At 40.3% G+C, this 57,671-nt stretch carries 61 protein-coding genes and 1 riboswitch (2 of these 62 cut by a window edge); of the genes, 15 read left to right on the forward strand and 46 right to left on the reverse strand.

Annotated elements, in window-relative coordinates; genetic code table 11:
* The 12 genes from ABVF21_RS09180 to ABVF21_RS09235 form a co-directional block, all read right to left on the reverse strand.
* Positions 1–784: the 5' portion of a homoserine dehydrogenase gene (locus ABVF21_RS09180; protein ID WP_371018078.1), read on the reverse strand. 269 nt of this gene lie to the left of the window's left edge; the window shows 784 of its 1,053 coding nt (coding positions 1–784); its start codon is at positions 782–784; its stop codon lies beyond the left edge, outside the window.
* 15 nt (positions 785–799) lie between these two features.
* Positions 800–1,993, reverse strand: a complete 1,194-nt coding sequence (locus tag ABVF21_RS09185; RefSeq protein WP_371018079.1) for a M20 metallopeptidase family protein — start codon at positions 1,991–1,993, stop codon at positions 800–802.
* 24 nt (positions 1,994–2,017) lie between these two features.
* Positions 2,018–3,220: a cystathionine gamma-synthase family protein gene (locus tag ABVF21_RS09190; protein WP_322098377.1), complete on the reverse strand. Its 1,203-nt coding sequence runs from the start codon at positions 3,218–3,220 to the stop codon at positions 2,018–2,020.
* A 13-nt stretch (positions 3,221–3,233) separates the two neighbouring features.
* The gene (locus ABVF21_RS09195; RefSeq protein ID WP_371018080.1) at positions 3,234–4,205 is read right to left on the reverse strand and encodes a cyclodeaminase; all 972 of its coding nucleotides are present in this window, start codon (positions 4,203–4,205) and stop codon (positions 3,234–3,236) included.
* A gap of 10 nt (positions 4,206–4,215) precedes the next feature.
* Positions 4,216–5,418 carry a M24 family metallopeptidase gene (locus ABVF21_RS09200; protein WP_371018081.1) on the reverse strand — a complete coding sequence of 401 codons (1,203 nt, stop codon included), beginning with the start codon at positions 5,416–5,418 and terminating at the stop codon, positions 4,216–4,218.
* Between the two features lie 197 nt (positions 5,419–5,615).
* Positions 5,616–5,981, reverse strand: coding sequence for a nuclear transport factor 2 family protein (locus ABVF21_RS09205; RefSeq protein ID WP_371018082.1), 366 nt, complete (start codon positions 5,979–5,981; stop codon positions 5,616–5,618).
* A 49-nt stretch (positions 5,982–6,030) separates the two neighbouring features.
* A complete protein-coding gene (locus tag ABVF21_RS09210; RefSeq protein WP_371018083.1) occupies positions 6,031–6,513 on the reverse strand; it encodes a hypothetical protein in 483 nt (160 codons plus the stop codon).
* Positions 6,510–8,195, reverse strand: coding sequence for a PucR family transcriptional regulator (locus ABVF21_RS09215; protein WP_371018084.1), 1,686 nt, complete (start codon positions 8,193–8,195; stop codon positions 6,510–6,512). The genes ABVF21_RS09210 and ABVF21_RS09215 overlap by 4 nt, the downstream gene beginning before the upstream one ends.
* Complete coding sequence (locus tag ABVF21_RS09220) at positions 8,185–9,210, reverse strand: threonine/serine dehydratase (RefSeq protein ID WP_303530072.1); 1,026 nt, start codon at positions 9,208–9,210, stop codon at positions 8,185–8,187. Before ABVF21_RS09220 ends, ABVF21_RS09215 begins: the two co-directional genes overlap by 11 nt.
* A 239-nt stretch (positions 9,211–9,449) precedes the next feature.
* The gene (locus ABVF21_RS09225; protein WP_371018085.1) at positions 9,450–10,331 is read right to left on the reverse strand and encodes an EamA family transporter; all 882 of its coding nucleotides are present in this window, start codon (positions 10,329–10,331) and stop codon (positions 9,450–9,452) included.
* 65 nt (positions 10,332–10,396) lie between these two features.
* On the reverse strand, positions 10,397–11,128 hold the full coding sequence (locus ABVF21_RS09230; protein ID WP_303530076.1) for a helix-turn-helix transcriptional regulator: 732 nt from the start codon (positions 11,126–11,128) through the stop codon (positions 10,397–10,399).
* A gap of 139 nt (positions 11,129–11,267) precedes the next feature.
* Complete coding sequence (locus tag ABVF21_RS09235) at positions 11,268–12,695, reverse strand: sodium/glutamate symporter (protein ID WP_303530078.1); 1,428 nt, start codon at positions 12,693–12,695, stop codon at positions 11,268–11,270.
* 366 nt (positions 12,696–13,061) lie between these two features.
* Here ABVF21_RS09235 and ABVF21_RS09240 point away from each other — a divergent pair, with 366 nt between their 5' ends.
* On the forward strand, positions 13,062–13,820 hold the full coding sequence (locus ABVF21_RS09240; protein ID WP_371018191.1) for a Cof-type HAD-IIB family hydrolase: 759 nt from the start codon (positions 13,062–13,064) through the stop codon (positions 13,818–13,820).
* An 87-nt stretch (positions 13,821–13,907) separates the two neighbouring features.
* On the opposite strand, the gene ABVF21_RS09245 is transcribed toward ABVF21_RS09240, so the two are convergent.
* Positions 13,908–14,435, reverse strand: a complete 528-nt coding sequence (locus tag ABVF21_RS09245) for a FixH family protein (RefSeq protein ID WP_371018086.1) — start codon at positions 14,433–14,435, stop codon at positions 13,908–13,910.
* 270 nt (positions 14,436–14,705) lie between these two features.
* Between ABVF21_RS09245 and ABVF21_RS09250 the strand changes: the two genes are divergently transcribed.
* On the forward strand, positions 14,706–15,119 hold the full coding sequence (locus tag ABVF21_RS09250; protein ID WP_303530082.1) for an excalibur calcium-binding domain-containing protein: 414 nt from the start codon (positions 14,706–14,708) through the stop codon (positions 15,117–15,119).
* Between the two features lie 64 nt (positions 15,120–15,183).
* The gene (locus tag ABVF21_RS09255) at positions 15,184–15,831 is read left to right on the forward strand and encodes a class D sortase (RefSeq protein WP_371018087.1); all 648 of its coding nucleotides are present in this window, start codon (positions 15,184–15,186) and stop codon (positions 15,829–15,831) included.
* 191 nt (positions 15,832–16,022) lie between these two features.
* Here the strand turns inward: ABVF21_RS09255 and ABVF21_RS09260 are convergent, their stop codons facing one another.
* Positions 16,023–16,967 (reverse strand): ribose-phosphate diphosphokinase, encoded by a 945-nt coding sequence (locus tag ABVF21_RS09260; RefSeq protein WP_303530086.1) that lies wholly within the window; start codon positions 16,965–16,967, stop codon positions 16,023–16,025.
* Between the two features lie 232 nt (positions 16,968–17,199).
* Positions 17,200–17,697, reverse strand: coding sequence for a DUF1648 domain-containing protein (locus tag ABVF21_RS09265; protein ID WP_303530088.1), 498 nt, complete (start codon positions 17,695–17,697; stop codon positions 17,200–17,202).
* A gap of 140 nt (positions 17,698–17,837) precedes the next feature.
* Here ABVF21_RS09265 and ABVF21_RS09270 point away from each other — a divergent pair, with 140 nt between their 5' ends.
* Positions 17,838–18,689, forward strand: coding sequence for an STAS domain-containing protein (locus tag ABVF21_RS09270; RefSeq protein WP_303530089.1), 852 nt, complete (start codon positions 17,838–17,840; stop codon positions 18,687–18,689).
* Positions 18,690–18,738: 49 nt separating this feature from the next.
* Here ABVF21_RS09270 and ABVF21_RS09275 read toward each other — a convergent pair whose 3' ends face one another.
* The 9 genes from ABVF21_RS09275 to ABVF21_RS09315 all read right to left on the reverse strand — a co-directional run bounded on the left by ABVF21_RS09275 (position 18,739) and on the right by ABVF21_RS09315 (position 27,427).
* Entirely contained in the window at positions 18,739–19,704 is a 966-nt protein-coding gene (locus ABVF21_RS09275) for an aldo/keto reductase (protein WP_303530090.1), read from the reverse strand.
* A 74-nt stretch (positions 19,705–19,778) separates the two neighbouring features.
* A complete protein-coding gene (locus tag ABVF21_RS09280) occupies positions 19,779–20,195 on the reverse strand; it encodes a GNAT family N-acetyltransferase (RefSeq protein ID WP_371018192.1) in 417 nt (138 codons plus the stop codon).
* Positions 20,196–20,284: 89 nt separating this feature from the next.
* Positions 20,285–21,058: an IclR family transcriptional regulator gene (locus ABVF21_RS09285; RefSeq protein ID WP_371018088.1), complete on the reverse strand. Its 774-nt coding sequence runs from the start codon at positions 21,056–21,058 to the stop codon at positions 20,285–20,287.
* 129 nt (positions 21,059–21,187) lie between these two features.
* The gene (locus tag ABVF21_RS09290) at positions 21,188–22,306 is read right to left on the reverse strand and encodes a saccharopine dehydrogenase NADP-binding domain-containing protein (protein ID WP_371018089.1); all 1,119 of its coding nucleotides are present in this window, start codon (positions 22,304–22,306) and stop codon (positions 21,188–21,190) included.
* Between the two features lie 172 nt (positions 22,307–22,478).
* Positions 22,479–23,291, reverse strand: coding sequence for an ABC transporter ATP-binding protein (locus ABVF21_RS09295; protein WP_303530478.1), 813 nt, complete (start codon positions 23,289–23,291; stop codon positions 22,479–22,481).
* Positions 23,292–23,303: 12 nt separating this feature from the next.
* Complete coding sequence (locus tag ABVF21_RS09300) at positions 23,304–24,305, reverse strand: NAD(P)/FAD-dependent oxidoreductase (protein ID WP_303530096.1); 1,002 nt, start codon at positions 24,303–24,305, stop codon at positions 23,304–23,306.
* A gap of 12 nt (positions 24,306–24,317) precedes the next feature.
* Entirely contained in the window at positions 24,318–25,292 is a 975-nt protein-coding gene (locus ABVF21_RS09305; RefSeq protein ID WP_303530480.1) for a FecCD family ABC transporter permease, read from the reverse strand.
* 59 nt (positions 25,293–25,351) lie between these two features.
* Positions 25,352–26,404 carry a FecCD family ABC transporter permease gene (locus ABVF21_RS09310; RefSeq protein ID WP_371018090.1) on the reverse strand — a complete coding sequence of 351 codons (1,053 nt, stop codon included), beginning with the start codon at positions 26,402–26,404 and terminating at the stop codon, positions 25,352–25,354.
* A 60-nt stretch (positions 26,405–26,464) separates the two neighbouring features.
* Entirely contained in the window at positions 26,465–27,427 is a 963-nt protein-coding gene (locus ABVF21_RS09315) for an iron-hydroxamate ABC transporter substrate-binding protein (RefSeq protein ID WP_303530100.1), read from the reverse strand.
* Between the two features lie 336 nt (positions 27,428–27,763).
* Between ABVF21_RS09315 and glnA the strand changes: the two genes are divergently transcribed.
* Positions 27,764–29,086 carry a type I glutamate--ammonia ligase gene (gene glnA / locus ABVF21_RS09320; RefSeq protein ID WP_303530102.1) on the forward strand — a complete coding sequence of 441 codons (1,323 nt, stop codon included), beginning with the start codon at positions 27,764–27,766 and terminating at the stop codon, positions 29,084–29,086.
* A gap of 58 nt (positions 29,087–29,144) precedes the next feature.
* Here the strand turns inward: glnA and ABVF21_RS09325 are convergent, their stop codons facing one another.
* Positions 29,145–29,315 (reverse strand): aspartyl-phosphate phosphatase Spo0E family protein, encoded by a 171-nt coding sequence (locus tag ABVF21_RS09325; protein WP_371018091.1) that lies wholly within the window; start codon positions 29,313–29,315, stop codon positions 29,145–29,147.
* A gap of 200 nt (positions 29,316–29,515) precedes the next feature.
* Positions 29,516–29,616, forward strand: a riboswitch (purine riboswitch).
* Between the two features lie 66 nt (positions 29,617–29,682).
* Between ABVF21_RS09325 and ABVF21_RS09330 the strand changes: the two genes are divergently transcribed.
* Complete coding sequence (locus ABVF21_RS09330; protein ID WP_303530106.1) at positions 29,683–30,975, forward strand: NCS2 family permease; 1,293 nt, start codon at positions 29,683–29,685, stop codon at positions 30,973–30,975.
* Between the two features lie 145 nt (positions 30,976–31,120).
* Positions 31,121–31,549 (forward strand): hypothetical protein, encoded by a 429-nt coding sequence (locus ABVF21_RS09335; protein ID WP_194220553.1) that lies wholly within the window; start codon positions 31,121–31,123, stop codon positions 31,547–31,549.
* Positions 31,550–31,607: 58 nt separating this feature from the next.
* Here the strand turns inward: ABVF21_RS09335 and ABVF21_RS09340 are convergent, their stop codons facing one another.
* Positions 31,608–32,147, reverse strand: a complete 540-nt coding sequence (locus ABVF21_RS09340; protein ID WP_303530109.1) for a flavodoxin family protein — start codon at positions 32,145–32,147, stop codon at positions 31,608–31,610.
* A 117-nt stretch (positions 32,148–32,264) separates the two neighbouring features.
* Between ABVF21_RS09340 and ABVF21_RS09345 the strand changes: the two genes are divergently transcribed.
* Entirely contained in the window at positions 32,265–33,140 is an 876-nt protein-coding gene (locus ABVF21_RS09345; RefSeq protein WP_371018092.1) for a LysR family transcriptional regulator, read from the forward strand.
* Between the two features lie 45 nt (positions 33,141–33,185).
* Here the strand turns inward: ABVF21_RS09345 and ABVF21_RS09350 are convergent, their stop codons facing one another.
* The 7 genes from ABVF21_RS09350 to ABVF21_RS09380 form a co-directional block, all read right to left on the reverse strand.
* Positions 33,186–33,431, reverse strand: a complete 246-nt coding sequence (locus ABVF21_RS09350) for a hypothetical protein (protein ID WP_303530111.1) — start codon at positions 33,429–33,431, stop codon at positions 33,186–33,188.
* Positions 33,432–33,612: 181 nt separating this feature from the next.
* Positions 33,613–33,891, reverse strand: a complete 279-nt coding sequence (locus ABVF21_RS09355; RefSeq protein ID WP_303530113.1) for a hypothetical protein — start codon at positions 33,889–33,891, stop codon at positions 33,613–33,615.
* 442 nt (positions 33,892–34,333) lie between these two features.
* Positions 34,334–35,791, reverse strand: a complete 1,458-nt coding sequence (locus ABVF21_RS09360) for a glycoside hydrolase family 32 protein (protein ID WP_371018093.1) — start codon at positions 35,789–35,791, stop codon at positions 34,334–34,336.
* A 39-nt stretch (positions 35,792–35,830) separates the two neighbouring features.
* A complete protein-coding gene (locus ABVF21_RS09365; protein WP_371018094.1) occupies positions 35,831–36,673 on the reverse strand; it encodes a carbohydrate ABC transporter permease in 843 nt (280 codons plus the stop codon).
* 2 nt (positions 36,674–36,675) lie between these two features.
* A complete protein-coding gene (locus ABVF21_RS09370; protein ID WP_371018095.1) occupies positions 36,676–37,551 on the reverse strand; it encodes a carbohydrate ABC transporter permease in 876 nt (291 codons plus the stop codon).
* A 64-nt stretch (positions 37,552–37,615) separates the two neighbouring features.
* Positions 37,616–38,899 (reverse strand): ABC transporter substrate-binding protein, encoded by a 1,284-nt coding sequence (locus ABVF21_RS09375; protein ID WP_371018096.1) that lies wholly within the window; start codon positions 38,897–38,899, stop codon positions 37,616–37,618.
* Positions 38,900–39,107: 208 nt separating this feature from the next.
* Positions 39,108–40,076, reverse strand: a complete 969-nt coding sequence (locus ABVF21_RS09380) for a LacI family DNA-binding transcriptional regulator (RefSeq protein ID WP_371018097.1) — start codon at positions 40,074–40,076, stop codon at positions 39,108–39,110.
* Positions 40,077–41,022: 946 nt separating this feature from the next.
* Between ABVF21_RS09380 and ABVF21_RS09385 the strand changes: the two genes are divergently transcribed.
* Positions 41,023–41,973 carry a collagen-like protein gene (locus ABVF21_RS09385; RefSeq protein ID WP_371018098.1) on the forward strand — a complete coding sequence of 317 codons (951 nt, stop codon included), beginning with the start codon at positions 41,023–41,025 and terminating at the stop codon, positions 41,971–41,973.
* Positions 41,974–42,433: 460 nt separating this feature from the next.
* Here ABVF21_RS09385 and ABVF21_RS09390 read toward each other — a convergent pair whose 3' ends face one another.
* On the reverse strand, positions 42,434–42,721 hold the full coding sequence (locus ABVF21_RS09390) for a hypothetical protein (RefSeq protein ID WP_371018099.1): 288 nt from the start codon (positions 42,719–42,721) through the stop codon (positions 42,434–42,436).
* A 245-nt stretch (positions 42,722–42,966) separates the two neighbouring features.
* On the opposite strand from ABVF21_RS09390, the gene ABVF21_RS09395 reads away from it, so the two are divergent.
* The gene (locus tag ABVF21_RS09395) at positions 42,967–43,926 is read left to right on the forward strand and encodes a sodium:calcium antiporter (protein ID WP_303530117.1); all 960 of its coding nucleotides are present in this window, start codon (positions 42,967–42,969) and stop codon (positions 43,924–43,926) included.
* A gap of 52 nt (positions 43,927–43,978) precedes the next feature.
* Here ABVF21_RS09395 and ABVF21_RS09400 read toward each other — a convergent pair whose 3' ends face one another.
* On the reverse strand, positions 43,979–44,758 hold the full coding sequence (locus ABVF21_RS09400; protein ID WP_303530119.1) for an SDR family oxidoreductase: 780 nt from the start codon (positions 44,756–44,758) through the stop codon (positions 43,979–43,981).
* A 913-nt stretch (positions 44,759–45,671) separates the two neighbouring features.
* Here ABVF21_RS09400 and ABVF21_RS09405 point away from each other — a divergent pair.
* Positions 45,672–46,511 (forward strand): STAS domain-containing protein, encoded by an 840-nt coding sequence (locus ABVF21_RS09405; protein WP_303530121.1) that lies wholly within the window; start codon positions 45,672–45,674, stop codon positions 46,509–46,511.
* Positions 46,512–46,576: 65 nt separating this feature from the next.
* On the opposite strand, the gene ABVF21_RS09410 is transcribed toward ABVF21_RS09405, so the two are convergent.
* The 5 genes from ABVF21_RS09410 to ABVF21_RS09430 form a co-directional block, all read right to left on the reverse strand.
* The gene (locus ABVF21_RS09410) at positions 46,577–47,143 is read right to left on the reverse strand and encodes a TetR-like C-terminal domain-containing protein (RefSeq protein WP_371018100.1); all 567 of its coding nucleotides are present in this window, start codon (positions 47,141–47,143) and stop codon (positions 46,577–46,579) included.
* Complete coding sequence (locus ABVF21_RS09415) at positions 47,144–47,851, reverse strand: MBL fold metallo-hydrolase (RefSeq protein ID WP_371018101.1); 708 nt, start codon at positions 47,849–47,851, stop codon at positions 47,144–47,146. It lies immediately after the preceding gene.
* A 123-nt stretch (positions 47,852–47,974) separates the two neighbouring features.
* Positions 47,975–48,823, reverse strand: a complete 849-nt coding sequence (locus ABVF21_RS09420) for a MerR family transcriptional regulator (RefSeq protein WP_371018102.1) — start codon at positions 48,821–48,823, stop codon at positions 47,975–47,977.
* Positions 48,824–49,013: 190 nt separating this feature from the next.
* Positions 49,014–49,220, reverse strand: coding sequence for a hypothetical protein (locus tag ABVF21_RS09425; protein ID WP_371018103.1), 207 nt, complete (start codon positions 49,218–49,220; stop codon positions 49,014–49,016).
* A 41-nt stretch (positions 49,221–49,261) separates the two neighbouring features.
* On the reverse strand, positions 49,262–49,465 hold the full coding sequence (locus ABVF21_RS09430; protein ID WP_303530126.1) for a PspC domain-containing protein: 204 nt from the start codon (positions 49,463–49,465) through the stop codon (positions 49,262–49,264).
* A gap of 176 nt (positions 49,466–49,641) precedes the next feature.
* Between ABVF21_RS09430 and ABVF21_RS09435 the strand changes: the two genes are divergently transcribed.
* Entirely contained in the window at positions 49,642–50,475 is an 834-nt protein-coding gene (locus ABVF21_RS09435) for a DUF2935 domain-containing protein (RefSeq protein WP_371018104.1), read from the forward strand.
* Between the two features lie 11 nt (positions 50,476–50,486).
* On the opposite strand, the gene ABVF21_RS09440 is transcribed toward ABVF21_RS09435, so the two are convergent.
* The 4 genes from ABVF21_RS09440 to ABVF21_RS09455 all read right to left on the reverse strand — a co-directional run bounded on the left by ABVF21_RS09440 (position 50,487) and on the right by ABVF21_RS09455 (position 53,700).
* A complete protein-coding gene (locus ABVF21_RS09440; RefSeq protein ID WP_303530130.1) occupies positions 50,487–51,749 on the reverse strand; it encodes an ATP-binding protein in 1,263 nt (420 codons plus the stop codon).
* Between the two features lie 141 nt (positions 51,750–51,890).
* Entirely contained in the window at positions 51,891–52,412 is a 522-nt protein-coding gene (locus ABVF21_RS09445) for a GNAT family N-acetyltransferase (protein WP_303530131.1), read from the reverse strand.
* A gap of 142 nt (positions 52,413–52,554) precedes the next feature.
* A complete protein-coding gene (locus ABVF21_RS09450; protein WP_303530132.1) occupies positions 52,555–52,755 on the reverse strand; it encodes a hypothetical protein in 201 nt (66 codons plus the stop codon).
* Between the two features lie 108 nt (positions 52,756–52,863).
* Positions 52,864–53,700 carry a formate/nitrite transporter family protein gene (locus ABVF21_RS09455; RefSeq protein WP_371018105.1) on the reverse strand — a complete coding sequence of 279 codons (837 nt, stop codon included), beginning with the start codon at positions 53,698–53,700 and terminating at the stop codon, positions 52,864–52,866.
* 250 nt (positions 53,701–53,950) lie between these two features.
* On the opposite strand from ABVF21_RS09455, the gene ABVF21_RS09460 reads away from it, so the two are divergent.
* Positions 53,951–55,150, forward strand: a complete 1,200-nt coding sequence (locus ABVF21_RS09460; protein WP_303530135.1) for a cytochrome P450 family protein — start codon at positions 53,951–53,953, stop codon at positions 55,148–55,150.
* A gap of 64 nt (positions 55,151–55,214) precedes the next feature.
* Here the strand turns inward: ABVF21_RS09460 and ABVF21_RS09465 are convergent, their stop codons facing one another.
* Positions 55,215–55,664, reverse strand: a complete 450-nt coding sequence (locus ABVF21_RS09465) for a CBO0543 family protein (RefSeq protein ID WP_371018106.1) — start codon at positions 55,662–55,664, stop codon at positions 55,215–55,217.
* Between the two features lie 205 nt (positions 55,665–55,869).
* Here ABVF21_RS09465 and ABVF21_RS09470 point away from each other — a divergent pair, with 205 nt between their 5' ends.
* On the forward strand, positions 55,870–56,316 hold the full coding sequence (locus ABVF21_RS09470; protein ID WP_303530482.1) for a GNAT family N-acetyltransferase: 447 nt from the start codon (positions 55,870–55,872) through the stop codon (positions 56,314–56,316).
* Positions 56,317–56,397: 81 nt separating this feature from the next.
* Complete coding sequence (locus ABVF21_RS09475; RefSeq protein WP_371018193.1) at positions 56,398–57,123, forward strand: Bax inhibitor-1/YccA family protein; 726 nt, start codon at positions 56,398–56,400, stop codon at positions 57,121–57,123.
* Positions 57,124–57,172: 49 nt separating this feature from the next.
* Here ABVF21_RS09475 and ABVF21_RS09480 read toward each other — a convergent pair whose 3' ends face one another.
* Positions 57,173–57,671, reverse strand: partial view of an MFS transporter gene (locus ABVF21_RS09480; RefSeq protein WP_371018107.1) — the end only. 659 nt of this gene lie beyond the right edge of the window; 499 of the gene's 1,158 nt are visible here — the last part of the coding sequence; the start codon falls outside the window, past its right edge; its stop codon occupies positions 57,173–57,175.

The following is a 57,671-nucleotide window of genomic DNA, read 5'->3' on the forward strand; positions in this document are numbered from 1 at the left end:
CCACGATATCCTGATTCGTTAAATGCCTTATACCTTTGCAGACTACCTCCTCCACTGCCAAAGATGCGCCCATCACATAATTTGCTAGAATGACAGTCTTATATCTAACGTCATATCCTTCAATATCGTTCGTTGGATCAGCTTCTGCAAATCCAAGATTCTGCGCTTCTTTTAATGCATCTTGAAACGATAAACCTTCTTCCATTCGAGTTAACATGTAATTGGATGTCCCGTTAAATATCCCTCTTATCTCAGAAATATCATTTCCAGCGAGCGTCGTCATGGGCATTCGGAGAGCTGGAGTGCCGCTCATAACGGTTCCTTCAAATCCAAAAAACACTCCGTTGTTCTTCGCAAGCTGACTCAGTTCTCGATACGCTAGTGCAATAGGTCCTTTATTTGTTGTAACGACATTTTTGCTTGCTTGAAAAGCTGCTTTACAGTGATCAATCGCAGGCTGTCCTGTCCTCACATCCGTAAACGTTACTTCGACAATCGTATCCGCATTCGACTGCTTGATCGTTTGCATACTATTAAGCCCTCTAATAAGTCCAGGTTCGTTAGGATAAGACTGAAGCGATCCTGTGGAATCCAACGTTTCCTTAACTACTTTGAGATTAAGACCTTCTGGATGATAAAGTGAACCTTTCATCATATCCGAAATAGCGACTACTTTAAGTTCCAGCCCTTCTTTTTCAACAAGTTCATTACCTTGATTTTGAATAATGTCGGCGAGTCCCTGACCAACTCCCCCAAAGCCTATGAAGGCGATGCGATGCGCCACTTATGACACCTCCGTTTAGATTGTTTGAAGCATTTCGTGCGCTGTTTTCGTTAGAATCGCTGTTCCAATCGGAAGACATCGTTCATCAATATCAAATATAGGTGTATGAAGCTCTCTACTAATCCCGTCTCTTATTGCACTACCAAGGAAAAACATCGCTGCCGGCACTTGCTCTGCCATATAGGCAAAATCTTCACCGCCTAGGCCAAATGGTCCGCGTGCAATTTCCATTTCTGGATTTAACTCAGTCGCAACCTTTTCAATGATGCGATTCACGCGCGGTGAATTTCTGAGAGCCGGCTCGCCATTCTCAACATGAAACTCATATGTCCCACCAAGTGCCTCCGCTATCTTAAATGCTTTTTCAAGCTCTAAGGTCAAGTTCTCCCTCACTTCTGCCGAATAAGAACGAAATGTCCCAACTATCCTCACTTCATCCGGAATAACGTTGCTAGCACTCCCAGCGTGAATCTCACCAATGCTTGCCACAGCTGTCTCAAGGGGCGAAATGCGACGATTCACAATGCTATAGAGCGCTGGAAGCACAGAAGATAATATCCAGATCGGATCCGATCCCATATGCGGATATCCCCCATGACCTCCTGAGCCAGTTATCACTCCTTCAAATATGTCGACATTCGCCATGCTTTCTCCATCATTTACTTGAATAACACCTACCGGCTGCCACGGACATACATGAAGAGCCACAGCTGCTTCCACGTCATCTAACACTCCATCCAAGATCATATAAGAAGCACCTGAGAGCCCGCTCTCATCCGTTGCTTCTTCAGCAGGTTGGAAAATGAGCTTCACCGTACCTTGAAGACTTCCATTACGCAAATCCTCAACTAGCAGTTTTGCAACGCCAAGAAGCATCGCCGTGTGAGCATCATGACCACAGGAGTGCATCACTCCGTCGTACTTCGACCGATAGCTGTGAGTACCTGATTCTTGAATAGGAAGGGCATCCATGTCCGCTCTAATGGCAATGGTTGGTCCTGATCCTCCACTAATTGTTCCAACCACTCCATGACCCCCACACGCCTGAATATGAGGCACACCTATTTCTCGTAACGTTGTCGCAACGAATTCAGCCGTTTGCTTCTCTTGAAAGCTAAGTTCAGGATGCGCATGAAGCGTTCGCCGGAATCTAACTAACTCCTCCTTCATCGCCTCCGCTCGCTCCATTTCCGTATGCTTCGGCGCCATGACCGTCCCTCCTTTGCCGTGTGTCTATACCTTTGCCTCGCTGGATACGGATTGGAACGCCTGTTCAAGATCAGCAATCAAATCCTCAACATCCTCAATTCCCGCTGAATATCTGACGAGACCTTCTGGAATGCCCATGAGTGCCCGCTCTTCTGGCGTACATTCAACATGGCTCGTTGTACGAGAAGGTCCTACTGTCGTTTCCACCGCCCCGAGATTCGCCGCTCGGTTGGCATATTTTAGTTTCGGAAGTAACTGACGCATCGTTTCAACCCCGCCTTTCACAGAGAAGCTGAACATTCCTCCGAAATCCTTCATCTGTTTCTTTGCAATCTCATGGCCTGGGTGCGTTTCAAGCCCCGGGTAAAAAACAGCTTCTACAAGCTCCTGAGTTTGGAGATATCTCGCAACCTTCATTGCGTTTTCACACTGTTTCTTCACCCTTAGATGCAATGTTTTCATACCTCTTAAAAGGAGATACGCGGCCATCGGATCCATTGTCGCTCCATTGATTTCTCGGTAGTGGTAGATTTTCTCGATCAGTTCTTTTCTTCCACAAATGACGCCCCCAAGTGCATCGGCGTGGCCACCGAGAAACTTCGTTGCACTATGAAGAACGAGGTCAACACCGAGCTCCAGCGGATTTTGATTAATTGGCGTAGCGAACGTATTATCTACAACGACAAGTGCACCAACATCATGACCTGCTTTCGCCATGCGCTTGATGTCCGTAATTTTTACCGTTGGATTTGTTGGTGTCTCGAGATAGAGAATCTTACATCCCTTTGCCACTTCCTCCTCAATCATCTCGTGATCTCCTGTTTCACATAACACCACTTCGATGTTTAACCTTGGCAAAAACTCGGTGAAGATTTTATTCGTACCTCCATAAGTATCCTTAATGGATACAATACGGTCGCCAGGCAAAAGAAAAGTCGAGAGTGTGTTGCTGATGGCGGCCATCCCTGTCGAGAAGCTAGTAGCTGACTCAGCCCCTTCAAGAGCTTTCACTTTGTCTTCAAAAGCCTGAACAGTTGGATTCGTATTTCGTCCGTAAATATGTCCCTTCTTGTTTCCAACCGCCACTTCATACCATTCGTCCATATCGTCATACCCATAAGCTACACTAAGAACGACCGGAACCTGAGTGGCCCCATGTACAAGATAATCCTTTTCCCCTGCCCATACCGCTTTTGTTCCATTGTTTGTTTTCTTCATCTTCGTCATCTCCTTTTTCTAACTAGTGAATGGATGCCCATGCTTTCTTTTCCTTAAGCAAGTTGTACGTATACAGAGCGATCGCTGTGTCCTGGACACCCGTTCCAGTTAAATCGCATACCGTTACTTGCTCGTTAGTAACTCTGCCTTTCATACGCCCCGCCGTAATCTCACCAATTTCCACTGCCTTCTTCATCATTTGTTTCTGATCAACCGCATGGTGAATTTCTCCTAGTTTACGAGATTGATTTTTCACATCGCACACAAAAAGGTCCGCCTTTTCTAGAACTCCCGCTTCAAGCTCCTGCTTCACTTCGGCATCTGATCCCATCGCGGTAATATGAAGGCCGCTGTGCAGCCATTCCTCTTTGATAATCGGGGTTGTCGCAGGGGTGGTTGTCACAACAATATCGCTATTCCGTACAACGTCTTCCGCGCTCGCTGCCTCAACCTTTATCCCAAGCCCAGCCTCCATGTCTTTCATATAGCGCGCAACGTTATCTTCCTTCCGCCCGTACACTAGTACTCTTTCAATTTGACGTACGCGCGAAATCGCCTCAAGCTGATAGCGCGCCTGACTTCCTGATCCGATAACCCCTGCCGTTCGTGCGTCTTCCCTTGAGAGATGCTTCGCCGCTACTGCCCCTGCGGCTGCAGTTCGAATATCCGTTAAATATCCATTATCGAGAAGGAGCGCCTCAGGCTTTCCTGTTTGTGAGTGAAAAAGCATCATGAGACCATTTCCACTAGGTAATCCTCGTTTGTAATTATCGAAAAAACCCGTTGATACTTTGATCGCGAAATAATCTAGTCCTTCCACATAAGCTGATTTCACATCAACTTCTCCGTTGTAAGAAGGAATATCGATCCGCATAATCGGAGGCATCTCTACTCGCTTTGTAGCAAAGCTCGTGAACGCATCCTCCACTACTTGAATGGTCTCGGCATTCAGAACAACGTGCTTTCGAATCTCTTCCTCTGTTAAAAGAATCATCACATCACTCCTACACCGCATCATTATCCATCGCAAAAAGATTTGTTGCGGTAATTAGTTTTCGCGGCATGTTTGCCAGCACCTCAATGCCTGAATTAGTGACGTAAAAAGACTCACTAATTTCAATACCAAAATCGTCATACCAGATTCCTGGAATCATATGAAAAGCCATATTCGGCTTCAATACTGTTCGATCCCCCTGCCTGATGCTCGCCGTATGTTCACCCCAATCTGGCGGATAATTCAGCCCCATGGAATACCCAATCCGAGAATCCTTGATAACACCGTACTTCGCAATCGTTCTGCGCCAAACTTCCTCCACTTCCTCGCACGTGACGCCAGGCATCGCAAATGCAAGAGCTTCATTCAAGCCTTCAACGACAACACTTGCGATGTCATTCACTCGATCTTCTTGAGAACCGATCGATACCGTTCGAGCCATTGGACAGTGGTATCGTTTATAACAGCCTGCCAGCTCAATAATAACGAGATCTTTATCTCGGTACTTTTTATCGGTCCAAGTTAGATGCGGTGTACATGTGTTTTCACCAGAAGGGAGCATGGGCACAATGGCAGGATAATCACCGCCGAATTCAGGGGTACCACGAATCAAACTTTGATATATATCACCAACCACATCACATTCTCGAACCCCTTCTGCAATGGACTGAATCGCCTTTGTCATGCCACCTTCAACAAGTCTTGCCGCATTGCGAATGTACGCAATTTCCTGATCTGACTTAATCATCCTCACATGATTGACGAGCAGCGTCGCATTTTTCCAAACCGCATTCGGCAGCCCCTTTTTTAAATGTTCGAACGCGAGAGCTGAGAAATAATAAGCCCCCATCTCCACACCAATGACGCGATTACCCTGACCAATTTGCCTTAAGATATCTGCTACAAAATCCATTGGATGCTTGACGTCTGAATGAACATAGTCATCCGTATAGGAAATAATGTTCTCACGATAGAGCCACGTCGTCGCTTTCGCACCATTCGCATCCATTTTTCTGCCGATCCAGAGCGGATGCTCTTCATCAATGATGACAACGACCATCTGATCAACATAGAAGGACCAACCGTCATAACCAGAGAGATAATTCATATTTGCTGGATCAGTGATCAACAACACTTCAAGACCTTCCGCTTCCATCCGTCTCTTCGTGCGCTGAATCCGCTCCTGAAATTCACTCATCTCAAATGATTGCATCGAGATCATTCCCCCTCCCACTTCTTTTTTCTGAATATTTAGTTAATTGATTACATTCATCATACCTAACAGAGGTTTTTAAGACATCCGCTAAATTGTATGAAGTTTACCTTTTTGCTTTAGACAATTTTAATCATGAGACTTCTCTTGTAAACAAAAAAAGGCAGTACCCTCGCCCGGGTACCACCTTCTGAACATTACGATTTTACTTCAATGATATAAGTTGTTATTTCTTTAATTCTTCCATCCTTGAATTTATTAAATCGATAGGTTTCACAGAAAGCATAGCCTTTCTTTTCTTCTAAGTCATTCGTTGTATGAATTGTTCCTTCGACAGCGGCCGTTATGCCATGCGTAATGATCGTCTTAACGGTCAATTCAGTCTTTCCTTCTCGAGGCATCTCCTGAAACGCTTTCTCGAATTCATCTTTTCCACGAATTTCGTCTTCGCCTACCATATTCCACTTAATATCATCTGTCACACTATTTAAAACAATTTCCTTATCTCCTCGTATAAATGCCTCGTTAAACTCCTGAAGTAACTTGCCTTTCGCAGTCGCCATCACTCATTCGCCTCCATAAAGTTTAAAGTATGTTCAAATAAGACAGCTCTTAAATCCAGTTCACTCCCCATAGGCTGTGCAATAGAATCATATAAAATGTCATAATGACCGTTACAATCATGAAAATCAACGTAATAAACCTATAAGGTAGACCTTTTTTAAAAGTAATGATGGAAATAATAATCGAAATAGCAGCCACTGCATAGTAAGCAAAGAAGAGCGGATAAAATGTGTAAGGGCCTAGAAATAGACAGAACACTGCAAACTGAAGTATGAAAGCTAAAAAAGAGAGTGATAGCCATATTAATGAGCTCTTGTAAACGAAAGCAGTAACAATCGACAATAGGAAAGTACAAGAAAGTAGGACAACAAGGGACCATTCGTAAACAAAAAACAACGATTCGTCCGATACCGCTAGAGAGTAGCCAATGATTGATAGCGGAATAATAGCTAGAAGCAGAAGCGCATTTATCTTGATATAGCTCAATTCATTCAGCTTCAAGTGATCATGACTTAATTCGGTGGAAGTCAAAAGCGTCCCTCCTTTAAAACGTCGGAATCTCTTAACCCAACCGACCAAATTTTGATGCTTAAATCAAGTAAAAACACGTCATCAGGATTCATTAAAGATAGCCTTGTCAACGATTCAATTTTTCGTAGTCGATACAGAAGAGACTGCCTATGAAGATTGAGCTTTCGAGCGGTTTGACTTACGTTCCCATTATTTAAATGATAGGCAGTGAACGTACCGATAAGATCCATCTTTCGCTTCTCATCGTAATCAACAAGCGGGGTGATCGTTGACATCGTAACCTCCTGCACATCCTTATCGTACGAGAGACGTTGCAACAACCGATTGATTTTCGTATCTTCATAATCTATGCGACTGCCCACGCCTTTTTGTTTTCTTCCAAGCTCTAGTGCTACGCATGCTTTACTGTAGCTCTCTTCAAAAACAATCACGCCATCACCATGCTGCCCGATCCCCCACGTCAGCAAGACGCCAGGAAGCAATCGACTCAACCTCCTCTCCAATAAGTCGAGGTATTGATTCACAAGTTCATTCGTTCCAGGAGTCGTTTCTAGAAAGATAAGTAGCTTCGATTCTTGAACGGTGGTAAGAATTCTCTTCTGAATCGTTTCTCCAGCAACAAGAATTTCCTCGCTCACATAATAGATCATGCTTTCAAACCAGTGTTGATACGAAGCAAATCCTTCTTTATTCTTTCTGAACAGCTCCTCCAGATTATCCAGCTCTCCTACAACACAAACATAAGGGAGCGTGAGGTTATATCCGAGAAGTTTCCCTCTCGAAAGAAGACGCTCTTTTGATACAAATTCTCCATTTGCTAAACTTAGAATAAAATCATCCTTTAATCGCATTTCTGTCTCTTCGATCGCGCTGTCTTTTAGAAAAGAAAGGGCTGCAGCAGTCGTGGCATGCTCAAGAAGATTCGTATCCAAATTGTTCGGATGATTGACGGAAAATATCACCATTTGACCCTGTTCCTTACCTGCAGACTGAATTCTCATCAACAGCCCAGGAGTATCGCCAATGACGATTTTCTCCATTTTTTTATGAAGAGGATGAAGATTTCCATCATGAACAACGGTCACATGACACTCACAGTGGCGTTGCCAATGAGTAACATGTTCAGTGGTACACCCTGCTTTGCCTTTCACTCTTCCTAAAGGGTCAGTAATCAGGACAGGAGAACCAAGATGTTTATGAACATAACGAGCTATATCTGAGCAGCTTCCGCCTTGAAGAACCATTTCTAAGAGACGTTGCTGTACCTCTTCTGATCGCTTCAGCTCTTCCTGCTGATAGTGATTAATTTTCTCCATACAAGAATGAATAACATCGGAAAACCGAATTTCCCAGGTCATTTCAATAAGGACAAAACCTCTCTGTTCTGCGAAGGAAATCACTCGTTTTGGAATATCGTATAAATGTCGACCTGTCGCAAGGGCAAGGGCTGACGCGCCTGATTCATAAACATCCTCGACAAAACGAAGCAAAGCATCTGAATCGTTGCCAAGTCCCACGCCAGTGGAAAGAACAAACTCATGCTGACGCACAAAATTTTCCACAGGTGTCTCAATCACTGAGACCCACTCAACTTGTTTCTGTTCAAGACGAGACTTTCCAGAAAGGACTCTTGCATCCGCAAGCATTGGTAACGCTGTGATTTCCCCAAGATTAACAGCCATCTTCATCACCCTTATGTGTGGAGATGACCTCTAGCAACCGGTCAACATCCACATTACTCCCGCTTACAAGCGCCGCTGTTCTCAACCCTATCTTTCTCGTTTTTTTATGTAAAAGGACTGAAACAGCTGTTGCTGCAGCTCCTTCAACTCCAATCTGATGGTGTCGGAATAAAAAGGACATGCCTCGCGCAATCTCTTCTTCTGAAAGCAACACGATATCATCCACATAATTCCTCACCATCGTGAACGTGTATCGATTATCCGCTCCTATACCGCCTAGTAAACTATCGGCTAGCGTAGTTTCTTCAGGCATAATAACTGGACGAGTCGCGCGAATGCTTTCGTACATCACAGCTGCACGCTTCATTGAAACCCCGATCACTTGAATGTTCGGATTAGCCGCTTTCAATCCGAGTGCAATTCCTGATAGAAGGCCTCCTCCTGACAAAGGGATCACGCACGTATCGAGGTTCGGAAGTTCTTCAAGTAGTTCAAGTGCAATCGTTCCCTGTCCAGCGATGACTTCAGGATCATCGAATGGTTTAATGACCGTCATCCCTTCCCGATCACGCAGTTCATAGCTAAACGCCTCAGCATCATCTTGATTTTGACCAGCCTGTCGCACTTCCGCTCCCATCTCACTAAGCTTCTTTACTTTATTTATAGGAACGCGATTCGAAATGCAAATATGTGCTTTCACTCCAAGCTGCCTTGCTACATAAGCAACCGCTAATCCGTGATTACCGGTAGAGAACGTCGTAACACCTTTCTTCCGTTCTTCCTCTGACAAACTCAGAATCTTATTGGCTGCTCCCCGTAATTTAAACGAACCCGTTTCCTGAAGGTTTTCTAATTTAAGATAAGCCGCCGTATCACTTACACTTGAAAGTCTTTCTGATTGAACAAGAGGAGTTGTTTTAATAAATGATGCAATGCGCTTCTTAGCGATCCAAATATCTTGGAGCGAAGGCGGGTTGATGGTTTTTGGTTGAAGGCGATTATGGGAAGTGGCCATATACATTGATGCCTCCTTTGAAGAATTTAAAGGACTACTCGATAATTCTATATATTCTGTTAATTATACAGGGAATAGGTATAAATTTCTAATTTTTCAAGAAATTATTCACAAAAAAAGAGCCTCTCATTTTTGAGACTCTCAAGTTGGATTTTTTCACCATCATCTCTTCTTTTCTAAAGCTCTTTCATTTAGAAAGGTTTTATACTAAGAAAATGAATGGAGATTTATATTGGCTCTCATAGAGATAGAGAGCCCCGATGCTGCTTTTTCGAAGGAAGCGATAAGATTGTTAACCCACCAAATAGTAACCCAATTCCGATCCAAGACATAAGAGAAAGTACCTCTCCTACAATTAAAACGCCGAGTAGTGAGGCGGTTAAGGGCTCTGTTAATGAGAGCGTTACAGCTGTAGCAGACGATACTCCTACTAATCCTCTCGCATACAATAGATAAGCTAACCCGGTCGCTAAGATACCCAAATGGAGGGCAACTAATAACCCATTTATCTCCAGAAGCCACGACAGATCATAGAAAAAGAGAAGTGGCGAGAGTAAGAGAGCGCTTAGTGTAAAAACAACCGCTACAATAGTATCTGGTAAATACGTTCTAACTAACCTTTTACTAATTAATGTATAAACAGCAAAAGATAGTCCAGCACCAAACGCCATAACAATCCCAATAAGATCTACACGTATACTATCTCCATTGGAGACTAATAAAGCACAGCCGAGAATAGAAAGTCCAGTGGAGAGCCACCACTTTTTCTCCGGAATTTGCTTTTGTATGAGCCATTCTAGTATCCCTGAGAAAACCGGCGCACTCCCAATCGCTACCACTGTTCCAATTGCCACTCCTGTCTGTAAAACAGCCGAGAAAAAAAGTGGTTGGTAAGCGGCCATAGCGATAGATGCGGCGATAATGTATGGAATCGATTTACTGCTTATCAACAGTTTTCTTTGAACGAATAAAAGCACTAATAGGGTTAGTCCGCCAAATGCAAGACGAATCGCTCCAATCGCAATCGGACTTGCAAGCGGCGCAAAAGATTGCGCCGTACCAGTTGTTCCCCATAGCATAGCACCTACAATAATCAATACGACAGATTTTCTATGTTGCATCCTCTTCCCCCTCTGAATCTGAAGTCCATATGTTTATCATAAGGGAGATTTCTCAGAGATGCTTATCATGAATGAAGCTCCTTTTTGTCCAATTTCATGATCTTTCGATAGTGCTGAGGAGAGCATCCTGTATATTGCACGAATAAACGGGTAAAGGAGGAAGGGTATTCATAACCGACCTCTTGGCTTATGTTAGTAATCGACCAGCTCGTTTCCAGCAATAAGCGTTTGGATTCTTCTAAGCGAACATGATGAATATAAGTGCTTACTTTTTTACCTGTTACCTTCTTAAACCAGGCTGAATAGTAAGATGGATGATAATGTTCGATTTTCGCTAAGAGTTCTAGGTCCACTTTTGAAGCAAAGTGATCATGAATGTATTGAACAGAAGCATACCGGTTCTTCTTTAGCTTTGTGCCAATGAATCGTACTAATTGAGTTAAAGCTGCTGAAGAACGATCTTGATACGCCTCTTCTAAAAGCAAATATCGGATAGATTTCCACTGTTCATTTAAATCAATATACTGTTCCTCTAAGCTTGTGAGGGAACCAGAGAAATAATGACTCGGAATATCCAATGTAAGACATTCATTGTGGGAAGAGGAGGAAAAAGTATGACGACGAGATGGGGCTAAATAGAATGCATGATTCCCATCAAGCTCTAACATACCGTTATCTGTTTCCATTGATAGCAACCCTTTTAACGGAAATAAAAATTGACCATACATATGCTCATGTGTATTGGCTTCCTCCGTATAAATGCGTTTCTCACAAACGGCCTGCGTTAACTCATCCATATTCTCCACCTCCCTAACCGATTTCCTATCATTTTATTCTTTTTTGCATTCTCTATCTAGTCCCTACTGAGAAAATACCATTTCAAAAAAACAAAAGACCATCTCCTTCGAACAGAGATGGTCTTTCTCAACAGCGCTATTATTTATTCTTAATATGCTTTCCTTTACCGAAGTAGAAAATACCTGAAACGATTCCTAAGATCACCATAATGATCGAGAAAATCAGGCCGGCTACCGCACCAAATTGAACGATAAATGGTACAGATAGCGCCGTTACTAGTCCACCGCCAAGGAACGGTTCATAAACGAGCTGCTTGTAACCAAATGCTTCAAATGCTGGTGATTCATTCTCAGGATCAACGATGCGCATCAGTAGCAATCCTGTTGCTGTAACACCCATTGATTGACCAAAATCACCGATGCCTCGTTCAAACCAGTAGTCTGGAATGATTTTTGGAGCAAGTGTAAGGAAACCAAATAAGTTCCAGGAAATACCTGCTATAGCCAAAATTAAGAATGGCACGAGATACTCACCGATGACATCAAGGGAAACCGTTGCGATGGCTGTGATGATTAACACATCAAGCGCAAGTCCTTGTATACGATTAATCATACGACGATCAACAAGATTGTATTTATCTTTCTTGCTGAAGAAGACTTGAAGAATAATACCACCGAACATCGCGATCGGGAATAGCGGTATATACTTCATGAAGCTTGAGCCTGTCCAGTTTGTAATCGTAATACTCTCTAGACCAATTAATCCCTGAAGAATTAACCAACCGATCAGAATCGCAAGCATTACAATCGATAAGTGAAACGATAGAGGTTCAATTGATTCAGGACGAGTCGTCATTTTACCCGCTGGCTCACGATTTTGATATTCCATAATGCCCTGCTTACGAAGATCAGAGAAGCCATTCACGTCTTTGATTACTTTTGTTTTACCTCTACGAACGGCCCAGTTAATCAGTATAATACCGAAGATAACACCTGAAAGCACACCTACTGTCGCTAGACCAATAGCGAGGTCAAAGGCCTCCTCAAATCCGAGCTCTTCAAATGTACTTGCCATACCTGCAGCAGTACCGTGGCCCCCTTCGAACGCTACTTCAATCAGCGCACCAGCCATAGCCGGTATATCAAAAAATGGGGTTAAGATGAGAAGGGCGACAAGTAAACCGATCACATATTGCCCCCAGCCAATAGCCCAGCCGAATGCTAGCTGTGGACCACCGAATGTCCAAATATCGCGGAGCTTTGGCATCGTGGCTCCAAGAAATAGTGATGCAAAGACAACATTAATCATTAAACCTGGTAATGCTGACCATACTTCTATAATGGTTCCCGTCATAATTCCATTTGCGAGAAAATGATCTTCAGAAACGAAGTTCAGCATAATTTTCCCTAGCACCTGTGGCCCGAGAAGCAATGCAACAAATCCACCGATAATGGAGGAAGGTAGGAATAAGTTCTGTAAGACCTTTACTTTCAAACGAATGATCTTCCCTATTAGAAGAAAAACACCGATATACAACAACGCGAATCCAATTTGTTCAGGATTCATTTCTTTCACCTCTTTGGTTTTTATGATTCCTCAGCTAATGAGGCAGCTGCTTCACCAAATTGGTGATACGAACAGTCCACTTTTTCAGTTCCTCGAAAAAGAAACGATAAAACTTGTTTTTTGAAATTTTTCTTTAGTTTTTTTCCTGAAATACGTTGAAAAAATTTAAAATTTTTCATCTATTTTCCGATTAGCGAAAGAAAATATTATTACGCCCTCTCCTGAAGTAAATAGGTAAAGTTCTAATACCTCGCCTTTCTAACCTCATAGTCCCAATCATGTTATAATCATTTAATGAATAATTAGGTCTTAGGCTTCATGACTACAGTTCGACACAAAAGTGTATTAAAATAGAGTTAGCGAAAAATAGGAGTGGTAGAGATGGAAAAAGAAATCAAACTAATTGCATTAGATATGGATGGCACTCTTGTCAATCATGACGGAGACGTGTCAGAAGAAAATGAAGCGGCTGTTCAGCGCGCGAAAGAGAAAGGCATTCACGTCGTGTTGAGCACAGGACGCTCACTGCCTTTCTGCCGTGATATCGCAGAACAACTTGGACACTCCGCTTACTTAGTTACAGTAAACGGCGGACAGATTTTTGATAAAGAACTAAACCTAGTTGATAGCTCTCACCTGGATTATGAACTTGTTGAACGTTTGTGGGAACTAAAAGTGAAGCATGATGTGTATTTCTGGTCATCTACAACAGAAGGTGTATTTAATACACAAAAGCCGTTTGACCGAGAAATCAATGACTACACATGGTTGAAATTTGGCTTTGATATTAAAGACGATGATATTCGCAAAATCATTACAGATGAAGTAACAGCGAATGAGGCGTTTGAAGTGACGAATTCAAGCCCAACAAACCTTGAAATCAATCCATCTGGCGTTAATAAAGCTGCAGCACTCATGAAAGTTTGCGACTGGCTTGACCTTTCAATGGAGAATGTCATGGCCGTTGGCGATAGCATGAATGACATTGCGATGATCCGCGAAGCTGGCTTTGGTGTCGCAATGGGTAACGCGCAAGACCGCGTCAAAGAAGCCGCAAACTGGGTCACAAAAGATTACACCGAGCACGGCGTTGCTTACGCAATTGATCAAGTATTGAAGGGGTAGTGGTGCCTGTCACCGCCCGAATAAACTCAATAAATGTCGAAAAAAGGCGCAGTGGATTTACTCCACTGCGCCTTTTCCTTTTCACGCTTATTTCTCCGTGACTTCAAGCACATAAGGTTTATGTGTATGAAGCTCTTCCCCCTTCTCAACATGAACTTTCAGCTTGTACGTTCCCAGATCGGAGATTTCTGATCGCCCCTTATACATGCCTTCACCGTTCTCTTCCGTTTCTGTGTAGGTATGCTTTTCCTCTCCTTCTTTCCAGTATTCAAAACGTACATTGGCTTCTGTAAGGAGCTCTTCCTCTTCAGTAATTGTTGTCATCAGAACACCTGGATTTATCTCATTGTTCTTAAGAGAGATGCTAACGTGTGCACCATGACCTTCGTGCTCATCTGTCTTCTCTTCAGAGATCATAACCTTAAGGGAAGACTCATCCATTTGTTCTTCCTCTGAAGACTCAGCCTCCTCATTCTTCGACATACTACCAGTCTCTTCACTGTTCATACTAGAACTGATGGCATCATTCCCTCCACTAGACTCATCCCCCGTTCCTGAACATGCACCTAGCGCTAATAAACAGGTAAGCCCCATAGTAAGTGATAGTCTCTTCACTCGACCCATCTCCTTTTCCGCCTAACTTCCCTGCCTAGAGAAGTTTCTCTTTATACAAAGCTAACGGAAGTAATATCAGCATAGATCACTTAATCACTGGAAGAATTAAAATTCCCAGGTATCCCCTTCTATACTGAAACTCGTTTTCTAACCATAGTAAAATATTCTCTTTATTCTATTTATTCTGACATATTACATGACCAATCTACTGGAAGCTGTTACCATATAATAAGGGATGGCAAAAAAATACTTAATCCGGGGAGGAAGAAGATGAAAAAACTCGTTTCTTTGTTAGCAACTTTCTTATTGGTATTTGGATTTACGAACGTTGGGTATGCGGCTGATGATAAGAATTGCGATGATTTCTCTTCTCAAGAAGAAGCGCAAAATTATTATGAAAGCAACGATCCTGATGCGGACCCAAGCGGCCTTGACCGTGACAATGATGGTGAAGCTTGTGAAACTCATTCCTATAGCGGCTCTACTTCATCTGATGAAGAAGCTACATCAGGCGGCGAATCTTCCGATGAAGAGATGACAAGCGAAGAAAGCTCAGAAGCAGCTGACAGCGAAGGTGCTGAAATGGCCGATACAGCTACAAGCTATCCTGTTTATATGTTGCTTGGACTTGCCATCGCCGCATTCGGCTCTCTTCTACTTTTAAAAAGACGCGTCCACTCTTAATGCACATACCATCCCAGCGAGATAGGCGAACGCCTATCTCGATTTCTAAAGAAGGTGATTACTGTTGGTAAAGAAGCTCAGTATGTTACTCATTTTAATCGGCATAATCATAACCGGATGGAGCGGATATGAATGGTGGAGTCAGAAGAGTGTCGCAACCTTTCAACCTGAAAAAGCCCAGGCTATTTCAAGGAATTGGGAGGAAACTGATTATCAAAAGACAGTTAATCGAGAAGTGATTCAGACAAGTGATGCTACTCCATCAAGTGAAGCATTTCATGCGAAAACAGGGGAAAAAATCGGTGAATTAACGATCCCTCAATTAGGATATCTCTACCCGATCTATTGGGGAACCGATGAACAAACGTTGAAACAGGGAGTTGGTATGTATGACACAGAGTTCACAACTTTACCAAGTCAAGCAGGCCACACTGCACTTGCAGGACACCGCGATACCGTTTTTGACGATCTTGATCAACTAAAAAAAGGTGATCGTCTTTACCTCACATTAGACGATACAACATATGAATATCAAATCCGCAAAACGTGGATTACAGACGAGCATGATCGTAGCGTTATTGTGGATAAGAATTCCCCCACTCTCACACTCACCACGTGCTATCCATTTGATTATCTCGGTTCCGCACCAGATCGTTATATCATTCAAGCAAGTTTAATAAAAGTCGATGACGGGAGTGACTCGCAATCCTGAGTTACCCCTAATTCGAAATGCCGCAACCAAAAAGCTATGTTAGCGTATTTTGTTGATCCCTCGATTTTGACTCGTTGAATGAATTTTTTGTTTCACTCACCTTTCAGCTCTCTGATGACCAAAATCAACAACATTCATTAACATATCCAAAAAAAAAAAAGAGAACTGAGTCAACAGTTCCCTTCATCATGTTAGCGTATTTGACTAATCGAAAGCTTTTCTTGAACGATTCGAATCGCTTCAGCAAGTAGTGGCGCAATCGATAGAACTTTAATTTTCTCAAGATCTTCTGAATCCGGAAGTGAGATGGTATTCGTTACAACCACTTCTTTAATGTTCGATTCAGCAATTTCTTCCGTTGCGTGACCAGAAAGAACAGCGTGGGTAAATGTCGCGTAGACGTCCTTCACACCGTTTTCTTCAAGGATACGTGAAGTAAACGTAACGTTTCTTCCAGTATCAATCATATCATCAATAATAATCGCTGTTTTTCCTTGAACATCTCCAATAACATTCACAGTGGATGGTTCTCCCGTGTCATAAGAACGACGATCAATCAAAGCGATTGGCGCATCTAGCATGGACCCTAATTTACGTGCACGAAGCGCACTGCTATTGTCTGGTGCCACAACAACAACATTTTCTAAATTCTTGTTCTCAAAATATTCAGCAAGGATTGGAATACCAGAAACTTGGTCAACTGGAATATTGAAAAATCCTTCAATTTGGTTGGCATGCAAATCAATGGTTAACACGCGCGTTGCGCCTGAACGTTCTAGCATGTTCGCAATCAATTTTGCAGTGATCGGCTGTCTAGGTCCTGTCTTTCGATCCTGTCTTGCATATCCATAATACGGTAGCACAACATTAATGGTTTTGGCTGATGCTCGTTTTAATGCATCAATCATAATCAAGAGCTCCATCAAATAATCGTTTCCTGAGCCTGCGATGGATTGTACAAGGTATGTATCGCAACCACGGATGCTTTCCTCAACGTTCATGTGGATTTCACCGTCACTAAAGCGTTTGACGGAACAATTTCCAACTTTAACCCCAAGTGTCTCTACAATTTCTTGAGCCAACTCCGGATTTGAGTTCAAAGCGAACACTTTCACATCTTCTTCATGGCGTAGCATAGCGTAGCTCCTTTATCTTTCGTTTATCCCACGAATGGTCCATTCACAATACAACTGTGTATGAAACATTTACATATGTATTTAGTTTAAACTTCTCCTCCACTATACCATACACGGAAGCTCAATTTCTGCAGACTTTTTTTGGAATTCTGATGAAAAATCATCAAATTGTTCACGATTTTTTCCTGTATGCGCTTTACTGTTCATCATTCGAAGTATTTCCTTTTATTCTCTATCTCCACTTAATAGAATGCACAATATAGAGAATAATCGCACCAAAAATCATCGTAAGAAAGAGAGGCATCACCCATCCAGACAGACCTTCCTCGATCCCCTTTGCCAATTGTACACTTTCTACCGTCACATACGAAAAGAATAGCGCAATCGTATTTTTCAAAAAGCGCATGAGCACAACTGCACTTCTGTATTGTAGAGCTGCATTGCCATCTGTTATTTTCACAATGTAATTGTACTTATGAGGAAAGCGCTCAAGGACCGTGAGACCTCCCCAGAGAAAAGCTCCCATCATTGGCAACAAAATAATAGTACCCTTTGGTCCCCAATTATCCGCTATACCAGAAGCATTAAAATGGATTGGAACTTGATTCGGTATGCTACCCCATTCGAGCGAAATATAGACAATACTTAGAAGAAGAAAGGTAATGGCTGCAACATCAAACCCCTTCTGAACGGATGACTTTTCAATTTTTATTCGAGGTCGCTCTTTCATATACACTCTCTCCCATCGTTACTAGTCATACGTTTTGATTACTGAAAAGTTCCAACAATTTGATCCTCTCCCCACCTCTATTATAGAATGTAAGGGACACTCGACGACTCAGATAATCGTTATAAGGAGAGTAGCTTTCCATGCAGAATGAATACAATTTAGACTCTACAGAGTTTTATTCACTTAAAACCGCATCCAAACGATTATTTAGATTGATAAGTGACCGTTTAAACGTAAATACCGCTTATGTAACAAAACGCGGTAACAATGCAATGACCGTTGTAAGCTCTTACAATGAAAAGGAAGAAATCATTCCTGAAGGATACGCTGTGGAGTATAGTGGTACATACTGTCGGTTGATTATTAATAATGAAAAAAGCGTCATGCATACAGCTAACTTAGCACATGATGAAATCACGAGACAGCTAGAAGTAACTTCACAACTAAAGGTAAAAGGATTTCTCGGTGTTTCACTAACAGATACGAACGGAAAGATTTTTGGAACGCTTTGTGTGATGGATAAAGAAGAGAAGGAATTTAATGAAGAGGATATTACTTATTTAAAATCAATGGCTGAAATTCTTTCGTACATGATCGAGCTTGATCAAACGAAGTATAATATGGATTTCTTAAGCGTACCTATTGTTCCTATCACAAAAGGAATCTCTATATTAACCTTGCAGGGCGTGATTGATGAGAGAAGAGCGGAGAACATTATTAAACAAGTTCTTCAATATGGGGCAAGTAACCAAATTGATTATTTTATCGTTGATTTATCAGGCTTAAAAATTGTAGATGGGTATTTCCCAACAATTCTTGGCGATCTCTTTCAATCCATACAACTGATGGGAATTGAAACAATCATTACAGGAGTTACACCTTCGATCGCCCAACAAGAAGTAGCGAATGAACAGCTTCCTCGTTTTAAAACCGTCCAAAACCTTGAATCCGCTCTAGATTATATCGGATTTGAATTAGTCGAAAAAATATAGTCGACTAAAAGCCGCACCCCACTTTGAGTGCGGCTTTTACATGTTCCTTTTACATCTTCGCAACTTTTCTTGACTCTTCATCAATTTTCTTCATCTCATCTTGTGTAAGCTTAAATCCTAGCACTTTCACATTATCTTCTGCATGCTTTAATTTCGAAGCACCTGGGATCGCTACAACCGTGTCCCCATGAAAATGAACGAGCCAGTTTAACGCCACCTGGCCTGCTCCAATTCCATAAGCATTCCCAATCTCTTTTAACACATTAATAAGTGGCAGCGTTCTAGCTAATCCCTGTGGTTTAAACTGGGACATATGCTTTCTCGGTCCTGAAAGGTTTGCTGCTAAGTCGGGATGATCATGGAACTTTCCAGTTAAAATTCCCTGTTCGAGTGGAGAATAGGCAATGATTGTTACTCCGTGCTGCTTCGCAAGATCGAGTACACCGTTCGTTTCAATTCTTCTATCGAGTAAGCTATACTTCATTTGGTTAGAAGCAAGGCTCCGCCCGTGACGGTTCAACTCTTGAATTGCACGATCCATTTTATTGCGATTAAAGTTACTTACACCAACAGCGCCAATATGGCCCTCTTTAACGAGCGAAGCCATTTGTTTCATCTCCTTTTCTGGCGAAGAAAAAGAAAACGGTTGATGCACTTGATGAAGATCAATACGACGACCTTTTAATGCATCTTTCCGTTTTTGAATCGTTCCTGTAATCGATCCTGCTGTACGCAAGAGTGGCCACCACTTTGTCGCAATTAGCGCTTCTTCTTCTTTTATTCCAAGACGATTTAATGCTCCAGCAAGGGCTTCTTCCGACTTTCCCTTTCCATAAGCTTCCGCTGTGTCGAACCAGTTAATCCCGCCATCTAAGCTCGTTTTCACAATCGCGTCCATATCGGCTTCTGAAATCGTAGAGAAATAGCTTCCAATTAAGCCGCTCCCTTGACTAAATTGCCACGTTCCGAGGCCGATCGGAGAAATCTCATAGTTTGTTTTCCCTAGTCTTCTCACGTCTTTGCCACATCCTTCATTTGTCTTATAACCAAGTATAGCATTCAGTGAAACAAACCTACTAAGATCTGACTTTATGACTTCAATACCTTTTTAAACACATAGCTTACCTGATCATACGCCATCTTTTCTTGATAAAAGCGATGAGCCTTCTTTTTAGCAATGCCTGAGGAAAGAGCCACTGCACCATATCCACTTTCAATTGCCCACTCTTCAACAAAAGATAGCAGCTTTTCACCATGCCCTTTCGAACGGTGTTGTTCACTAGTGACAAGATCACATACCCAAACAAATCGTCCGTAGTAAAGTGTAATCATTGGCTTAAATCCAGTCACCGCAACGATTTCATCCCCTTCGTAAAGAGCAAAAAGTCGGTACATATCCTTTATTCGAGCTTCTTCTACTAAACTAAGAAAAGTTTCTTCATCTAAATGCGACCTAAGCTCTTTCATAATTTCATATGTCTCCAGTAACTGTTCTCTTGTTTTCATTTCATAGATCAAACCGAGTCCCCCAAACAAATGCATATATTTTTTGAACTAATTATTCTATAGGATGACATATTCTAATAATAAAACAGTTAAGACCGATTCACTTTTTCAGTTATCTTTGCTCCAGTTTGTTTCATAAGATCTTCTATTTCTAATCTATTCTCCACAAGATGAGGAGTCTTCGCTCCAACAATTGATAGGGATGCAATCACCCTCCCTCCTTGATTGAAAATAGGAACAGCCATACTAATCGCTCCATCAATTGGATCGTCAATACTAACGGAAATCCCCCGTTCTTTTACAATCTTCAGTTCCTCTAAATAAGCTTCCTTATTAACAATTGAATTCGAGGCATATGACTTGAGTGGACTTTTTTCTATATTGTGGAGAATGGCCCTCTCCTCCATATGGGATAAGAAGATTTTTCCGAAATTTCCGTAGGTAAGTGGTAAAGTTTGACCTGCCTTAGAGAAAACCCTAAGTTCTTTCGTACCTTCTACCGTTTCAATAATGAGAATTTCCCCTTCGTTTAATATAGCTAATTGGACAGTATCTCCTAAACGGTCTCGTAATTCCTTCATATAGGTCAATGCTAGATTTCTTAATTCATTTTGACTTTTTAAATTAATGCTAAGTTCAAGAATTTTATAACCTAGTGAATATTTTTTAGTAATCGAATCTTGTTTCACAAAACCTCGATTCTCAAGTGTTTGTAAAGTTCTGTGTAGCGTACTTTTCGTAAGATTTAAATACTCTCCAAGTTCACGAATACTTCTCTCTTTGTTATTACTTAATAACAATAGCAAGTCGATCGCATTATCTACTGCAGCTATGCGCGAAAATGATTTGTTTGAATCAGACACCATTAACTTCCTCCTCATCAACATTAACTCTTCTTTCAATAGCATACCATTTACTAATAGCTATAAAATACTAATAAAAACCACATAAAAAAAACTGACTCGGTCTAAGTCAGTTTTAACATCGCAAATTTAACTTACTTTGTACTTTGAAGAGAAGTCTTTATATTTACTCATTAGTTCTTTCGCAAGAGCCAAGCTCTCTTCTGGTTTGAAGGATTTATGATCAAAACCTAGCATCTCTTTTAATATTTTATGAGTGTATTTAGAGTAAACAACAGTTCCATCTTCTTTCACCTGATCAATGCCATCTAGTTTTGCAGAGGTTTCGTTTATATAGATAGCTTCATCTAAGGTAATTTCTTTAGGAAGCGCTAGTTCTGCCCCACTCTTACTAAGCACGATTGGATATCCTCCAGGCAATCCTTTTGGTGAAGGAGAATGTGTGAAAATACCTGACGGACTCAATAACGCATACATGTTTTTAATAGTAGAACTTGCAGATACAGTTGTAAATTCCGTGCCAGAAGGGTACAACTTTATTGCATCCCATAATAGTTGATCTGTATCAAACTGACTAGTTACGTCATTATCTTGAACCATTATTTTGATAAAGTGTGGCGCTTTCTGATATCCAGATTCTCTAGGATAAACCCACCATTGATGATGTGCCACAAGGTAAACCTTCACAATATCAGTTGGTACTTGTAATTCATTCGACACCACTAGTTTTACAGCAGGTTCAATTAATTCAACATTCCCAATACCGATTGTTGGGGCGAGTCCAACCTTAGCTAGAACCGGGTTTACTAGATCAGATAGAGCCGTGTTAATAACATGGGGCTGAAGTCCAGATGCTTTAACAGCTAGCATTAAATGATACGCAAGAGCTAATTGGCACGGTAACCATGCTCCTAAACTTGCTTCACTTAACTTTTTGTATACTTCATTAGGTAGTTTTCTTATCGTATGCCAGGTTTGTAAAACAGCGCAATTAATGATCACATCAGGGTTTTCTTTTTTAATTAGAGAAGCTGTAGTCTCCACATCAAGCAAATCTAGTTTTTTAAAGGTAACTTTGGGATATAGTCTGAAAATGGAAGCACCACTGAGTGCATTATGGACCTTTTTCATTCCTACTTCCTCATTTATATCACATACAACTAATTCAGGACACTTCGCGTCTCTCACTAGAAACTCCAAGATATGGCTACCCACTTCACCAGAACCCATAAGAAGTACTTTACTCATTCATTAAAACCTCCTAATTTAGGGACACTGTCCCGTTTCGTTATATTTTATCGGTTTTGTCTGAAAATTTCAATCTTTTTTCTAAATAAGTGGCATTTTCTCACACCAATTATCAGATAATATACAAAAAAAAGCTTGGAAACATATTAATATGTTTCCAAGCTTTTTTGGCTCATCCATTCACAGCAGCATAGCTTAGTTCGTTACATAATCCATAAGGCAAACAAAGCGGCTGGCCAGAACGAGGATCGTAAATGATATCACTTCGAACACCAAACACATCTTCTAATACATCAGATTTCATCACTTCAAGCGGAGTGCCCGTTTTCTTCACTTTCCCTTTTTTGATCGCCACCATATGACCAGCGTAGCGGCTGGCATGATTTAGATCATGAACGACCATGACAATCGTCCGGTTTTCTTGAATATTTAACTTTTGAAGAAGCTCAAGCACTTCAAGTTGATGGGCCATATCGAGAAAAGTGGTTGGCTCATCTAAAAAAAGAATTTTCGTATCCTGAGCGAGCGCCATCGCAATCCAGGCGCGCTGGCGCTGGCCACCAGAAAGCTGGTCAATCGGACGGTTGGCAAACTCTCCGATTCCCGTCATTTCAATCGCCCAGGCAATTTTTTCTTTATCTTCTAACGTAAGAGCTTTTAGTCCTTTCTGATGTGGAAAGCGCCCGTATGTGACAAGTTCTAGAACTGTTAGCCCTTCTGGAGCCGTGGGGTTTTGAGGAAGGATCGCTAACTCCTTCGCAAGGTCCCGCGTTTTCTGCTCATGAATAGCACGTCCATCAAGGTAAACCGTTCCACTTTTTGGCTTCATTAATCGAGATAGTGTTTTGAGAATGGTCGACTTTCCTGATCCATTCGCTCCAACAAGAGCCGTAATCTCTCCTTCAGGTATGGATAAATTCAACTGATCTACAATGATGTTTTCCTGATAACCGATCTTAAGATCCTCTGTTTGAATCACCACAATCACTCCTTTCGCTTATACTTCTACAAAATCCTTATGATGTGTAGAATACATGGCCATGGCTTCTGCCTCAGGATCAAGAAAGGCTTTTGCACTATTTAATGCTTTAGGTCCTTCCGCAAGACCACCTGCTATGAGCGTTAAACGATGGGGGTATGTGACGATATCTCCTACTGCGAAAACACCTGGTATACTCGTTTCCATTTTTGCATCCGTAACGACTTTTCCATCATTCATCGTCATTCCCCAGTTTTGGATGCCGCCTAAGTCGAGATTAAATCCATGATTAACAAGGAGGGCATCGATTTCAACTACTTCTTTTTCACCTGTGTCGACATGAGTAAGAACAACTTTATCAATACGCTCCTTACCAATCACGTCAGATACATAGCACGAACATTTGATGTGCGTTTCCGAGTTGTTCATCTCTGTGATACTACTTTCGTGGCCAGTAAAAGCCTCTCTGCGATGAACAATCGTTACCTTATCTGCAATTGGTTCAAGCCGATTCGCCCAATCGATCGCCGAATCGCCTCCTCCAGAAATCAGAACGTGCTTACCTCTGAAGCTTTCCACACGATCCACTGCGTAATAAAGATTCTTCCCTTCAAAATGCTCCGCGCCATCAACTGGAAGTTTTTTCACCCCAAGTGTCCCATGTCCAATAGCTAAAATAACGGTCCGAGTGTAATGCTTTTCTCCATTATGACTCGTTAAGATATAGGTTCCGTCCTCTTCTCGCTCAAGATCGTCTACTCTTTCCCCAAACACCATAGTTGGATCAAATGTGCTCGCCTGTTCTTCAAGCTGCTTAATCAAATCCGCTCCGGAGACGCCAGGAATTGCCCCAATATCTCGTAGAATTTTCTCTGGATAGAAGTAAGTCACTTTCCCACCAACTTGCGGAAGATATTCAATGACTTTCGTCTTAAGCTCGCGCATACCGCTATAAAAAGCTGTAAATAAGCCAATAGGGCCTCCGCCAATGATCGTCACGTCATATATTTCATTCTTCACATCGTTCGCCTCCTAAGCTTTTGCTCTAGCAAGTAAATATAAAAAGTATGGAGCTCCGATAATCGCAACCATAATACCGGCATGAATTTCAGATGGTGCGAGAATCGTTCGACCAATCGTATCAGCTACTAAAAGAACAAGTCCACCAGCAAGAGCTGACAACGGCAACAGGAATCGGTGATCATTTCCGACTAACTGTCGAGCAAGATGTGGGCCAACCAGACCAACGAAACCAATTCCGCCACTAACTGATACGCAAGCAGATGCAAGGGCAACAGAAGCACCTAGGAGCAAGAAACGCTCTTTCTCTACTTTCACACCCATTCCGGTCGCAAGCTTCTCACCAAAAGTTAATCCATCTAGCGTCCTCGCTTTATAGAATATGAACGTAAATAAAACGATAATCCATGGCAGTAACGTCAGAACATGGACCCACGTCGTTCCCCAAATCTTACCGGCAAGCCAAATGGCAATGAATTGGTAATCGAACGGATCCATCCGGAGCGTTAAGATAGTTATAAGAGCACCAATACCGGCGGCGATGGCAATTCCATTTAGAATTAGGCGCTGAGGCATCAACCCTTCTCTTTTACTATAAGAAAGGGCATAGATGATGATCGCCGTGGCACATCCACCTATTAATGCAAGAAACGGCATGAGTAGAATGGGCGCGTCCGTTGTTTTTGGAAAGAAAGATATAAAAATGACGACCATTAAGGCTGCTCCGCTATTGATCCCAAGGATCCCCGGATCTGCAAGGGCGTTTCGAGAGATGCCTTGGAGAATACATCCTGAAATGGCAAGACCAGCACCGACGAGAACAGCAATCACTATTCTAGGTAAGCGAAATTCGAATAAGATCAACGATTGTTGCTCTGTTCCATAACCAAAGAGCGTCTTCCATACTTCAATTGGACTTAATTTCGTTAACCCTGTATTAAGGCTGATTAAAAAGGTGACAACAATCAATAAGAGAAAAATCGCCATAATAATATACCGACGGCGATTCCGTCTCCGCTGGACGTCAAATAAAGAATCTAGATCCACTATAACTCCCTCCCTTCACGTCTCGCTACAAAGAGGAAGAAAGGAACACCGATAAGCGCAAATATCGCTCCGATTGGCGTTTCATATGGCGCATTAACCATTCTTGCCCCCATATCGGCAACAATCATCAAAAGTCCTCCAAGAACTGCTGAGCATGGGACAATCCAGCGGTAATCAACACCAACCAGAAACCTCGCTATATGTGGGATTACTAGGCCTACGAACCCTATTGGACCAACAGCTGACACGGCAGCACCTGCCAACACTAGTACAACAACTGCCGCTAGAGCTTTTATTAATTTTGTACGCTGACCAAGACCTACGGCAACATCTTCTCCAAGACTAAGTAACGAAATCGATTTGGAAAGAAATAGCGCTACAATGAGGGCTACAATGATCCACGGCAATAGAATCTGAATTTGTGGCCACTTCAAACCAGCTGTTCCTCCGGCAAACCAGAAGGCAAGGTCCTGGGATAGCTGAAAATGAATAGCGACTCCTTCACTCACTGCAGTAAAGAGAGCACTCACAGCAGCCCCAGCAAGCACTAACCGAACAGGCGAGAGACCATTTCTTGATAAGGAACCGATACCAAACACTAATCCAGCCCCAATACCAGCACCTATAAAGGAAAACAGCATCAAATTGTTATAAGATAGACCTGGGAAAAAAGCAAAGCTAAGCGCAATCATTAATGTTGCTCCTGCATTTAAACCAAGTAACCCTGAGTCAGCAAGAGGATTTCGCGTCACCCCTTGCATAATAGCACCAGCAACAGCAAAACTTGCTCCAATTAATATGTCAGCAACTGAACGCGGCATTCGAAATTCACGAATGATCGAATGTTCTGTTGAGGTTGGATCAAATTGAAAAATCGCCTGCCAGACTGTCATTAACTTTATATCTGCTGCTCCAAGCGCGATTGATAGTCCAAGGCTCAGAATGAGGGCCGCACTACCAGCAACTAAAATAAGCATAGCCGTAACAGGTCGCGATTGAACAGCTAGCTGATTTTCTATTTTATCTGCAGTCGGCTCAACTTTCTTTGACATGTGATAACTCCTTGCTTTATGTAGTAAAGAACCCCGGTGCCAGGCACCAGGATTTCTTCATTATTCATTGTTTTCTTTAAATGTTTCCACTATTTGATCTAGCTGACCTTCTACTGCAATTGGATCATAGTAGTACATTTCTTCAAAGTTCATTTCATAGAGGTGACCATTCTTCACAGCATCGAGGTTCTGCCAGAGGGCACTTTCCTTCGTTTCCTTTAGTACATCTTGATTATCCTCAGCGGCATACTCGGTGTAAAACATGTGATCAGCTGCATATTCAGGCAATACTTCTAGCGAAATCTGTTTCCAGTTGTCTCCTTCAATCACTTCTTTTTGGATCTTCTCAGGTGCTTTTAACTCAAGAGCATCGTAGATGACCTGACCACCACGACCAAAGTTATCACCAAAGACATAGAAATCTTTCGTTTGTACTTCATATATGCCAACCGTCTCGTCTTCCCCAATAACACCGTCTAGTTCTTCACGCGCTGCGGCTGCCTTTTCATCAAACTGTTCAATCCACTCTTTCGCTGCATCTTCTTTACCAGCAATTTCACCCATAGCCGTCACTTCTTCATCTAGTGAATCATAAGCTCCGAATGGAACTAGGACAGTTGGGGCAATTTTAGAAAGAAGATCGTATTGTTCTTGATCCGTCACAACGATCAAATCCGGATCAAGTGACGTTACTTTCTCCACAGATGGCGGCGTACCAATATCTTCAATATCCGCAATTTGTTCTTCAGTAAAATAAGGATTATCTAGCACAAATTGATCCGGAGCTCCTACTGGAGTGATCCCTAATGATAAGAAATAACCAACGTAATCGGTTGCAACAATTCGTTCAGGATTAGCTGGAATATCAAATTCTTGCCCGTCAGGCAAAGTAAATGTTTTCATCTCATTGGTTTTCTCACCTTCACTTGATTCGCTTTTCTCATTCTCGTTACCACACGCTGCTAACATCAGAACGAGCGCAAGCATCAAGATAAAAGTAACCCTCTTTTTTGTAGCTTTCATTATATGTACCTCTCCCCTTTTGGTGATATTGAGATTCATTATCATTTAGAATGATAACACTTCTCATTACAGGTGTCTAGTTATAAACGAACAATTTTTCGGCTTCAAAATAGCTACACACAAGGTTTTGTATGCGTTTTCTATTTCTTTATGAATTTTTTGTGAGAAAAAAAGTGGTTTATCACTTTCTATCTAAGGTTATTATTACTGACATATTCAAATAAATTGTTGTGTTCGAACTTTTATGTTAGGAATCCTTACATAAAAACACAATTATCTGTAAATATCATTAGAATGGACACTAACAAAAAAATTAAAGGTGAGGTTATTTAATCCATGACACTAACAAAGAATAGTATTCAACAGGACATCATGAAGGAAGCAAAAGAAAAGAAAGTCGAATTTATTCGTCTTGAATTTACGGACATGCTTGGTGAAACAAAAAACGTTGAACTTCCAATCGAAGAATTGGAAAGCGTTATGAATAATGAAGCGATGTTTGACAGCTCTTCCATTGCAGGTTTTTCTGATATTCAGGAAAGTGATATGTATCTCTTCCCTGATCTTGAAACATTCAAAGTCCTACCGGACGCTGTTGATCAGGATTGTATCGCTCGCTTTATCTGTGATATTCATACACCAGACGGCGAACCTTTCGAAGGGGATCCTCGCTACATTTTGAAAAGAGCGATGAAGGAAGCTGAAGATATGGGTTATACAGTAAACGTCGGCCCTGAACCAGAATTCTTCCTTTTCAAGCTCGATAAAGATGGTTATCCAATTCGTAAGATGAATGACCGCGCAGGTTATTTCGATGCTTCACCAAAAGATAAAGGTGACCAGGTACGTCGTGACATCGTACGTACACTTAAGAAATTCGGTTTTGAAATGGAAGCTTCTCACCACGAAGTAGCTCAGGGACAGCATGAAATCAACTTCCGTTTCGATAGCGTCATTAAAGCAGCTGATAACATCCAGACATTCAAAAACGTTGTAAAAGACGTTGCGACAAGTCACGATTATCACGCTACTTTCATGCCTAAGCCAATCGCAGGTGAGAACGGTTCTGGTATGCACTGTCACCTTTCCCTCTTCACTGAAGGCGAAAGCGCATTTTATGATGAGAACGATCCAGAGGGCATTTCTAAAACAATGAAACAATTTATGGCTGGTATTCTTTCACATGCAAATGGACTTGCTGCCATTACTAACCCGAACATTAACTCATACAAGCGTCTCGTTCCTGGTTATGAAGCACCAGTTAGTGTGGCATGGTCTCACTCTAACCGAAGCTGTATGATTCGCGTACCAACAACTCGCGGCATGGGTACTCGATTTGAAATTCGTAACCCAGATCCAACAGCTAACCCTTACCTAACGCTAGCTGCTGTTATCCACGCTGGACTTGAAGGTATCCGTCATGACCTTGATGCTGGCGCACCAGAAACACGTAACTTGTATGAAGTAAGTACAGATGACGTTCCAACACTTCCGACTAACTTGAAAGAGGCGATCAAAGCACTTCGTGAAGATAAAGTGGTTATGGAAGCATTAGGAGATCATACTTCAAAAGTATATATTGAAGAGAAACAAAAAGAGTGGATCGAATATTCCCTTAACGTAAGTCAGTGGGAAGTTGACCGCTACATGAATAAGTAATAAGTAAAACAAGCTACCTCTCGATGAGGTAGCTTGTTTTTTGTTATATGATGTAAGCTTAATTATGGCAAGAGTATTTTTTTAGTTTTTGATACTGAACTATTTTCTCATCTAATCGTTTACTTAAGAGAAGTATTTTCCCGCTTGAGTAATCGTCAGCTTCTTGTCCTAGATCATAAAGCACCATTCGCAGCGTATGAATTTCATCTTCAAGGCTTTGTAGCAACATAGCGCTCTCCCTTATAATTTGTCTTTTTATTACATTACCACAAAAAAACCTTGACTGATTCATATTCTTACAAATTACATAATTTTTAACATTTTGCTAATCATTAACACATTTGTAATACAAGTGTGAAAACATTGAATACTGGAACATTCCTTAAAATGATTGACCCTCGTTTTTTTCATTGTTATGATTCTCGTTATAAATTTCATCTAAATAAACCTTGTATAAGTTCAGGAATACGGCCTGAACGTTTCTACCAGCTACCGAAAATGGCTTGTCTACAAGGAATCATGAATACATTCATATTCCTTGTGATTTGACTCTGGTTGCTGGCCAGAGTTTTTTTTATTGATCAGGAGGGTCCATCATGAAAAACTTCTTCCAGTTCGCTGAACGGGAAACGAATTACCGAAAAGAAACGTTAGCTGGGGTTACAACGTTTCTTTCCATGGCATATATATTAGTTGTTAACCCCATAATCCTAAGTGAAGCAGGCATTGATAAAGGCGCACTCTTCACAGCAACTGCTCTATCTGCAATCGTTGGGTCCTTACTTATTGGCCTACTCGCAAACTTCCCTGTCGGCATTGCCCCAAGCATGGGATTAAACTCTTTCTTCACCTTTTCCGTTGTTATTGGGATGGGAATTGATTGGGAAATTGCACTCACAGGCGTCTTTATAGCCGGTATTATCTTTATGATTCTTAGCTTACTTAAAATACGAGAGAAAATTATTAACGTCATACCAAAAGACTTAAAGCACGCCATTGCTGCTGGTATTGGTTTCTTTATCGCTTTTGTTGGCCTTAAAAATGCAGGAATCGTCGTTGGAAACGAAGAAACGTTTATTTCGATCGGACAGCTTACAAATCCAACGACGGCTTTAGCTGCATTCGGCTTTGTTATTACTTTAATGATGTTGATACGCGGCATTCGCGGTGGTATCTTCTATGGTATTGTCATCACCACGATTATTGGAATGATTATTGGTCTTGTCCAAGTACCAGGGTCGGTTGTTGGACAGGTGCCAAGCCTTGAACCAACTTTTGGGGTTGTCTTTCAACATTTAGGAGATATTTTCTCGCCTGAAATTCTAGCTGTTATTTTCACATTCTTATTCGTTGCTTTCTTCGACACGGCGGGTGCTCTTATTGCCGTAGCAAGTCAGGCCGGACTTATGAAAAACAATGAAATTCCGAATGCAGGCCGAGCGCTACTTGCTGATTCTACATCTGGAGTTGTTGGAGCAATCTTCGGTACATCAACGACTGCCTCATTCGTAGAATCTTCTGCTGGCGTTGCCGTTGGTGGCCGAACTGGATTCACATCTGTCGTTATATCGATTTGCTTCTTTATTGCTCTCTTCTTCTCACCCATTCTTGGCGTTATAACACCTGAAGTAACAGCCCCAGCCTTAATTATCGTTGGTGCGCTTATGGCAACAGAAGTGAAGCAGATTGATTGGAGCAGATTAGAAGTAGTGATCCCGGCTTTTGTAACGATTATTATGATGCCACTCACGTTTAGCGTGGCAACAGGGATCGCCCTCGGGTTCATTCTTTATCCATTTGCGATGATCGCTAAAAAGGAATGGAAGCAGGTGCATCCGATCATGTATACACTCGGTGCTTTGTTCATTCTTTACTTTGTCTTTCTATAACGTTACAAAGGGGCATTTCAGTTGAAATGTCTCTTTTTTTAATCCACACTGTTTCAACTTGAAAAAATAGTGGTAGTATTGCGGTGGATGGTTTAAAATAAGTCATTAACGAGAAAAGCTTTACAAAAAGGTAGTGATTAAAAACATGCTATATATATGGGATATTGAAGAATTGGTTAAAGACACATTGGCATTTCACCAATTACCAATCAACTATGAATTTAATAACGAATTAAACGCTCCTATGAGCTATAACGTATCGACGAATACAATTAAGTTTAACTATTTACAATTGAACGGCTATCAAGCCAAAGTAAACTTCAAACTAAAAGAAACCGAAGAAAACATCGCAAAAATTCTTCTATACCATGAGATCGGTTACTACTTGGATTTCAAGAAGCATAGACACGATCTTAGGATTTTAATGTACGAGGAAGAAGAGGAGCAGCAAAAGTTTCTTGCTGAAATCGAACGAAATGCCTGGGATTTTGGGCGGAAATTGGTTCCTGATGACCTAGTAGAGTCCTACGATAAATTAAGGGAACTCGATCAGCAGTTTCAAAACGGACAATAGAAGGCACTGAAAAGGACGAGATCTCATTGATCTCGTCCTTTTCCATACTCTCAATACATCAAATCTGAAACTCACTTCTCCACTTCGCTATCTTATCCAGCGCTAACTGATCTTCCTTTACTTCCCCCGGCTTCACACCGCTACCGATGACGTAATCGACGAACTCCATGTTCACGAACTCAAAGATATAGCTAAATTGCTGAATAAGAGGAAGTCCTTTCATTTTCGCACTGCTTCCGCCCGTAACGATCACATAAGCTTTTTTCTTTGCTAGCTCTTCTTTTAAATTTAATTGTTCATCACGTAAATATTGCGACCAGCGATCAAAGAAATTCTTCATTGGACCGCTCATTCCATACCAATATAGAGGTGTTGAGAAAACGAGAACATCATGGGCTAACAGTAGTTCAAGTAACTCGTCATAGTCATCCTCTACTGGTGAGAACCCTCCTTCTGAATGTCTCTCATCGACAATCGAATTTATATGTTTATCTGCAAGAGAAACTATCGTATGGTCCGTACCTTCAAGCATTCTTTTTGTCAGGTACTCTGAGTTTCCATTTTCACGAGTACTCCCTAATAGTGCCATAATCTTCATACTACACTCTCCTTTTACAGTGAAGCGTCTATTTCTTAGAAGTATATCATTGCAACAAACATCAACGTTATCTATAATAATTGATACTAACTATCGAAATTATTAATGGAGGGTCTGATGGATTTAAATTACTTTTATACTTTTAATGAAGTCGTTCGATCAGGAAGCTACACACAAACAGCAGAAGAACTAGGTTATGCTCAGTCGAGTGTAACGACTCAAATCAAGAAGCTTGAAGACTATTATCACGTGAAACTGTTTGAGCGTATTGGAAGGAAAATGAGGTTAACGTCATCAGGAGAACAGCTTTATGATTACGTGAAGGAAATTATCAAGCTTGCAGATGAAGCAAAAGCTCACCTTCGAACGGATGCCAATTTAAAAGGGACCATTCGCATTGGAACTGGCGAAACACTTGCAGCGTATTATATTACACCTTATATTAAAACGCTCAAAGAAAAGCATCCTGAATTACGCATCCGACTTGAATCGGGTCAGTGTCAAAACTTAATTGGCGGCACAGTAGATGGCACGTACGACATCACTATTTTGTTAGACCAATTACAACATCATCCTGATCTAACAACGATCCCCATACGTCAGGAAGAAATGGTTATGATCGCCCCTCCCCAACATCATTTCACAAAGCTTGATGTATTGGATTTAAAGAAATTAGAGGAGGAAACGCTCATCCTGACCGAAGAAGGCTGCGCCTATCGAGTTCTTCTAGAAAAATGGCTAAAAGAAGCAAACGTACAAGCGAAATCGATCATTTCCTTTAGTAGTCTTGAAGCCATTAAGCAATGTGTCGCGGATCAACTCGGTATTGCGCTTCTACCAAGAATAGCGGTTGAGCGAGAAATTCAAAATGGGCTTGTTGCCGTGCTTCCATTTCATTCGAATAACATCACTCTCTACACCCAAGTTGTATATAAAGAACGAAAATGGATTTCACCACCGCTGCAACAGTTTATCGACCTGATGAAGAAGTAGACAGCAAAAGAGTCCCATAGGGACTCTGCTGACCTATTACGTTTGTTAGCTATTCATTAATTGAACAATTCCAGCCACTACTGAAAAAAGGCTAAGTCCAATGAAAAACAGCGTCACTCTTCGCTGCTTTTTCTTAGTTTCTTCTATATAAAAGAAACTAAGTGATGCGAATACGGTGATGCTGATGACTAATCGAAACAGATTTTCGTTCCCACCAGAAAAACCTAACCATGCGATACTACTAGCACCAGTAATAATAACACTCAACAAAAGAACTCTTATGATTTTCATTCTCTTTCCTCCCCATTAGGCCCTTTCCTATTGCTCTTGACTAACACGAACGTCACTCCAACAACCATAGACATGATCACTTCCTTCGAAATACCAGTTGATGATTTGTTTATGTAATATATGGATAACAAACTAAGCATCGTGAGACACACCAAGAGCATTATCATTAGCACATTCCTCTTCATACGTTCTCCCCTCTTTCATGTGCTTTTGGCACCTGCATCTCTTTTACAAAGTAAGCTCCTATTAATAGAAAAAGCATCGATCCTAGTAAACTATATAATCCGAGGAAACCAAACCAGTATCCTAAAGGATTGAATGCAGCACTAATCAAGAAACAAACCGGGGAAATAGCCGATTTAAAGCCCGTTAAACCCATCCGTTTTCTTCTCGTTACTTGTATATAGATCCCTATTAAAAAGACGATTGAGAAAATAATCGTTACGATTACTTCGATCATCTCTCTACCTCCTCTCTCAATAAAGCGTTTTCTTATTTTACGATTGAGAGGAGAAAGAAGTTTCATTCTTATAGGAAAGTACGCTTTTTCCCTCCTACTTCTATTATTTCATGTGTTAAGAAGTATTTTACACAATACAAATAAAATAAAAACTGAAAGCCTTTCATATCGCCAGGCATTTCATAAAAAGACATCGCCATCATTCCATTGGAGCAATAAAGAACCTAAATACCATAGGTTCTGTGTAAATCTTAATTCAAAATAAAGCACTTAACCACGGTAAAGAATATAAGTGATATGTTGAATAAGAAGCGTGGAACACAGGTTGTAAGGGAAAAAGCCACGTCTCAAGAAATAAGTTCTTGAGACGTGGCTTTTTTGATACAATTCCAAAGTGAAAATGAAGGAGAAGAACGTTTCACTAACTTGTAATTAACGTAATTTATAGTCGTGATGGTTTAGCGATATAGCCATTGTATAATCTAACATTTCCATCAGTAGACGAAAACGAAATCGATTCACATGCATGGTCTGGATAAATCAAACTGGTAAGCGCATATTGCCCTTCGTTAATAAATAGTTCTATCGAAGAGGAATCTATTATTAACTTTAAATTAATATGGTTGATATCACCAATTTTCACCGTCTGATCCTTAGAAAAATTAGGCGAACAATTGATTATACCCGAACCTTCACGTACTAGACGGATCTCTCTATTATTATAATTGATTTCTATCTTGGTGAATTGCTGTTTTGAATGATTTACAACTATTCCAAGCTGTGTCGCACTTTGTTTTTCAATATTTATCGCACAATCCACATAAGCACTTTCAACGTGATAAGTTCTCTTATCATTTTCATGAAGAATTTCCTCATCTATGACTAGTTCGTTATCGAAATAAGATACCATCTCTTTAACTGGTAATTGGTTCACATTATATTCTCCAGCTATTTTCTCGAGCGAAAGTTCTCTTGGTATAGTCATTTGGCCTCTCCAACCATTAGTCGGTACTTCATTTGCATAGCGCCAATTACTCATCCACCCCACATAAATTCGCCGTCCATCATTATGGGGAATATCAGAAAAACTAACCCCTGCATAGTTGTCCTTACCAAAGTCTAGCAATTTGCTCGAACTTTGATCTGGTATAAAGGTTTTCCCATCAAACTCACCAACAAAATACTGTGTTTGAGATCCAGTTTCAAAATCTGGATTATCTCCAACACTCACTAACAACACCCATTTCTTTTCGTTCCCGCCTGTTACCGATAATTGAAATAGGTCAGGACACTCCCATACACCATGATGAAGCCCATTGCCTTCACCAAATTCACTTTCAAACTCCCAATCAATTAAATTAGGTGAAGAATAGAAAGTAATAGTTTGTCCTGTTGCTAATACCATAATCCATCTCCTAGTTTGTTCATACCAAAATACTTTAGGATCTCGAAAATCAATTTTTGTTTCACTTGATAAAACTGGGTTTCCCTCATATTTCTTCCAACTTCTCCCACGATCAAAGCTATAAGCGATCGCTTGAGTTTGGGTAGGTTCTGTTCCTTCTTTTCCCTCGAGGTGATAAGTGAAGATCGCTACTAAGCCTGGCTTATTTGGAAAGAAACCAGACGTATTTTCCCAGTCGACAACAGCACTCCCTGAAAAAATCATTCCTAGTTCATCAGGATATAATGCAACATCAAGCTCTTCCCAGTCTATTAAATCTTTACTAACAGCATGGCCCCAATGCATTGGCCCCCAAACCGTACTATACGGATGATACTGATAGAACAAGTGATACTCACCTTCAAAGTAAACTAATCCATTTGGGTCATTCATCCAATTTTTTTCTGGCGCGAAATGTAGATTTGGTTTGTATTTTCCTATCGCATTCGTTTTCATTTGTTCTCCTCCATTTTGCTAGGTATCATTTTTGGTAAATTATTTAATTCCAGTTCCAGATCCGCCAAGTCCTTGCAATAAATATTTCTGAGCTACAATATAGACAATAATAAGCGGTATCGTCGAGAGAGTAAGAATCGCCATCACCTGATTGGTGTAAACCGGTGGAGTTGAATTAATATTTGTTATAGCAACTTGCAATGGGAATTTTTCTGTATCTGTTAAAACCATTAATGGCCATAAGTAATCATTCCAACTTGCAATAAAGGAGAGCGTTCCAACAGTTGCAATTGCTGGTTTAGACATAGGAAGTATAATTTTCCAAAAAATTGTCCAATAGTTCGCACCATCCAATTGAACGGATTCAATAATTTCATCTGGAACAGCTTTAAAGAAATTACGGAAAAGGTAGATAAACAGCATATTAGCAAGCATTGGTAATACTACTGCTAACCTCGTGTTTAATATTCCTAACTCATGTGCCACTGTAAATTGTGTAATAATCAATGTTTCCATAGGAACGATCAAAAGTGCTAAAAGCAAACCAAACAAAAACTTTTTGCCAGTGAAGTTAAATTTGGCGAATGCGTACCCTGCCATCGCATTCACTACTATCGATCCTGCTGTCACGATGACAGCGTATATCACACTATTAAACACATATTTCAACACATCAAATCTTGCAAATAACTCTTCGTATGTTTTAAACCAGTCAGATGGATTCACTGAAGGAAAGAAAGATTTAATTGATCCCATATCAACATAAATATCGCCTTCAGGTTTCATTGAGGATGCAATCATCCAAATCATCGGAAAAATAAATATACTTGCTAGTAAAATAAGCAACGAATATTCTATGATTTTCTTAAGCGGTTTGCTCATGATTAATCATCCTCCTTTGATAGCTTGTTTTGAACAATTGTTACAAGCCCGATCACAATTCCAAAAACAACGGTCATAGCACTTGAATAACCAATCAACCGATCTGAAAACCCTGATTGATAAATATAATAAACTGGTGTCATTGTTGAGTTCATTGGACCACCTTGTGTCATAACCATTGGTTGAATGATTAACTTAAATGCTGCTATAAAAGTTGTAATCATAATTAATAGAGTCGTTGGCCTTAAGAGCGGAAGCGTGATATGAATGAAATTTTGCCATTTATTTGCGCCATCAATTTTACTAGCTTCATAAACGCTAGCAGGGATGTTTTGAAGGCCCGCTAAGAAAATTAACATTTGGTAGCCTGCCCCTTGCCAGGCAGATACAAAGACAATTGTGTAAAGTGCTTGTTTCGGACTCGAAAGGAACGGCTGGGCGTCAATGCCTACTTTTTCTAATAAAACATTGATTAAGCCTTCTGATGGATTTAATAAATAAAGCCAAAGAACAGAAATAACGACTAGCGATAAGACTACTGGAGCAAAGTAAGCAATTTTAAAGAAGATGTTTCCCTTTCTATTCTTATTGATCAGCAAAGCCAATCCTAATGCTGCTCCAATTTGGATCGGTATGACACAAACAACAAAAAGAACAATATTCTTTAAGCTTTGTAAAAAGATCGGATCTTTAAAAATTTCAATAAAGTTATCTAATCCTACAAACTGTTTGTTATCAGGCGTTAATAAATAATAATCAGTAAATGCATAATATATGGCCATTAAAGCTGGAATGATTAGAAATAATCCCATTAATACTAGCGCAGGAGATAAGAATAAGTACGCTGGTAAATTCATACTGGAATTGAGCTTCTTCATCTTTGATTTCTCCTTTTAAATGTAAACCGACCTGAAAATTGTGACAGGTCGGTTTAAAATTCTATTATTGTAACGCTTTGTCAATTTGTGAAGACTTGGTATCGAGTAACTTCTGAATATCTTGATTTTCTTCAAAATAGGTTACATCACTGATGGTTTCCTGGAATGTACGACTTACTTTTGGATAACTAGGAAGGACAGGTCTTGGATGCGCTGTTTTTGAATTTTGGTCGATGAGCACTTGCATTTGAGGAGAAACTTCCTCACGAATCTCTTCAATCACTGAAGTCGCTGCTGGTAGAACACTATTTTCAATACTAATCTTTGTAAGTGCCTCTGTTTTCGTTAAGAAATCGATTAATGCACCTGCTGCTTCCTCTTTATCCGTTGTAGCGGACATCGCATATTGCCACGATCCAGATGGAGAAATTAATTCATTCGTATCGGGAGACGTTGGATAAGGCATAACGCCATAATCTACATCTGGATAACTACTGTTCATTTCGGCAATCGTCCATGAGCCTGTCATCATCATCGGGTATTTACCAGTTTGAAATCCTTTTTCTACTGGTGTCTTTGTTGTGTATCCCTTTTCAACCATCTCTTGAATAAAACTCATGGCTTTTACGGCATTCTCATCATTGAAAAAGCCAGTTGCCTTCGAAGCGTCTTCAGAAACAATGTTGCCACCCTGCGACCATAAGAAAGGTGTGAACGCATACATTAACCATTCACTTTGATCCTTTAATCCCATATCAATAGCGGGCTGATCATACTTATTTATAAGCGTTTCATTTAAGTCCATAAATTCATTCCAGTTCCACGGCTCTTCCACCGTTGGCAGTGTTGCTAAATCAACCCCTGCCTCTTCTAACATTTTTTTATTATAAAAAATACCTACGCCTGATTCAGAATATCCAACGGCATACAATTGATCATTATAAGTTCCTTGCTGAATAATACTAGGAAGTAAATCAGCTTTATTGCTGATATAGTCACTAATGGGTGCAATCATACCTGCCTCAGCATAAGCAGCTGTATTAGGCCCATCAAGTGTTAATACATCAGGTAATGAATCCGTAGTCAAAGCGGCATTTATTTTATCTTCATAACCGCCACCACTTCCACTTCTAGGAATAAACTCAATTTTGGCTTTATAGCCATCCTCATTTTCTTCGTTAAACTGATCAATAAGACTCTGCATTGCTTTACCTTCAGCTGTTTCATTTGAAGTATGAACCCACATTGATACCTCATTTGTATTTCCACTTGATGCTTTCTCATCACTACATGCGGTGACAACTACGGCCAAACACATACAAAAAACAAGTAAGATTAGCTTTCTCAATTCATATTCCTCCCCTTTTAAATTACGAAAAATGACTTTACTTCATAAAACAATGGCAAGAACAATCAATATTAAAACACCAATAAATGTAACCGCCTACATCAATCATAATATGTCATCCGGTTTCATATGTCAACCGGATGACATAAAATTTTCAAAAAAATGTGAATACCACTTCGAAAGAAAGTAGCGTACATCGATACCGCTCTTACTTTCTTGTAGTATCACTTTCAATTAACTTGACGGGTATAATCGTTTCCGACTTAAAATCATCCTCTTTATTAATTTGTTTCAATAATATTTCTAATGCATTGACTGCTATATCTCTTATTGGTTGCTCCACCGTACTTAATTCCGGAAGTAATAACCTTGTCGTTTCGGTACCATCATACCCAACCACTTTTAATTGAGTTGGAATGTCAATTCCTCTTCTTCTCGCCTCTTGCATGACTCTAGAAGCAATTAAATCATCACTAGCAAAAACCCCATCCACTTTTGGATTTTCGTCAAATACGCGAGATAAAATCGATTCATTTGAATCATATTCGTACGTAAGCGGTGTCAATTGATGTGATCTCATAACATCTTCATAAGCTTTTCGTCGCATGTTTGCGGGAGTTTCTAATGAAATTGGCCCGTTAATATGGATAATATTTTTGCAGCCTTTGTGAATTAATAATGTTGTGGCTTGTTTGCCCCCTTGGTAATTATCACTAGATACAACCGGGATTTTTTTCGATAAGTAGCGATCGATACCAACTACTGGGAGATTAGGATCTTCATATTCCTCAATTCCTTTGTTATGTGCCCCTGCTATGATCCCGTCAACTTGATTTCTTTGCAGCATCTTTAAATAACTTCTCTCTTTATCTTCTCGTCCCTGACTATTACAAAGTAACACCTTATAACCAAGCTCAGCAGCAATATTTTCTAAATGAAAAATAAGCTGACCATAAAAAGGATTACTTGTTGTGGGAAAAATAAGACCGATCAGAAATGTTTTTTTGATAAATAGAGAACGAGCCACTTCATTCGGATAATAGTTTAGTTCTTCCATAGCTTGATGGACCTTTTCCCTCGTTTTTTCACCTATATAACCTCGATTATTAAGTACCCGAGAAACCGTTGTCGGTGAAACGCCCGCTACTTTAGCAACGTCTTCAATTTTTGGCTTCACATTCAGCTTCCTCCCTATTTCTCAAAGAAATAATTACGATAATAAAATTTAACTTATCGATCATTATTTTACCATACTTTGCTATTGAAGTAGAAACGTACCTGGCACATCCTTATTCCGTTTTCGTACCTCTTATATCTTTACTAGTTAGAAATGCAAAACGAAACTCATTCACTAATATGTAAGTCTTACATGTAAATCATTCCCCATTCACTGCTTTCCATCAGTTATAAAGTTTATGAAATAGCCCAAAAACATAAATATAAAAAAGCTAAAAAACATTAAAGTGTTAGCGATCATAAGCCAATTCTTTTTGATCAAAGCTGCAAAGACAATGCCTATCGGTGCAATAAAAAAAGTTGCGATCCATAGTTGACTAGAAGTTTGAAACAATACATTAGGAATCCAAACAAGTAAACTAACAGTCAAACAAGTTTTTGATATTAATTTAAAGTTACTTTTCTTGACCATCGCTTTTCACATCCTCATTTCATAAGTTCTCTCTTAGACAAATGACTGATTTTCTCTCGCATTCAAATCTCCTTAAACACTAACTTCTACCAATTATTTCAAATTATATTGCATAACTCAATCTAATAGAAGGATCGCTTTCCTACTAAATCACTTAATCTACTCTTATTAGCTCTATTAAAAGAACCATTGATCCCCCTTCCCAGTAGTAGTCAAATTCAACTTTTCTTACCTTAATTTCTCCCTACTCTTTTCAGTTGGTTCCTTTGGGTTCTTCATTACTTCGCTTTTTTACTTTTCCTTGAGAGCCTGTTTTCCTTCCAGTCTATACCAATAATGACTTTTCCACATAAACTATTGAAAAATGAAAGGGTGGCATTATGTCATTATTTAACGAGGAAAGATGTAATAAACAACATTCTGATTGTTGTTGTGAATGTTGCTGTGAATATTGCTGTGAATGCAGTTGTTTTGATTGTATATTTTATTAATACCAGGGCCTCAAGGACCCCCAGGACCGCAGGGACCGACTGGGCCTCAAGGGCCTTCAGGAGGACCGATTGGTCCGGTTGGACCCGCTGGGCCGACAGGACCAACGGGACCTCAAGGTATTCCGGGTCCAACTGGGCCTCAAGGAGCAACGGGACCTCAAGGAGATACAGGACCGGCGGGTGCTACTGGATCTCAAGGAATCCCCGGATCAGCTGGACCTGCTGGACCCCAGGGAATTCCAGGGCCAACGGGGCCACAGGGAGCAACGGGACCTCAAGGAGATACAGGACCGGCGGGTGCTACAGGTGCTCAAGGAATCCCTGGGCCAACTGGGCCAACCGGTCCTCAGGGAGTTCCAGGACCAACGGGTGCAATGGGATCTCCAGGAACGCCGGGTGCTACCGGTCCAGCTGGACCTCAAGGTATTCCAGGTCCAACTGGGCCCCAAGGTGCAACGGGACCCCAAGGAATACCCGGAGCAACGGGACCAGCCGGACCTGCTGGCGGAGTATTAGACTTTGCAGATTTCTTTGCATTGATGCCGCCTAATAATGCAGCAACTGTAGCTCCTAATACAGATGTAAGCTTTCCACAAGATGGCCCAAATAGCGGATCCGGCGGTATTACTCGGACAGGTCCGAGTTCGTTTAACTTATCAGCAATTGGCGTTTATCAGGTGCTGTTCCAGGTGAGTGTAGACGAAGCTGGACAGTTGCTTCTAACTCTAGATGGTGTTGACTTACCGTATACTGTGGTAGGAAGAGCAACTGGAACTACCCAAATAGTTGGTATGGCTCTTGTAGAAACAACGTCCATCAATGGAGTGCTTACAGTACGTAATCCTGCAGGCAATTCAACTGCACTAACCATCACTCCTTTAGCTGGTGGAACAAGACCTGTATCCGCCCACCTTGTCATCACAAGACTTCAATAAGAAACACTAGTGCAAGCTAAATGATCTCTCAATCTCAATAGTATTGCTAATATATTACATGTTATCGATTGTACACCTTTTATGTGAGATGCTGATAATAATGCAGGCAGAGAGATCGACTTGTTCTTTTATTCCGTGCGTGTTCACTACTTTTTTTGTAACTATTGTATTGATTTCTTCCTCAAACATATCAATATCTCGTATAGGATTGGACTCTGCCTTGCTCACGTTATTGAGTCATAATATGAAACCCATCCTCTTTTAGTTATTAAAAGAGGATGGGTTTTTAATGCTGAATAAGTAGTGAAGTTTACTCCACTAAATTGACCTTGTAAGGTTATGAAACCCAATCTGAAATGATTATAAAAGATACTTCTAAAATTGAAACAGAATGCCATGACCAGAAATAGGCAGATAGCATTCATTAAATATATCGACTTCCGTTTCTTTGTCTTACCGGTTATTTCTCTAATAATTCTCGATTGATATACAAGGAAACAAACAATAATAATAACACCATAATAAAGGCTAGAGCGAAGTGATCATATGGGTAAATAATGAAACTATGAACAATGAGTATCATCCCTAAAGGGAATAAGAATCCCCATCCCACTACTGTCCCTAATCTGCCTTTATCACGAATCGCTTTTTCATTAAATCCAGCTAATAACCACGTTTGTTTCATTACACCTACCAAATAAAAAACAATCAGAATTAAAATTCCAATCACTAACAAATTTAGATTCATCCCAAACTGCCTCCCTTCTTTTTCTATTAAACTCACACAATGTTCAATCCTTCTCGTTGACTTTAAATTTAAACCGAGCTATAGTTAAAATAACAAGGGGAGTAGCGACCGGTAACGGCTGATGAATCATCAATACGGTATTACGATACCTGGTTCATCGGGCTAAGCTTTTTAGTACGCAAGACCTTGGTACAATTTTGTTGTGCCAGGGTTTTTTCGTATGCGCTGGCGGAGAGGAGTTACACATGATCATTCTTATCTTTCTTCTTGCAGCTACCGTAGTTGTCGGTGCCGCTATTTACTTGAATCAGTTCGGTGATGTTATTAGTAAGAAATCTTCTTTAAGCGGAGCTGTTGTGGGGACATTCTTAATTGCGGGAGCCACGTCACTTCCAGAATTAACAACGAGTTTAACAGCTGTGTATATCGATAATCCTGATATTGCAGTCGGTAACATGCTTGGAAGTAACGTTTTTAACCTTTTAATTTTGGCTGTAGTGGACTTAATTTATAGACGACGAAGATTATTTCAGAAGGTAAACACGAAGGCAAATGTCCCATCTGCCCTCGTCGGTCTCCTTTTCCTCGTCATTTTAATCGTCTCTCTGGTAATTCCAGGAACGATTTCCATATTTGGTGTTGGGGTTGAAATGGTTATTATTGTTTTATTGTATGTCTTATCAATGAAATACATTTCAAGCGACGATGGGGAGCAGGAAGATGTACCTACAAAAGATTACTCTCTTCGCACTGCCGTCATTGGCTTTATCGTCGCAGCACTCATTGTTTTCGTATCAGGAAGTATTTTATCCATTGCGGGAGACAGACTAGCTGAGGCAACGGGTATGAATGCAAGTTTTGTCGGTAGCTTTCTAATTGCCGCTTCAACCTCTTTACCAGAGCTTGTCACGGTGCTTGCTGCTTTCAAACTAGCAAACTACAATATGGCGATTGGTTCGATTCTTGGAAGCAATCTCTTTAACATTCAGCTATTAGCCCTGACTGATATTCTCTATCGGAAAGGACCGATTCTAGCTGCAGTCGATATGTCTCACATCTTCATTGCGGGTCTTGGTTTGTTAATGACGATCGTGATTATGTACTTACTTCTACGTCCACAAACGCTCCGAAGTCAGTGGCGCTATGCTGCTCCTTCACTCGTGATGGCGTTATTATATGTCGTTGTTTCCTATGTTTTGTTCTAACAAAAAGCGTGCTGACTCGTTGTCAGCACGCTTTTTTCTTATCTCAAAAACGTTAATCTCGAAAGCCACCATCTGAATGAATGATTTGCCCTGTGATCCACCTTGATTCATAACTCGCTAGAAAGCTAACAAGTCTCGCCGCATCGTCAGGCGTGCCGATACGTCCCGTCGGAAACTTCGGCTTTAGAAAAGTTTGGAGTTCATCATCCATCCACCCTGAATCAGTTGGTCCAGGATCAATAGCATTCACTGTGATGTTGTAAGGAGCAAGCTCAGTTGAGAGTGATGTCGTGAACGCTGAGATCGCTCCTTTTGTCGTAATATAGGCAAGATTGCCAGGCTGTGGGCTTTTGTCCTGCCCAGAAACAAAGTTAATGATTCTGCCTTCCGCTTGTTGCTTCTTTAACTGCTTCGCAAAAGTAACAGACAGCATGCACGTTCCTCTTACGTTAACAGCACAGTGCTGATCAATGATTTCCGCTGATAGTTCATCATGATCGACTTCTACACAATGGGTCGCATTGTTTACTAGAATCGCTAGCTCTCCGGTCATTTTCTTCACTTGTGCTATAAGGTCCTCTGATGCATTAGGCTCACTTAAATCCAGTTCCATTTCTTCAGCTATAACGCCCATTTCCTGCAGCTCTTTTTTGAATATAACTGGGAACGTGTCGGTCGCATCCTTATAACCTGTGCTAACGTCATACTTCGATAAGTGAGTAAAGAAAATATCATGGCCCTTCCTAGCAAGCTCACGACATATGCTAGCACCAATCCCGTTCGGACGGCTAACGCCTGTAACAATGGCAATGCGATTCCTTTGGTTGTTCATTTTATTTTCCTCCTTATGAGGAACACCTGACCAATGTGAAAGGAGATGATTCGAAACAGGACAGCAGCCTAAGGCCCCTGTCCTGATCATTTATCAATCATGAACGCGGTGTCCCCCTGTATAGGTTCCATTGACACACCTATCTCTACTTAAATAGGATTATCAATAAATCTAAACCATTACAGGAATTGTCCACACATGTTCATGATCCCCTTTCCATACATCTCCGCATTCACTATATCAAATAGTTGTCTGTCATTTCAAGAAAATTCTGTAAAAAAAACCTCTATTAAACATAAACTGTCCATTACATATCTCGAATTCAAGAATTTAGAGTTTGAAATAATTGGTATAGTGGAATTACAAAATTATGACTACTATTATAGGGAGATAAAACATGCAGAGCCAAAATCAACTCATTCAAAAACTCATTGCCAAAGACAGAAGTTCCTTGAATGAATTGTATGATACATATATTCACCACGTCTCTCGCATCCTGTCCAACAGTGACACTCCTCAATCTGATCACGAAGAAATAATCACGAAGCTTTTTACTCAGATTTGGACCTCACCGCAAATCCTTTATAAAGAAAAACACCTCTCCATTGCCATAACAAAACTTTGCCTCAAGCTTACCAATACTCATTGCTCTAGAATCTCCTAATTCCATAACAACTACCAAACAAAAACGGAGCCATAAACAAAAGGCTTCCTTTTATGTTCTACTATTTGTGAGTCGCTTAAAAACTTTGTTGAGGCAACTTAAGTAAATCTATTCGTTGATTATGTGAAAGCTTGGTATAATAAATACAGAGAAGGAGTTATCGTATTTTGTTATAGATAGAGTGAGCACAACGATTTTACCGTCCAAATAAACGAAATGAATATAAAGGATCGAGAGGAGCACTTATTCATGCAAAGAAACAAAGATCTTTATCAATTTTTATTAAATAAAGCAGAACAATTAACAGAAGACTGGTATGCATCACTTGATAAAAGTGGAACAGGTGTTTATTCTTCTACTGATCCAGAAGTCATTAAAGGACTTAAAGCTCAGAACCTTGAATTCCACCAACATTTGTGCAAAATTTTCATCATGAAGAAAGACGATTTCTTTGAGGAATTCGAAGACTGGGTGCGAGAAATTGGCCGTGACCCTGAACATTTAAACACTCCGACTCACCTGATTATGAGGGAATTTCTGCGCGTACGCGAGCAGTATATGGACTTCATTGATATGTATACAAAGGAAACAGAAGATCTTGTCTCACAGAAAAGTATTGATATCTGGAAGTATGCTGTGATTGAAGCCATTGATGTGCTTATGACACGCGTCGTTGAAGAAAAATCAAATCATTTGAACGCCCGTATTGAAGAACAACAGCAAACGATTAATGAACTAAGCTCGCCATTGATTGACCTCCCTAACGGTAAAGCTCTCCTGCCGCTAGTCGGTGACATTGACTCCGATCGAGCGTCGGCGATTTTTGAGAACACGCTTGAAGGGTGTACAAGTAAACGTGTGGATCATCTTTTCATTGATTTATCTGGCGTTTATCTCGTCGACACACGGGTCGCTCAACAAATATTCCAACTGATTACAGGGCTTAAATTAATTGGTGTTACTGCTACACTATCTGGCATTCGGCCAGAAATTGCTCAAACAGCCGTTCAACTAGGTATTGATTTCGGTGAAATTCGCATCACTTCAAACCTGGCACAGGCCATTTCAGCTGAAACTACACCTTCTTAAAATAATTAAACTATACTAACAAGGAGAAAGCCGTCTTACGGTCTTCTCCTTGTTAGTATGGTTTCTCATTCTAATGTTCTTCGATTTACTACTCCACTTAAATAGGTCTCCACAATTATCCGGTAAGACTCTTCCAAAGAAATAGGTAGCTGAAAGCCGCCTTTGTGATACAAATCGACCATTCCATGTAAAAAGCTACGAAGCCCTCGGACGATATGGATTCTTTCCACTTCTGACAGGTGATATGGCTCAAACACCTTCATCGTTAAGGTGACAATCGCTTCTCCAGCTTCTTGGACATCAGACTGAAGAGGATTCGCCGCCTTTAAAGTAGCTTCATACAAACCTGGGTGCTGAAGTGCAAAGGAAAGGTACGCCTCTGCTAAGGCTAGAATGCTTTCTCTCCCTTCCGTCTGGTGTTCTGTCTTCTCTGACAACCAATTGAAGAACTGGTTCAACGCTGCAACGGCCATACCATTTTTGATATCATCTAAGCCATCGAAATGATTATAAAGAGAAGGAGATTTTATCGATAGATTACGAGCAATGGTTGCCATCGTTACCTTTGAATAATTTTCTTGCTCTGCAATAGCGAGTGCTTCTTGAATCACAATACCCTTTGAGATTTTCACTTATCCCTCCACCCGCTTTTTTGCTTGAAGGATAGCTCTTTTCAGCGCTTCTGGTTCGTATAGAAAATCTCCATGGCCCACACCAATAACGGATGGGTTGAACGAAACTAGCTTTTCCGCTGTGGCAATCGCACGCTTCTTGTCCCACGTAGCCAGAGCAGGAAATGGAAAACGCCAGCGTACATCACCAGCTACCGCTATACCACCTTTTGTTTGGAGGGCATCTGCGGCTATTAATATATGATTTCGTTTATCTATAAAAGTCATCATGCCAGGCGTGTGTCCCGGAGCCTCAATCGCAATCAGTGAGCCAACCATATCTCCTTCTTTAAGAAGAACATCTGGTTGTGTCTTATTGTTTCTAGGTACGCCGCCCTTTACTGGAAGGTCTCCTTCGCCAGGCTCGAGTGATGAATCACCATTTAACAATTTTAACTCTCTTTGAGGAAGAAGAATTTCCGCATGAGGAAGACTTGCTTTTAACCCATCAAGTGCCCCCATATGATCCGTATGTGCATGTGTAATAATGATGCGGTTGATCGGCTTCCCAATTTGAGCGGCCGCTTTTAGAATAGCGTTTTTACTAAAAGAAAGGGCTGCATCAATTAACGTTAAGCTCTCCTCTTCTTCAACGAAATAACAATTAACAGGGAACCAATTGGCCATGAAAGAAAGCTGATAGACGGTTTGTTCCTTTATCATTCTCATTTCTTACACTCCCCTTAAACTAATGATATTAGTTTAAGTATAACTAATACCATTAGTTATACAAGCTATATTTTCCGAACATATATATTAAGGGTAGGTGGACAAAAATACAAAAGGTGTCTTCTATTTTAGGAAGGACTTCTTTTCTCCTACAGCTCTTACTTTTATTTGAATCTCTCGCAAACGTTCATTCTCTTTATGTGAGATAAACGAGTCAACAATTTGTCGAATGAAAAAAGGTCCATCAGGCTCATAACCCTGTTCCGATACGAAGCTTAATAGGGTATGATAATAAGCATTATCTTTCTCTCTCCCTTCTCTCATATAAACACTTGCATACTCCCCCTCTTCAAGTGTGATAATCTTTTGTCGCTCTATTTCACTATCATCTTCAATTAAAATAAACAATCCATCGTACTCCATCGTTTCTCGTGTTTTCATATGCTCCACTGATAAAATAAACCCTACTTTCCCAACCATGATCGGAGTAACATGATCAATCTCCTTTTTTAAACCGCGTAGCACACTTTCAATGTCATCTAGCGTATGGAACTGACCCTGAATGGCTAATAGATAGCGGTGAGGAAGTGTACGAATTTGCGGTTCACCAATGAAGTGAATATCTCTCGATTGCTTCAAATCCAAAATCTTCGTTTTCAAATGCTTCTTCATCTTTACTAATTCATTGATTTTCTCATCATTAATTCGTTCATATTCAGATAGTATTTCAATAAATTCATCTACGGTGCTATGCTCTACTTTTTTCTTTATTTCTTTTAATGGAATGCCCATCTTCTTCAAATACCAAATCATGTCCAATTTTTTAAATTGCTCTAAACAATAATAGCGATAACCTGTCTGCTCATCGACTTCAAATGGCTTGAAAAGCCCAATTTCATCGTAATATCTAAGTGTTTTCACAGGAATATCATGGAGTTTTGACATCTGGCCAATTGTAAACTTATGATCCATGCTCCATTCCCTCCTAATCGTCAACGAGTCGTGATGAATTGAAATAAACCAGAATTAGTTTTCATTCTCTTCATTATGTTCATTTCACAAGCAATCTTCAACTTAAAAAAGGCTTAGCATAATCGCTAAGCCCTTTTTCTTATCTTACACAGTAAAGAAAATATGATCGTTATTACAAAACTAATTTACCTTATTGCTGATTTGTATAGCTTTCTTTCAAAGCCATCTTCAGCTGCATACTATTTGTAAGAACCCCCAGGAATCCCATCACTGCAAAAATCACAGAAAGAAAGATTGAGACTAAGTCGATCCATCCAAACAAGGAAAAGAGTCCAGAACAGAATATCAAGAAAGAACTAATCATTCCCACGATATAATAAAAACCGTTTTTCTTCATTTATACCTCCAACAGAAAGACTAACGTAAGCATCAGTCTTGTTAATCCTTAAACGTTACATCCTGATCTGAAGGGAGCATAAGAGCAGCCCCTAAGTAAACGACCACAAAGATTCCAGATGTTAAGAGCGTTAGTGCGATGTAAGCAATTCTTAATATATTTGCATCTACATTCATAACCTCACTTAATCCGCCTAAAACACCCGCTAATTTTTTATTCGTCGTTGATTTGTAGATTTTCTTCATACGTCACTCTCCATTCATTTTGTTTCTTACTATTCTTTACGTATTCAAAGCGAATTAGTTTCAATTACAACAAAATCATGCGTTAAATGATGAATCAGAAAGAGCGTTCATTGGTATAACCTGAGCTATGCTTCATACTTTAAACTAAAAGACTACGCCCAGAGGAGGCACCCCACTTGGTCCAGACACCACTTACTCCATGGCAGGAACATCATTTCTGGATTGAAATTCTTGCTGATCATGCGATCTTTGTACGTGATTACTTATCCCCGTCGGAACATAATTTTGTGAATGAAGCGAATCAGTTTGCTATGGCCTTCGATGAGCTTCGCGCGCAACTCACACCTCTTAAACGTGATGAACCCGCAAGCTCTGACGCTATGATTTCCTTTTCACGTAAAGCTTATCAGCTGGCAAGGGCCTATTTCAATTTCGAAGGCACGATACAACGGCTTAGAATTCGGAACGAAATCAACATTAACCTAAGTCCATCTTACTTTAATGGAACGCTAGATGAGAATGAAGAATATTTGCGTCAGCTTACTTTCTACATCGAAGGAAAGGTGCCGCCCCCTCTTTCTCTTCTCGACTTAATGGACTTATGGTTAACTGATCAAGTTGGCCACGCCTCGCTATTAATTGATATTCTCGATCCGATTGAAGTCGAATTCATCACGAAAGCCCAAACTATTCAAAACCAATTTCGTGTGTATATCTCAAAAAACAGAGCCATGCGCGGTTTTCTTCGATTTACACCATCTGGCTTTCGAGCTCAGCAACGATTTGCAGATGAAGTCGCACATTCGATTCAAGATTTAAACGCTCTTGTTGAAGAAGTGATGTCTCTTTTTAAAATCGATGAAGTTCTAAACAATACAACATTACGATTTCTTGAACATCATTTTCCTGAAAGCTGTTATTTCCTAGCCCATCTTAGCCACTATGCTCCATCGATTCCAGCGCCTTCTTGTTCATTAACAAAACCTTCCTATTTGCCACCAAAAGAATGAATACACATCACTTATGAACCTTCATTTTCTATTTTAAAAAGAAGGATCACGGTTGTCCCTTTATTAGGGGAGCTTTCATAAATGATCTCCCCGTTCATGGCCTTCATAATGCTATGTGAGACCATCATCCCTAACCCTGTCCCTTTTTCTTTTGTAGTGAAAAAAGGCTCGCCCATTCTTACTACCTGCTCTTCCGACATACCGATGCCTGTGTCTGAAATACTAACTTTTAATTCAAAACCTTTATGTAAAGCATCAACAGTTAGTTCTCCTCCATCTGGCATCGCTTCAATGGCATTTTTTAAGATGTTTAGCAGACACTGCTGAAATTTACGCTTTTCTGATTGAATATAAGTAGGGGATATATCAATTTTTGAGTTGATATTCACATCCGACATTGTAGCAAGAGCCTGAATGACGCTAAGGCTTTGTTCAAGTTCACTTTTCACATTTATTTTCTCAACCTTTTCTGGAAAAGGTTTGGCGAAGGTTAAATAATCATTAATAATTTCTGTTGCTCGATCAAGCTCATGAATAGCAAGCTCCATATACCCCTTCGTTTTCTTATCTTCTAAATCACTGTTAATCATTTGAAGAAAACCGCGACTAACGGTTAAGGGGTTGCGCACTTCGTGTGAGATGCTTGCGGCAAGATGGCTCACTACCTCTAGCTTCTGGCTCTCCATCACTGAGTGGAGCAGCTTAAACTGGTTAATAAATACTTCATAAATAAGCGTTGCTAGTACGACACCAGTTAAGCTAATAAAATTGAATAAAACCCATGTTTCAATGCTTATTTGCGATTCAAAAAAAACAAGCGACACTCCAGTTGATATACTCCCAAGACAGGCATCTAATCCAGCAGCAACCGCTAACTTCCATTTAAGATCTAGTTTGAGAAAGTGTTTTGATACTAGTGAAGTGAATATCGCAACGAGTGAAAACGAAAAAAGTGTAGGATAAAACCCGCTTCCTCCAAGCATAAAACGATAGCTTAACAGAACGAATAAATAGATAAGCGACACCCATTTCCCGCCATACAAAGCACCAAGAATAAAAGGGATTCTTCTAAAATCTAAAATGAAATTTTCATTAATCACTATTGGATACATCATACAGAGAATAACGGATAGGAGGGGGAATATCGCGAGTAACCAACCTGATGATCGTTTTAAAAAGGAAGTCTGCTTCAATAGATAAAGAATTTGAATAATACTTAACGGTGCAAAAACGAGTAGTAAATTGAGTAGGAAACTCTTTGCAGTAAGTATCATCGTCATTGCCACCACTTTTCTAATAATTAGTAAGGTTGTCATAGTAAATATTCTTTATCTTTCAGTCTAATTCCTCTTTAATAGATGAGTAATCTTATTCATTTCTATTGATAATCGAGCGTTTTCTTTGTTTTAGATGACTCACATTTCTTCCACTTTCGGAACACAGGAAAACAAATCAAGCTTTTTATCCCATTTACGAATCGTTTTCTCATAGGACATCCCAATCCGCTTTGCCACTTTAATAGAAGATTTGTTCTCAGGATCAATTAATGAAATTAGCTTCGAAAGACCTATTTGCTCAAAACCATATTTCTTACAAGCCAACGCGGCTTCCGTTGCATAACCATTTCCCCAATATCTTCTAGCAAATAGATAACCGATCTCTACTTCAACACAACCGTCCATTTTTTGAAGTACAAGCCCACATTGCCCAAGAAATCGACCGCTTCTTTTCTCTTCTACGATCCACATGCCAAAGCCATAAACTTTGTAATGATGCAGCGTCCATTCCACCCATTTCATCGTGTCTTCTCTAGTTTTGCATGCAGGATAGTACCTCATTGCTTCCTTATCAGAAAAAATCTCTAAAAGGTAATCAACATCCTTCTCTCTCATTTTTCTTAAGATCAGTCGATTCGTGGAAAGAACTTGTGCTGTCATATAACTCACCTCTTTGGCACTAAAAAAGTTACAATCAAAACCTGATTGTAACTCTTTTTATCATTATCTTATACTGAGATGTAAAAAACATTCATTCCCATAATAGGAGGACGCTCATTCTCTTCCTCATCCTGATCGTTTGTTAAAGAGCTTCCTCGTGCCGATTTTGTTGATCATGATCCCCAAACTCCATCGCCTCCAATATGGCCTCTTCTGAAAAGCCGGTTAATATGGAGATTTGTCTTATGTCACATGTCCTTTTCTGGTGCTGCCTAATGAATTGAATGGCTACCATTGCTTGATACATAATCTTTGTATACTTGCTTAATAGCTGTTGACTCATCGAGCTTCGGCCACTTCCTCTCTTGGATGAGAGAAGAGAGGAGCATCTCTCCCTTATACTTTAACCTATCACTCTTAGGCCTTTGTTCCAATAAGAAAAACTGAATTTTTACAATTTTTGATTAGAAACTTTCGTAGCCGACACAATAATTGGTTTTCTTTGGATTTGCTTCCTTTTTATAGGTTCGTTTAGAAAGAAAAAGAGCATTCCTACAAAAAAACCTCCACCTACGATATTCCCAATCGTTACAGGGATGAGATTATGAATAAATCCACCCATATTGATAACCTCAGAATGTGGAGAAGTCAATGAAATGAGAAACACAGCTAGATTCGCAATACTGTGCTCATAGCCTGAAATGAAAAATGTGAAAACAAGAAGCATCATAAGAACAACTTTGGCCATATCTTCCTTCACACGCATAGGAATCCATACAGCAAGACAAACAAGCCAGTTTGCAAAAATCGCCCTAAAGAAGAGATAGGAAGTCGGTAATGTCATTTTCTTTTCTGCTAACGTTAATAACAGATGGTCCTCACCAATCGATTGAAATACTCCACTAAAGTATAGAAGCGTCGTAAAAAGCAGAATACCAAGAAAGTTTCCTCCATAGCACGTCATCCAAACGAGAATGGTTTCTCTCCACGTCGTCACCTTTTTCATCGTTCCAATTGTCATATACATCGTATTCGATGTAAACAATTCACCTCCGCCATAAACAATGAGAATGAAGGCTATTCCAAAAAATAAAGCGGTCATCATATATGTCACGGGCGAATGTACTTCATAGAAATATTGACCTACTGTAAAGCTTAGTACCAAAGCAAAACCGATGTACACTCCTGCTAGCATAGCACGAACGACATAATGAGCCATTCTGTCTGATTGTAAATCGCGCTTAGAAACCGCACTGCTACAGATCATATCAATCGTTTCTTTTTCCATATCTCTCAGCTCCAATCTAATGCTCATCATTTCACAATGTAGTTAAAGTGTAAGACTGGTTTGATTCCTCAACAAGTTCCTGGTTCTACTTGTTTCTAATTCGTCATAATGAAAACGGCTTCTCTATGAAATCTGAGTATCGTGTGACACTTCTTACTGTTTATTGAGAATTCTTAGTTTTTCATCTATACTAGCCATATTGACTGACCAGTCAGTCTAATCGTTTAAAACAATAAAGGAGGAACATTCTATGCAATCCGTTGAATCTGTCTATCAATCCAACTTTAAAAAAGGGGCATATGCTTTCTACGAAAACTTGCGCCAAAATGAGCCGATTACGTCCATTGGAAACTCCAATGGAAACAATACGTGGATCGTCACAGCTTATGATGATGTTCTTGAGCTGCTGAAACGTCCTTCCTTTATTAAAGACCAATCAAAACTCTTCTCAAAAAGCGCTCGTATGGAAGACGAGCCAATGGAAACGAAGATTTTTCATCATATGATGCTAGATGTTGATCCACCCGATCACACGCGGTTACGTAAACTTGTTCAGCCTGGTTTTAACCCTAAAGCGATTAAACAACTAGCCCCCCGTATAGAAGCCATTGCTGATCAATTAATTGAAGAAATGAAGCAAAAGAATGATATCGTGGACCTAATTGATGATTTTGCTTTTCCTCTACCAATTATCGTCATCTCTGAATTGCTTGGTGTACCAACAGAAGATCGAGATAAGTTCAGAAAATGGTCCAACTCCATCGTCTCCGCTTCCGACAATATGGAAGGCGAATTCATGAAAGATGTACAGGAGTTTACCGAATATCTCACAACTCTCTTTAACAAAAGAAAAGCTGATCCACAAGATGACTTGATTTCAAATCTTATTAAACATGAAGAAGATGGAGAAAAGTTAAGTTCGGATGAGCTCTATTCAATGGTTTTTCTACTCATTATTGCCGGACACGAAACGACTGTTAACTTAATTGGCAACGGGATGCTTGCTCTCTTCGAACATCCAGATCAGCTTGAGCTGTTGCAAAGTGACTTTTCGTTAACAGAAAGTGCGATCGAGGAAGCTCTTCGTTTTTATAGTCCCGTCGACTTCTCGACCGCTCGCTGGGCAGAAGAAGATTTTGAGTTCAAAGGCGTTCCATTAACAAAAGGAGATATGATACTCGCCTCCATCTCATCTGCTAACCGCGATGAGAAGAAATTCGACAATCCGAATAAGTTTGATATTACTCGTAAACCAAATCCTCACATCGCATTTGGCTATGGCATCCACTTCTGCCTTGGTGCTCCACTAGCAAGGTTAGAAGGAAAGATTGCTTATCAAAAATTACTTTCTGCTTTCCCTTCGATTCAATTAGCAGGAGCTCCTGAGGATGCTAAATGGCGCAATATGTTCTTATTACGTGGACTAGAAGAACTTAAAGTTCAGCTCTAGTTGTTGTAACCTCTAGCTTAAATCAAAAGCCCCTCCTATTTTGTAGGAAGGGCTTTTGGTTTCATTATATCGGCACGTGCCTTTTTAATAATAAAAAGTATCCATAGCATATGAGATAAGCAAGCAAGTATGAAACATATGTCCAGTAGATCGTCCACCCATTAGAATAGTGAACGAGATTAATCCATACGCCAATCCCCTCAATAATCGTGGTGATCAGAGAAAAAAGTAGGATAATGACGAGAGGATGAAAGGAAGTTCGTTTGATAGTTAGAAACAAAAAACCTGCTAGTATCGGATAAACACCAAAATACATCGGCATCGCTGCAATGGTTTCCATTTCATATTCAGGGTCTATGCGCCAGAAATCAAAATGGATTCCAAGCACATCAAAAATAATCGCTACAAAGGCTGCAAAAGGGGCAATCAGAAGAAAAAGCGTAAAATCTTTTCTCACAAGATAGATTCCGGCGATCCACGGAATTACAAACGCAGCAACAATGTTAAATAGCATTTTCGCTCACTCCTCATATAAGGAATGCACGAAACTGCTTAGATTTATACATGTTCTTATGAGTTTGATCTACCCGATTCAAATCATCGATCGTTTTGAGCAAAAAATCGAGAAATCAGCATAACGTCTTCGTTTACAGATATCATAGAAAATGATTATACTCAATCTATACAACAGGTTGGAAGTAGGAGGCTATTAACGAATGATTGCAGTAAGAATAGAAACAGAAGAAGCATTAAAGGAAGCCTTTAAGATACGTAAAGAAGTTTTTATCGATGAACAAGGCACACCTGAAGACGAAGAGTATGACGAATTTGATTCGCTCGATACAGCCGAACATATTCTCGTTCTAGATGAAGACAAAGCAGTGGGCACGGCTAGATGGCGCATAGTTGACGGCGTGGGGAAATTTGAACGTATTTGTATTCTACAGTCGCACCGCAAGCTTGGTATTGGCCATTTAATCGTACATAAACTTGAAGAGCTCGCAATAAAGAAAAGCATTACGAATGTAAAGCTACATGGCCAGGTGCAGGCAGAGGGCTTCTACCGTAAGCTTGGTTATGAAACACAGTCAGATGTTTTTATGGAAGATGGTATCCCTCACATTCTCATGAGGAAAATACTACCTGAAACTTTCACAGTTCTTTAATCGTAAGTTAGCTTAGAATTAAATTTGGGAACATATCTAATATAGTGAATCTATTCTTACGAAAAGGATGAAGTATACATGATGCGAAGCGGAAATCCCGTTTTAAAAAACAAGACATTTAATAGAACACGTGATCAAGGAGAGGCGATGACAATTGGAGGAACGGTAGCAAAGACGTTCTTCTTATTCCTCTTTTTACTCGGATCATCCATCTATACCTGGTACCGCTATGCTCAAGGAGAAGATGTGTATACGATGATGGTCATTGGTGCGATCGGTGGACTGATCTTTGCACTAATTACAGCATTCTTTCATCGTGCTGCACCGATCACAGGCCCAATCTACTCTACGCTTGAAGGCTTTGCCATTGGTGGTTTATCCGCGATTCTAGAAGCCCGATATCCCGGAATCGTTATTCAAGCCGCCGCTTTAACTTTCTCAGTAATGGGCGTACTGCTTTTCCTTTATGCTGCTCGCATTATAAAGGTTACAAAGAACTTCCGATTAATGATCGTATCCGCAACGCTTGCGATTTTTGTTGTATATATTATTGACCTTGGGCTGAATCTCTTCTTGAACGCCAACGTTCCTTACTTACACTCGAATGGCGTCGTAGGGATAGGCATTAGTCTATTCATTGTGGCCATCGCTGCGCTCAACCTTGTACTTGATTTTGATTTTATCGAAAAGGGAGCAAACCGCGGTGCACCAAAGCATCTTGAATGGTATGGCGCATTCGGACTAATGGTTACGCTCGTATGGTTATATATTGAGATTCTTCATTTGCTACAGAAGTTAAGACGATAACGACCAAAAAGCCACGTCCTCAGGACGTGGCTTTTATATTGCTGAAAGTTTATTGAATTTGCAGTGTTTGACGCTTTTTGTTTCTTTTAAGCCATAGACTATAAAATATAATAATCAAGAATCCAAACATTACAGCAATCAGGTAAATAACCACTAAATTACTTGAAATTCCTTCAACGAAAGAAGAAAGAAATTGTCCTAAGAACGTAAAAGAAGAGAAATAAGCAAGGTTCTTCCCTCGATTACTTACATTACTTTTTTCAACAACCATATGGTTCGCCAAAGGAATGGTAAATCCGAAACCAAAACCTATCACGATTCCTGCAAGGATAGCCAATGCAAACAAACTTTGTCCTACAGATAAAATAATAAAACCAATGGTAAACAATGAAAACCCGGTCAGAAGCGTCTGATAATCAGAGAACCGCTTTACCATTTTAGGCATAACACTCGCTGAAATGACAGCTACTAAAGAAATCATTGCTAAAAAATAACCTGTACTGGCAGATCCCAACCCGAAGTTTTCTGCTAAATAGAATGGTAAGGTG

This window comes from Pseudalkalibacillus sp. JSM 102089 (assembly GCF_041366475.1).
GTDB classification, from domain to species: Bacteria; Bacillota; Bacilli; order Bacillales; family Guptibacillaceae; genus Guptibacillus; species Guptibacillus hwajinpoensis_B.

What these genes read in the sequence shown, in the direction of transcription:
- ABVF21_RS09260 (WP_303530086.1), bottom strand. Translation starts at nt 16,967, where the DNA reads ATGCTACGCCATGAAGAAGATGTGAAAGTGTTCGCTTTGAACTCAAAT.
- ABVF21_RS09345 (WP_371018092.1), top strand. Translation starts at nt 32,265, where the DNA reads ATGGATTTAAATTACTTTTATACTTTTAATGAAGTCGTTCGATCAGGA.
- ABVF21_RS09415 (WP_371018101.1), bottom strand. Translation starts at nt 47,851, where the DNA reads ATGAGAATGATAAAGGAACAAACCGTCTATCAGCTTTCTTTCATGGCC.
- ABVF21_RS09220 (WP_303530072.1), bottom strand. Translation starts at nt 9,210, where the DNA reads ATGGCCACTTCCCATAATCGCCTTCAACCAAAAACCATCAACCCGCCT.
- glnA (WP_303530102.1), top strand. Translation starts at nt 27,764, where the DNA reads ATGACACTAACAAAGAATAGTATTCAACAGGACATCATGAAGGAAGCA.
- ABVF21_RS09215 (WP_371018084.1), bottom strand. Translation starts at nt 8,195, where the DNA reads ATGGCTGTTAATCTTGGGGAAATCACAGCGTTACCAATGCTTGCGGAT.
- ABVF21_RS09450 (WP_303530132.1), bottom strand. Translation starts at nt 52,755, where the DNA reads ATGAGTCAACAGCTATTAAGCAAGTATACAAAGATTATGTATCAAGCA.
- ABVF21_RS09315 (WP_303530100.1), bottom strand. Translation starts at nt 27,427, where the DNA reads ATGAAAGCTACAAAAAAGAGGGTTACTTTTATCTTGATGCTTGCGCTC.
- ABVF21_RS09440 (WP_303530130.1), bottom strand. Translation starts at nt 51,749, where the DNA reads ATGATACTTACTGCAAAGAGTTTCCTACTCAATTTACTACTCGTTTTT.
- ABVF21_RS09355 (WP_303530113.1), bottom strand. Translation starts at nt 33,891, where the DNA reads ATGATCGAAGTAATCGTAACGATTATTTTCTCAATCGTCTTTTTAATA.
- ABVF21_RS09200 (WP_371018081.1), bottom strand. Translation starts at nt 5,418, where the DNA reads ATGCAATCATTTGAGATGAGTGAATTTCAGGAGCGGATTCAGCGCACG.
- ABVF21_RS09400 (WP_303530119.1), bottom strand. Translation starts at nt 44,758, where the DNA reads ATGAACAACCAAAGGAATCGCATTGCCATTGTTACAGGCGTTAGCCGT.
- ABVF21_RS09195 (WP_371018080.1), bottom strand. Translation starts at nt 4,205, where the DNA reads ATGATTCTTTTAACAGAGGAAGAGATTCGAAAGCACGTTGTTCTGAAT.
- ABVF21_RS09350 (WP_303530111.1), bottom strand. Translation starts at nt 33,431, where the DNA reads ATGAAAATCATAAGAGTTCTTTTGTTGAGTGTTATTATTACTGGTGCT.
- ABVF21_RS09335 (WP_194220553.1), top strand. Translation starts at nt 31,121, where the DNA reads ATGCTATATATATGGGATATTGAAGAATTGGTTAAAGACACATTGGCA.
- ABVF21_RS09370 (WP_371018095.1), bottom strand. Translation starts at nt 37,551, where the DNA reads ATGAAGAAGCTCAATTCCAGTATGAATTTACCAGCGTACTTATTCTTA.
- ABVF21_RS09280 (WP_371018192.1), bottom strand. Translation starts at nt 20,195, where the DNA reads ATGAAAACAAGAGAACAGTTACTGGAGACATATGAAATTATGAAAGAG.
- ABVF21_RS09230 (WP_303530076.1), bottom strand. Translation starts at nt 11,128, where the DNA reads ATGGATGAGTTAACGCAGGCCGTTTGTGAGAAACGCATTTATACGGAG.
- ABVF21_RS09270 (WP_303530089.1), top strand. Translation starts at nt 17,838, where the DNA reads ATGCAGAATGAATACAATTTAGACTCTACAGAGTTTTATTCACTTAAA.
- ABVF21_RS09185 (WP_371018079.1), bottom strand. Translation starts at nt 1,993, where the DNA reads ATGGCGCCGAAGCATACGGAAATGGAGCGAGCGGAGGCGATGAAGGAG.
- ABVF21_RS09290 (WP_371018089.1), bottom strand. Translation starts at nt 22,306, where the DNA reads ATGAGTAAAGTACTTCTTATGGGTTCTGGTGAAGTGGGTAGCCATATC.
- ABVF21_RS09430 (WP_303530126.1), bottom strand. Translation starts at nt 49,465, where the DNA reads ATGAAGAAAATCTACAAATCAACGACGAATAAAAAATTAGCGGGTGTT.
- ABVF21_RS09420 (WP_371018102.1), bottom strand. Translation starts at nt 48,823, where the DNA reads ATGGATCATAAGTTTACAATTGGCCAGATGTCAAAACTCCATGATATT.
- ABVF21_RS09225 (WP_371018085.1), bottom strand. Translation starts at nt 10,331, where the DNA reads ATGCAACATAGAAAATCTGTCGTATTGATTATTGTAGGTGCTATGCTA.
- ABVF21_RS09330 (WP_303530106.1), top strand. Translation starts at nt 29,683, where the DNA reads ATGAAAAACTTCTTCCAGTTCGCTGAACGGGAAACGAATTACCGAAAA.
- ABVF21_RS09395 (WP_303530117.1), top strand. Translation starts at nt 42,967, where the DNA reads ATGATCATTCTTATCTTTCTTCTTGCAGCTACCGTAGTTGTCGGTGCC.
- ABVF21_RS09425 (WP_371018103.1), bottom strand. Translation starts at nt 49,220, where the DNA reads ATGAAGAAAAACGGTTTTTATTATATCGTGGGAATGATTAGTTCTTTC.
- ABVF21_RS09325 (WP_371018091.1), bottom strand. Translation starts at nt 29,315, where the DNA reads ATGTTGCTACAAAGCCTTGAAGATGAAATTCATACGCTGCGAATGGTG.
- ABVF21_RS09445 (WP_303530131.1), bottom strand. Translation starts at nt 52,412, where the DNA reads ATGACAGCACAAGTTCTTTCCACGAATCGACTGATCTTAAGAAAAATG.
- ABVF21_RS09305 (WP_303530480.1), bottom strand. Translation starts at nt 25,292, where the DNA reads ATGGCGATTTTTCTCTTATTGATTGTTGTCACCTTTTTAATCAGCCTT.
- ABVF21_RS09405 (WP_303530121.1), top strand. Translation starts at nt 45,672, where the DNA reads ATGCAAAGAAACAAAGATCTTTATCAATTTTTATTAAATAAAGCAGAA.
- ABVF21_RS09455 (WP_371018105.1), bottom strand. Translation starts at nt 53,700, where the DNA reads ATGGAAAAAGAAACGATTGATATGATCTGTAGCAGTGCGGTTTCTAAG.
- ABVF21_RS09235 (WP_303530078.1), bottom strand. Translation starts at nt 12,695, where the DNA reads ATGAATCCTGAACAAATTGGATTCGCGTTGTTGTATATCGGTGTTTTT.
- ABVF21_RS09250 (WP_303530082.1), top strand. Translation starts at nt 14,706, where the DNA reads ATGAAAAAACTCGTTTCTTTGTTAGCAACTTTCTTATTGGTATTTGGA.
- ABVF21_RS09460 (WP_303530135.1), top strand. Translation starts at nt 53,951, where the DNA reads ATGCAATCCGTTGAATCTGTCTATCAATCCAACTTTAAAAAAGGGGCA.
- ABVF21_RS09340 (WP_303530109.1), bottom strand. Translation starts at nt 32,147, where the DNA reads ATGAAGATTATGGCACTATTAGGGAGTACTCGTGAAAATGGAAACTCA.
- ABVF21_RS09475 (WP_371018193.1), top strand. Translation starts at nt 56,398, where the DNA reads ATGCGAAGCGGAAATCCCGTTTTAAAAAACAAGACATTTAATAGAACA.
- ABVF21_RS09365 (WP_371018094.1), bottom strand. Translation starts at nt 36,673, where the DNA reads ATGAGCAAACCGCTTAAGAAAATCATAGAATATTCGTTGCTTATTTTA.
- ABVF21_RS09465 (WP_371018106.1), bottom strand. Translation starts at nt 55,664, where the DNA reads ATGCTATTTAACATTGTTGCTGCGTTTGTAATTCCGTGGATCGCCGGA.
- ABVF21_RS09310 (WP_371018090.1), bottom strand. Translation starts at nt 26,404, where the DNA reads ATGTCAAAGAAAGTTGAGCCGACTGCAGATAAAATAGAAAATCAGCTA.
- ABVF21_RS09190 (WP_322098377.1), bottom strand. Translation starts at nt 3,220, where the DNA reads ATGACGAAGATGAAGAAAACAAACAATGGAACAAAAGCGGTATGGGCA.
- ABVF21_RS09360 (WP_371018093.1), bottom strand. Translation starts at nt 35,791, where the DNA reads ATGAAAACGAATGCGATAGGAAAATACAAACCAAATCTACATTTCGCG.
- ABVF21_RS09265 (WP_303530088.1), bottom strand. Translation starts at nt 17,697, where the DNA reads ATGAAAGAGCGACCTCGAATAAAAATTGAAAAGTCATCCGTTCAGAAG.
- ABVF21_RS09390 (WP_371018099.1), bottom strand. Translation starts at nt 42,721, where the DNA reads ATGAATCTAAATTTGTTAGTGATTGGAATTTTAATTCTGATTGTTTTT.
- ABVF21_RS09205 (WP_371018082.1), bottom strand. Translation starts at nt 5,981, where the DNA reads ATGGCGACTGCGAAAGGCAAGTTACTTCAGGAGTTTAACGAGGCATTT.